At 47.3% G+C, this 57,671-nt stretch carries 59 protein-coding genes, 1 riboswitch and 1 other annotated feature (1 of these 61 running past the window's edge); of the genes, 46 read left to right on the forward strand and 13 right to left on the reverse strand.

What is annotated here, in order from left to right; all coding sequences use genetic code 11:
* The first annotated feature begins 289 nt into the window (after positions 1-289).
* The 5 genes from C8U37_RS10165 to C8U37_RS10185 all read left to right on the forward strand — a co-directional run bounded on the left by C8U37_RS10165 (position 290) and on the right by C8U37_RS10185 (position 3,981).
* Positions 290-1,129 carry an energy-coupling factor ABC transporter ATP-binding protein gene (locus C8U37_RS10165; RefSeq protein ID WP_108033121.1) on the forward strand — a complete coding sequence of 280 codons (840 nt, stop codon included), beginning with the start codon at positions 290-292 and terminating at the stop codon, positions 1,127-1,129.
* A complete protein-coding gene (locus C8U37_RS10170; RefSeq protein WP_108033122.1) occupies positions 1,105-2,016 on the forward strand; it encodes an energy-coupling factor ABC transporter ATP-binding protein in 912 nt (303 codons plus the stop codon). Before C8U37_RS10165 ends, C8U37_RS10170 begins: the two co-directional genes overlap by 25 nt.
* The gene (locus C8U37_RS10175) at positions 2,006-2,803 is read left to right on the forward strand and encodes an energy-coupling factor transporter transmembrane component T family protein (RefSeq protein WP_108033123.1); all 798 of its coding nucleotides are present in this window, start codon (positions 2,006-2,008) and stop codon (positions 2,801-2,803) included. Before C8U37_RS10170 ends, C8U37_RS10175 begins: the two co-directional genes overlap by 11 nt.
* A gap of 126 nt (positions 2,804-2,929) precedes the next feature.
* Complete coding sequence (gene truA, locus C8U37_RS10180) at positions 2,930-3,703, forward strand: tRNA pseudouridine(38-40) synthase TruA (RefSeq protein WP_108033124.1); 774 nt, start codon at positions 2,930-2,932, stop codon at positions 3,701-3,703.
* 11 nt (positions 3,704-3,714) lie between these two features.
* On the forward strand, positions 3,715-3,981 hold the full coding sequence (locus tag C8U37_RS10185; RefSeq protein ID WP_108033125.1) for a chorismate mutase: 267 nt from the start codon (positions 3,715-3,717) through the stop codon (positions 3,979-3,981).
* Positions 3,982-4,268: 287 nt separating this feature from the next.
* Here C8U37_RS10185 and C8U37_RS10190 read toward each other — a convergent pair whose 3' ends face one another.
* Positions 4,269-5,384 carry a PLP-dependent transferase gene (locus tag C8U37_RS10190; RefSeq protein WP_108033126.1) on the reverse strand — a complete coding sequence of 372 codons (1,116 nt, stop codon included), beginning with the start codon at positions 5,382-5,384 and terminating at the stop codon, positions 4,269-4,271.
* A 245-nt stretch (positions 5,385-5,629) separates the two neighbouring features.
* On the opposite strand from C8U37_RS10190, the gene C8U37_RS10195 reads away from it, so the two are divergent.
* The 14 genes from C8U37_RS10195 to C8U37_RS10250 all read left to right on the forward strand — a co-directional run bounded on the left by C8U37_RS10195 (position 5,630) and on the right by C8U37_RS10250 (position 18,101).
* A complete protein-coding gene (locus C8U37_RS10195) occupies positions 5,630-5,983 on the forward strand; it encodes a hypothetical protein (RefSeq protein WP_108033127.1) in 354 nt (117 codons plus the stop codon).
* A 197-nt stretch (positions 5,984-6,180) separates the two neighbouring features.
* Positions 6,181-6,624: a 50S ribosomal protein L13 gene (gene rplM / locus C8U37_RS10200; protein ID WP_086627527.1), complete on the forward strand. Its 444-nt coding sequence runs from the start codon at positions 6,181-6,183 to the stop codon at positions 6,622-6,624.
* 13 nt (positions 6,625-6,637) lie between these two features.
* Positions 6,638-7,030: a 30S ribosomal protein S9 gene (gene rpsI / locus C8U37_RS10205; RefSeq protein ID WP_086626929.1), complete on the forward strand. Its 393-nt coding sequence runs from the start codon at positions 6,638-6,640 to the stop codon at positions 7,028-7,030.
* A gap of 176 nt (positions 7,031-7,206) precedes the next feature.
* Entirely contained in the window at positions 7,207-7,335 is a 129-nt protein-coding gene (locus C8U37_RS14760; RefSeq protein WP_256327668.1) for a hypothetical protein, read from the forward strand.
* A 251-nt stretch (positions 7,336-7,586) separates the two neighbouring features.
* The gene (locus C8U37_RS10210; RefSeq protein ID WP_108033128.1) at positions 7,587-8,477 is read left to right on the forward strand and encodes a MurR/RpiR family transcriptional regulator; all 891 of its coding nucleotides are present in this window, start codon (positions 7,587-7,589) and stop codon (positions 8,475-8,477) included.
* Between the two features lie 224 nt (positions 8,478-8,701).
* A complete protein-coding gene (locus C8U37_RS10215) occupies positions 8,702-10,558 on the forward strand; it encodes a beta-glucoside-specific PTS transporter subunit IIABC (protein WP_108033129.1) in 1,857 nt (618 codons plus the stop codon).
* 12 nt (positions 10,559-10,570) lie between these two features.
* Positions 10,571-11,995: a 6-phospho-beta-glucosidase gene (locus C8U37_RS10220; protein ID WP_108033130.1), complete on the forward strand. Its 1,425-nt coding sequence runs from the start codon at positions 10,571-10,573 to the stop codon at positions 11,993-11,995.
* A 239-nt stretch (positions 11,996-12,234) separates the two neighbouring features.
* On the forward strand, positions 12,235-12,648 hold the full coding sequence (locus C8U37_RS10225) for a MarR family winged helix-turn-helix transcriptional regulator (protein WP_108033131.1): 414 nt from the start codon (positions 12,235-12,237) through the stop codon (positions 12,646-12,648).
* 19 nt (positions 12,649-12,667) lie between these two features.
* Positions 12,668-13,306 (forward strand): nitroreductase family protein, encoded by a 639-nt coding sequence (locus tag C8U37_RS10230; protein ID WP_108033132.1) that lies wholly within the window; start codon positions 12,668-12,670, stop codon positions 13,304-13,306.
* A gap of 8 nt (positions 13,307-13,314) precedes the next feature.
* Positions 13,315-13,443 (forward strand): hypothetical protein, encoded by a 129-nt coding sequence (locus C8U37_RS14765; protein WP_281257517.1) that lies wholly within the window; start codon positions 13,315-13,317, stop codon positions 13,441-13,443.
* A 333-nt stretch (positions 13,444-13,776) separates the two neighbouring features.
* Entirely contained in the window at positions 13,777-15,228 is a 1,452-nt protein-coding gene (locus C8U37_RS10235; RefSeq protein ID WP_211306178.1) for an MFS transporter, read from the forward strand.
* Positions 15,229-15,804: 576 nt separating this feature from the next.
* A complete protein-coding gene (gene tnpA / locus C8U37_RS10240) occupies positions 15,805-16,203 on the forward strand; it encodes an IS200/IS605 family transposase (protein WP_108033179.1) in 399 nt (132 codons plus the stop codon).
* 10 nt (positions 16,204-16,213) lie between these two features.
* Positions 16,214-17,293, forward strand: coding sequence for an IS200/IS605 family element RNA-guided endonuclease TnpB (gene tnpB / locus C8U37_RS10245; RefSeq protein WP_108033133.1), 1,080 nt, complete (start codon positions 16,214-16,216; stop codon positions 17,291-17,293).
* 175 nt (positions 17,294-17,468) lie between these two features.
* Entirely contained in the window at positions 17,469-18,101 is a 633-nt protein-coding gene (locus C8U37_RS10250) for a PI-PLC domain-containing protein (protein ID WP_146161828.1), read from the forward strand.
* Between the two features lie 153 nt (positions 18,102-18,254).
* On the opposite strand, the gene C8U37_RS10255 is transcribed toward C8U37_RS10250, so the two are convergent.
* Positions 18,255-18,749 (reverse strand): hypothetical protein, encoded by a 495-nt coding sequence (locus C8U37_RS10255; protein WP_108033135.1) that lies wholly within the window; start codon positions 18,747-18,749, stop codon positions 18,255-18,257.
* A gap of 188 nt (positions 18,750-18,937) precedes the next feature.
* Here C8U37_RS10255 and C8U37_RS10260 point away from each other — a divergent pair, with 188 nt between their 5' ends.
* Positions 18,938-19,348 (forward strand): zinc finger domain-containing protein, encoded by a 411-nt coding sequence (locus C8U37_RS10260; RefSeq protein ID WP_108033136.1) that lies wholly within the window; start codon positions 18,938-18,940, stop codon positions 19,346-19,348.
* A 48-nt stretch (positions 19,349-19,396) separates the two neighbouring features.
* On the opposite strand, the gene C8U37_RS10265 is transcribed toward C8U37_RS10260, so the two are convergent.
* Positions 19,397-20,614, reverse strand: a complete 1,218-nt coding sequence (locus C8U37_RS10265) for an HAD family hydrolase (protein WP_108033137.1) — start codon at positions 20,612-20,614, stop codon at positions 19,397-19,399.
* A 470-nt stretch (positions 20,615-21,084) separates the two neighbouring features.
* Here C8U37_RS10265 and C8U37_RS10270 point away from each other — a divergent pair, with 470 nt between their 5' ends.
* Genes C8U37_RS10270 through C8U37_RS10285 form a run of 4 tightly spaced genes read left to right on the forward strand, consistent with a single transcriptional unit; the run spans position 21,085 to position 24,059 of the window.
* Positions 21,085-21,807, forward strand: coding sequence for an amino acid ABC transporter ATP-binding protein (locus tag C8U37_RS10270; protein ID WP_107995081.1), 723 nt, complete (start codon positions 21,085-21,087; stop codon positions 21,805-21,807).
* Between the two features lie 40 nt (positions 21,808-21,847).
* On the forward strand, positions 21,848-22,681 hold the full coding sequence (locus C8U37_RS10275; RefSeq protein WP_108033138.1) for a transporter substrate-binding domain-containing protein: 834 nt from the start codon (positions 21,848-21,850) through the stop codon (positions 22,679-22,681).
* The gene (locus tag C8U37_RS10280) at positions 22,681-23,403 is read left to right on the forward strand and encodes an amino acid ABC transporter permease (RefSeq protein ID WP_106448914.1); all 723 of its coding nucleotides are present in this window, start codon (positions 22,681-22,683) and stop codon (positions 23,401-23,403) included. The genes C8U37_RS10275 and C8U37_RS10280 overlap by 1 nt, the downstream gene beginning before the upstream one ends.
* The gene (locus tag C8U37_RS10285; RefSeq protein ID WP_108033139.1) at positions 23,400-24,059 is read left to right on the forward strand and encodes an amino acid ABC transporter permease; all 660 of its coding nucleotides are present in this window, start codon (positions 23,400-23,402) and stop codon (positions 24,057-24,059) included. Before C8U37_RS10280 ends, C8U37_RS10285 begins: the two co-directional genes overlap by 4 nt.
* 433 nt (positions 24,060-24,492) lie before the next feature.
* Here the strand turns inward: C8U37_RS10285 and C8U37_RS10290 are convergent, their stop codons facing one another.
* Both C8U37_RS10290 and C8U37_RS10295 read right to left on the reverse strand, forming a co-directional pair.
* Positions 24,493-25,398, reverse strand: a complete 906-nt coding sequence (locus C8U37_RS10290; protein ID WP_108033140.1) for a nuclease-related domain-containing protein — start codon at positions 25,396-25,398, stop codon at positions 24,493-24,495.
* Between the two features lie 259 nt (positions 25,399-25,657).
* A complete protein-coding gene (locus C8U37_RS10295; protein ID WP_108033141.1) occupies positions 25,658-26,545 on the reverse strand; it encodes a fructose bisphosphate aldolase in 888 nt (295 codons plus the stop codon).
* A gap of 267 nt (positions 26,546-26,812) precedes the next feature.
* Here C8U37_RS10295 and C8U37_RS10300 point away from each other — a divergent pair, with 267 nt between their 5' ends.
* On the forward strand, positions 26,813-27,025 hold the full coding sequence (locus C8U37_RS10300; RefSeq protein WP_086626957.1) for a hypothetical protein: 213 nt from the start codon (positions 26,813-26,815) through the stop codon (positions 27,023-27,025).
* A gap of 738 nt (positions 27,026-27,763) precedes the next feature.
* On the opposite strand, the gene C8U37_RS10305 is transcribed toward C8U37_RS10300, so the two are convergent.
* Genes C8U37_RS10305 through C8U37_RS10315 form a run of 3 tightly spaced genes read right to left on the reverse strand, consistent with a single transcriptional unit; the run spans position 27,764 to position 29,645 of the window.
* A complete protein-coding gene (locus C8U37_RS10305; protein ID WP_108033142.1) occupies positions 27,764-28,528 on the reverse strand; it encodes an ABC transporter permease in 765 nt (254 codons plus the stop codon).
* Positions 28,525-29,442, reverse strand: coding sequence for an ABC transporter ATP-binding protein (locus tag C8U37_RS10310; protein WP_108033143.1), 918 nt, complete (start codon positions 29,440-29,442; stop codon positions 28,525-28,527). The genes C8U37_RS10305 and C8U37_RS10310 overlap by 4 nt, the downstream gene beginning before the upstream one ends.
* Positions 29,442-29,645 carry a PLDc N-terminal domain-containing protein gene (locus tag C8U37_RS10315; RefSeq protein ID WP_108033144.1) on the reverse strand — a complete coding sequence of 68 codons (204 nt, stop codon included), beginning with the start codon at positions 29,643-29,645 and terminating at the stop codon, positions 29,442-29,444. The genes C8U37_RS10310 and C8U37_RS10315 overlap by 1 nt, the downstream gene beginning before the upstream one ends.
* A gap of 229 nt (positions 29,646-29,874) precedes the next feature.
* On the opposite strand from C8U37_RS10315, the gene C8U37_RS10320 reads away from it, so the two are divergent.
* Genes C8U37_RS10320 through C8U37_RS10330 form a run of 3 tightly spaced genes read left to right on the forward strand, consistent with a single transcriptional unit; the run spans position 29,875 to position 32,888 of the window.
* The gene (locus C8U37_RS10320; RefSeq protein ID WP_108033145.1) at positions 29,875-30,795 is read left to right on the forward strand and encodes an alpha/beta hydrolase; all 921 of its coding nucleotides are present in this window, start codon (positions 29,875-29,877) and stop codon (positions 30,793-30,795) included.
* A 45-nt stretch (positions 30,796-30,840) separates the two neighbouring features.
* Positions 30,841-32,226: an alcohol acetyltransferase gene (locus tag C8U37_RS10325; protein ID WP_245879822.1), complete on the forward strand. Its 1,386-nt coding sequence runs from the start codon at positions 30,841-30,843 to the stop codon at positions 32,224-32,226.
* On the forward strand, positions 32,223-32,888 hold the full coding sequence (locus C8U37_RS10330; RefSeq protein WP_108033146.1) for a DUF6320 domain-containing protein: 666 nt from the start codon (positions 32,223-32,225) through the stop codon (positions 32,886-32,888). Before C8U37_RS10325 ends, C8U37_RS10330 begins: the two co-directional genes overlap by 4 nt.
* Before the next feature lie 338 nt (positions 32,889-33,226).
* Here the strand turns inward: C8U37_RS10330 and C8U37_RS10335 are convergent, their stop codons facing one another.
* Positions 33,227-33,868 (reverse strand): fasciclin domain-containing protein, encoded by a 642-nt coding sequence (locus tag C8U37_RS10335; RefSeq protein WP_211306180.1) that lies wholly within the window; start codon positions 33,866-33,868, stop codon positions 33,227-33,229.
* A gap of 127 nt (positions 33,869-33,995) precedes the next feature.
* Between C8U37_RS10335 and srtB the strand changes: the two genes are divergently transcribed.
* A complete protein-coding gene (gene srtB, locus C8U37_RS10340; protein ID WP_170100257.1) occupies positions 33,996-34,766 on the forward strand; it encodes a class B sortase in 771 nt (256 codons plus the stop codon).
* Between the two features lie 110 nt (positions 34,767-34,876).
* On the opposite strand, the gene C8U37_RS10345 is transcribed toward srtB, so the two are convergent.
* Positions 34,877-35,218, reverse strand: a complete 342-nt coding sequence (locus C8U37_RS10345; protein ID WP_108033148.1) for a YjgN family protein — start codon at positions 35,216-35,218, stop codon at positions 34,877-34,879.
* Positions 35,219-35,385: 167 nt separating this feature from the next.
* Between C8U37_RS10345 and C8U37_RS10350 the strand changes: the two genes are divergently transcribed.
* Positions 35,386-36,150, forward strand: a complete 765-nt coding sequence (locus tag C8U37_RS10350) for an SDR family NAD(P)-dependent oxidoreductase (RefSeq protein WP_108033149.1) — start codon at positions 35,386-35,388, stop codon at positions 36,148-36,150.
* A 388-nt stretch (positions 36,151-36,538) separates the two neighbouring features.
* Complete coding sequence (locus C8U37_RS10355) at positions 36,539-37,648, forward strand: mandelate racemase/muconate lactonizing enzyme family protein (RefSeq protein ID WP_211306182.1); 1,110 nt, start codon at positions 36,539-36,541, stop codon at positions 37,646-37,648.
* Positions 37,649-38,457: 809 nt separating this feature from the next.
* Here C8U37_RS10355 and dapA read toward each other — a convergent pair.
* Positions 38,458-39,345 (reverse strand): 4-hydroxy-tetrahydrodipicolinate synthase, encoded by an 888-nt coding sequence (gene dapA / locus C8U37_RS10360; RefSeq protein WP_108033150.1) that lies wholly within the window; start codon positions 39,343-39,345, stop codon positions 38,458-38,460.
* 140 nt (positions 39,346-39,485) lie between these two features.
* Positions 39,486-39,632: riboswitch (Lysine riboswitch) on the reverse strand.
* A 291-nt stretch (positions 39,633-39,923) separates the two neighbouring features.
* Here dapA and C8U37_RS10365 point away from each other — a divergent pair.
* From C8U37_RS10365 to helD, 4 genes are all read left to right on the forward strand, one after another.
* Positions 39,924-40,304, forward strand: coding sequence for a VOC family protein (locus tag C8U37_RS10365; protein ID WP_108033151.1), 381 nt, complete (start codon positions 39,924-39,926; stop codon positions 40,302-40,304).
* Between the two features lie 38 nt (positions 40,305-40,342).
* Entirely contained in the window at positions 40,343-41,005 is a 663-nt protein-coding gene (locus C8U37_RS10370) for a DUF1345 domain-containing protein (protein ID WP_245879823.1), read from the forward strand.
* Positions 41,006-41,046: 41 nt separating this feature from the next.
* A complete protein-coding gene (locus C8U37_RS10375) occupies positions 41,047-42,411 on the forward strand; it encodes an MBL fold metallo-hydrolase (RefSeq protein ID WP_108033152.1) in 1,365 nt (454 codons plus the stop codon).
* 231 nt (positions 42,412-42,642) lie between these two features.
* Complete coding sequence (helD, locus tag C8U37_RS10380) at positions 42,643-44,886, forward strand: RNA polymerase recycling motor HelD (protein ID WP_108033153.1); 2,244 nt, start codon at positions 42,643-42,645, stop codon at positions 44,884-44,886.
* A 79-nt stretch (positions 44,887-44,965) separates the two neighbouring features.
* Here helD and C8U37_RS10385 read toward each other — a convergent pair whose 3' ends face one another.
* A complete protein-coding gene (locus C8U37_RS10385) occupies positions 44,966-46,399 on the reverse strand; it encodes a bifunctional metallophosphatase/5'-nucleotidase (protein ID WP_108033154.1) in 1,434 nt (477 codons plus the stop codon).
* 206 nt (positions 46,400-46,605) lie between these two features.
* Here C8U37_RS10385 and C8U37_RS10390 point away from each other — a divergent pair, with 206 nt between their 5' ends.
* Complete coding sequence (locus tag C8U37_RS10390) at positions 46,606-47,529, forward strand: AEC family transporter (protein WP_146161829.1); 924 nt, start codon at positions 46,606-46,608, stop codon at positions 47,527-47,529.
* A gap of 66 nt (positions 47,530-47,595) precedes the next feature.
* Here C8U37_RS10390 and C8U37_RS10395 read toward each other — a convergent pair whose 3' ends face one another.
* Positions 47,596-48,093, reverse strand: coding sequence for an ECF transporter S component (locus tag C8U37_RS10395; RefSeq protein ID WP_108033156.1), 498 nt, complete (start codon positions 48,091-48,093; stop codon positions 47,596-47,598).
* A gap of 169 nt (positions 48,094-48,262) precedes the next feature.
* Here C8U37_RS10395 and C8U37_RS10400 point away from each other — a divergent pair, with 169 nt between their 5' ends.
* The 10 genes from C8U37_RS10400 to C8U37_RS10445 form a co-directional block, all read left to right on the forward strand.
* On the forward strand, positions 48,263-49,126 hold the full coding sequence (locus tag C8U37_RS10400; protein ID WP_108033157.1) for a pyridoxamine kinase: 864 nt from the start codon (positions 48,263-48,265) through the stop codon (positions 49,124-49,126).
* Positions 49,127-49,168: 42 nt separating this feature from the next.
* A complete protein-coding gene (locus C8U37_RS10405) occupies positions 49,169-50,086 on the forward strand; it encodes a ketopantoate reductase family protein (RefSeq protein ID WP_108033158.1) in 918 nt (305 codons plus the stop codon).
* A gap of 185 nt (positions 50,087-50,271) precedes the next feature.
* Positions 50,272-50,724 carry an IS200/IS605 family transposase gene (gene tnpA, locus C8U37_RS10410; RefSeq protein WP_108033159.1) on the forward strand — a complete coding sequence of 151 codons (453 nt, stop codon included), beginning with the start codon at positions 50,272-50,274 and terminating at the stop codon, positions 50,722-50,724.
* Complete coding sequence (locus tag C8U37_RS10415) at positions 50,705-51,859, forward strand: RNA-guided endonuclease TnpB family protein (RefSeq protein WP_108033160.1); 1,155 nt, start codon at positions 50,705-50,707, stop codon at positions 51,857-51,859. The genes tnpA (C8U37_RS10410) and C8U37_RS10415 overlap by 20 nt, the downstream gene beginning before the upstream one ends.
* 180 nt (positions 51,860-52,039) lie before the next feature.
* On the forward strand, positions 52,040-53,848 hold the full coding sequence (gene pepF, locus C8U37_RS10420) for an oligoendopeptidase F (protein ID WP_108033161.1): 1,809 nt from the start codon (positions 52,040-52,042) through the stop codon (positions 53,846-53,848).
* 13 nt (positions 53,849-53,861) lie between these two features.
* The gene (locus tag C8U37_RS10425; protein WP_108033162.1) at positions 53,862-54,065 is read left to right on the forward strand and encodes a YwbE family protein; all 204 of its coding nucleotides are present in this window, start codon (positions 53,862-53,864) and stop codon (positions 54,063-54,065) included.
* Between the two features lie 142 nt (positions 54,066-54,207).
* Positions 54,208-54,438, forward strand: a binding site (T-box leader).
* An 82-nt stretch (positions 54,439-54,520) separates the two neighbouring features.
* Positions 54,521-55,171: an amino acid ABC transporter permease gene (locus C8U37_RS10430; protein ID WP_108033163.1), complete on the forward strand. Its 651-nt coding sequence runs from the start codon at positions 54,521-54,523 to the stop codon at positions 55,169-55,171.
* Positions 55,164-55,886 (forward strand): amino acid ABC transporter ATP-binding protein, encoded by a 723-nt coding sequence (locus C8U37_RS10435; RefSeq protein ID WP_108033164.1) that lies wholly within the window; start codon positions 55,164-55,166, stop codon positions 55,884-55,886. The genes C8U37_RS10430 and C8U37_RS10435 overlap by 8 nt, the downstream gene beginning before the upstream one ends.
* Before the next feature lie 24 nt (positions 55,887-55,910).
* The gene (locus C8U37_RS10440) at positions 55,911-56,759 is read left to right on the forward strand and encodes a transporter substrate-binding domain-containing protein (protein WP_108033165.1); all 849 of its coding nucleotides are present in this window, start codon (positions 55,911-55,913) and stop codon (positions 56,757-56,759) included.
* An 88-nt stretch (positions 56,760-56,847) separates the two neighbouring features.
* On the forward strand, positions 56,848-57,671 hold the 5' portion of the coding sequence (locus tag C8U37_RS10445; RefSeq protein WP_108033166.1) for a transporter substrate-binding domain-containing protein. It continues 13 nt past the right edge of the window; the window shows 824 of its 837 coding nt (coding positions 1-824); it begins with the start codon at positions 56,848-56,850; its stop codon lies beyond the right edge, outside the window.

Genomic DNA, 57,671 nt, shown 5'->3' on the forward strand with positions numbered 1-57,671 from the left:
TCCATCGAAAATAGGATTAAATCGCTGGCACTCCTAAAGGCTTATGAACAATGGGTTGAAGAAAAGCACAATTTTTAATTACTTGTAAAGTGGTGATATATAAATAAAAGCGTTTTATTTCCGTGCTGTGTCAAGACAGTGGATGAAAAATAGGGAGGAGTAGTTTATACTTACTAAGTAGACATTCCTTTTCCGTATTTTTCATCTTTTTTTATACTTACCTGTCAATGGACCGGATGGACGGATGCGGACTTAAAGATTCAACAATAGAGAAAGTAGGATAGCCATCATGAATGAAATTATCGAGTTGCGCAATGTGACTTTTTCCTATTCAGAGGAAGATGCAAGACCGGCATTGAACAACGTTTCGTTAACAATCCAGCAGGGTGAATGGATCGCCATCATCGGGCCTAACGGTTCAGGCAAGTCAACCTTGGCCAAAACGATCAACGGCTTGATAGAAGCGAACTCCGGAGAAGTGATCATTGAAGGGATACCTTTGAATGCAGAGACGGTTTGGGACGTCCGCAAAAAAATCGGGATGGTTTTCCAGAATCCGGACAATCAGTTCGTCGGTTCGACTGTCCAGGACGATGTTGCGTTCGGTTTGGAGAATGTCGGTATTCCCCGCGAGGAAATGGTGAAGCGCGTTGCTGATGCAGTCGCGGCTGTGAACATGGCCGATTTCATGGACAAGGAGCCAGCACGTCTTTCGGGTGGACAGAAGCAACGGGTGGCAATCGCCGGGATCGTGGCTTTGTCCCCGGACATCATCATGCTGGATGAGGCGACAACCATGCTGGATCCTGAAGGCCGTCATGAAGTCATTCAGACTATCCAAGAAATCAAGGAAAAAGAAAATCTGACAGTGATTTCAATCACGCATGACATCGACGAGGCTGCGAAAGCGAACCGTATTTTTGTGATGGAAGCCGGGCAGTTGAAACGGATCGGCACGCCGGAAGAGATATTCAGCTTGGGCAAGGAAATCATCGATATCGGTTTGGATATCCCGTTCCCTGAGAAGCTGAAATACCAATTGAAGAGACAGGGACTGGAAGTTCCTGAAGAATATTTGACTGAGGAAGGGATGGTGAGTTGGTTATGGACATTACTTTCGAAAAAGTAGGCTATTCCTACTCTGCCGGAACGCCTTTCGAAAGCAGGGCCCTCTATGATGTGAACCTGAACATTCCGGACGGCAGCTACACGGCGCTGATCGGGCATACCGGCAGTGGGAAATCGACGGTCACGCAGCATCTGAATGCTTTATTGAAACCTACAGAAGGCAGCGTAATGATTGGTGACCGCATCATCACGAACAAGTCTAACAACAAAAATCTGAAGGACCTGCGCAAAAAAGTAGGGATTGTGTTCCAGTTTCCGGAGTCGCAACTATTCGAAGAGACGATCGCGAAGGATATCGCTTTCGGTCCAATGAACTTTGGCGTCAGTGAAGCGGACGCAATGGCGATCGTGAGGCGCGTGTTGCCTTTGGTCGGCTTGGATGAGTCCTTCATGGAACGATCCCCATTCGACCTCTCAGGGGGTCAAATGAGACGCGTAGCGATTGCCGGGGTATTGGCGATGGAACCGGAAGTGCTGGTCCTGGATGAACCGACCGCCGGATTGGATCCCGCGGGCAGACGGGAAATCATGAATATGTTCAATCAACTCCATATCGACAACGCACTGACCATCGTATTGGTCACGCATCAGATGAATGATGTCGCAACCTATGCGGATCATGTGGTCATCCTTGAGAAGGGCACGGTGGTCCGCATGGGGCCGCCTGCAGAAATTTTTCAGGACGCTGCTTGGCTTCAGGAGAAACAATTAGGCTTGCCTTCCGCACTGGCTTTCCTGGATACGTTGAGCCAAAAGACAGGCATCGATTTCGGAAACGAAAGACCGCTGCGTACGGAACAACTGGCGGCTGTGCTGATCGCCAAAATAAATGAGAACAAAGGCAACAAAAATGTCGCTAAGGAAGAGGGTGGCATAGATGTTGGATAAATTACTTTTCGGGCGCTACATACAAGGCGACTCGCTAGTCCATAGATTGGATCCGCGCGCGAAGCTGATCGGTGCTTTCTATTTCATCATCGTCATCTTCCTGGCCAATAACTGGCAGACTTATCTGATCATGACGTTGTTCACTTTCTTGTGCGTCATCCTTTCCGACATCAAACTGTCGGTCTTCTTGAATGGTGTGAAACCGCTGATTTGGTTGATCATGTTCACGGTATTGCTGCAGATCCTCTTCACACGGGGCGGGGAAACGTACCTGGAACTGGGACCGATCAGCATCACTTCGTTCGGGGTGATCAACGGGGCTTTCATCTTCATGCGCTTTGTCCTGATCATCTTCATTTCGACACTATTGACGCTCACGACGATGCCGTTGTCGTTGACCGATGCGATCGAAAAACTTTTGGGGCCGTTGAAACGCTTTAAGGTTCCTGTCCATGAAATCGCGCTGATGCTTTCCATCGCCTTGCGTTTCGTGCCGACATTGATGGATGAAGCTTCGAAAATCATGAATGCGCAACGGGCTCGCGGCGTCGAGTTCGGCGAAGGCAATATCGTGAAGCAGATGAAGGCCGTCACACCGATCTTGGTGCCGCTGTTTGTCAGCTCGTTCAATCGTGCCGATGAATTGGCGAATGCCATGGAAGCGCGTGGTTATCAGGGCGGGGAAGGCCGGACGAAATACCGCATCCTCGATTGGCAAAGGCTGGATACGCTGAGTATGCTGGCATTTGTCGCACTGACCGGGTTGTTGCTGTTCTTCCGATCTTGAGCGCATACAGGCGCAATTTGTAGCTATAGAACGAGTCTGGGGGCCGGGTAGTATTTCCGGTCCCTTTTAAAATAGAAAAAACCATAACCATACATCAGCAAGATAAGAAAGGGGCATACGCCACCTATGAGTGCACAACGATTCAAATGCATCGTGCAATACGACGGAACGGGTTATGTGGGCTATCAGGTCCAACCTAACGGCAACAGTGTCCAGACGGAAATCGAAAAGGCTTTAAAAAAAATGTCGAATGGGCAGATCATTCCGATCCATGCATCCGGCCGGACCGATTCAGGTGTCCATGCGCTCGGGCAAGTCATCCATTTTGATTACCCAGCTGCAATCAAGCCGGATCATCTGCTGCGGGCGTTGAACAGCTTGCTGCCTGATGACATTTTGATCACATCCGTGGAGTTCGCTCCAGAGGAATTCCATTCGCGTTACCATGCGATGGGGAAAAAATACATTTACCGGGTCGATCTCGATCGCTTCCCGAATCCCTTCAAACGACTGTATACAACGCATCATCCTTACCGCTTCAATATGGCGAATCTGGAGCTGGCCATCAAAAAACTGGAAGGCGAACATGACTTCACCAGTTTTTGTTCGACAAAAACGGATAAGACTGATCTGGTCCGGATCGTCTACGAAGCGAGCGTTAAGAAGGACGAGGAAAACAATGAGCTGGTCTTCACCTTCAGGGGCAATGGCTTCCTCTACAATATGATCCGCATTTTCGTGGGTACGCTGCTGCAGATCGCGGACGGTCTGAAAAAGGTCGAGGAAATCGACCGCCTTTTGGAAGTGAAGGACAGACGCCAAGCCGGACCGACAGCCCCGTCGCAGGGATTGTATCTCGTGGAAGTCTACTATGATGAAGAAAAATTAAGGAACGGATAGGGGGAAGGCCGATGTTTAAAAAAGAAAGAGCGGAGATCGATGCCATCGACCAGGAGTTGGTGAAGCTGTTCGAACGCCGGATGGATGCAGTGACCGAAATCGCGCGGATCAAGAAGGAGCACCAGCTGCCGATTCTGGACCAATCCAGGGAGGACCGGGTGCTGGATAAGGTGCGCGGGCTGACCGAGAACGAAGCCTATGAAGACAGCGTGGAAGACCTCTTCCGCACCTTGATGACGATCACAAAGGCATTCGAAACCAAACAGAATGAAGAATAATCAAGAATGCTGAAAAAACGGCTGTGGAAAAGACAGGATCTTTTCCACAGCCGTTTTTTTGGGTGTTTAAGTAATGGAAATCGGCGCCAGTTCCGGCGAGGCACCACTCACCGGAGGAAAGCCTCTGCAATCGGGTCCAGCTCCGATGAAGCAGCGCTCGCCGGAGCTGGAGAGCCGCTAACAGTCCGAACTCCGGCGAAGCCGTCGTTCACCGGAGAACAGAGCTGAAAACAGAAACCCCGACGAACGCAGCCGTTCGCCGGGGATTTTTGACATATTTGGTTATATCAGACTTTGGCAACAACCGCAGCCTTAGCGAAGGCCTGGCGCAAATCTGCAATCAGGTCATCCGCATCCTCGATTCCTGTCGAGATGCGCAGCAAATCGTCCGTCAAGCCATAGGATTCGCGGACTTCAACCGGAATATCGGCATGGGTCTGGGTGGTCGGATAGGTGATCAGGCTTTCTACGCCGCCCAAGCTTTCGGCGAAAGTAAAGATGTTCAGGGCATCCAAGACGGCAGGAATGCAGGCTTTATCATGGAGCGTGAAGCTCAACATGCCGCCTTTGCCCGGATAATGGACCGATTTAATCAGATCTTCCGATTCCAGATAGGCCACGACAGCCTGTGCATTCGTCTGGTGCTGCTTCATGCGCAGCGGCAACGTCTTCAACCCGCGGACCAAGAGCCAACAGTCGAAGGCGTCCAAAGTGCCGCCTGCCGTATTCAGTTGGAAAGCCAACTGTTCGCCAAGCGCTTTGTCGTTTGTCACGACCGCACCCGCCAACAGATCATTGTGGCCTCCGAGATACTTGGTGGCGCTGTGGACCACTATATCGGCGCCCAAATCCAATGGCCGCTGCAAGAGAGGGGTGTAGAAGGTATTATCCACAATCACCAGTAATCCATGTTTTTTGGCTATCTCAGCGACAGCCGCGATATCCGTTTCCTTCATGAGCGGATTCGTAGGCGTTTCGATGTAGACAGCGGCCGTGTTGTCTTGGATGGCCGCCGCGATGTCGAGCGGGTCATCGACATAAGTGAAGGAGTAGAATCCTTTTCGCTCCATGTCCTGGAAATAACGGAAGCTGCCGCCGTAAAGGTCCCTGGATGCAACGAAATGACTGTTGGCGGGGAAGATACTGAACGCGAGCTGGATGGCGCTCATGCCGGAGCTGGTGGCGAAGCCTTGGACACCGTTTTCAAGCACCGCCAAGCCTTCCTGAAGGATGTCCCTTGTCGGATTGCCGGTGCGGGTGTAGTCATAGCCGGTCGATTGACCCAAGCCGGGATGTCCATAAGCTGTGGACAAGTAAATCGGTGCACTGACGGCGCCGGTTTGCGGATCTTTTCTGTTGCCCAATTGCGCGAGATAGCTTTGAATATTGATTGTATCCATCATCGATTCCCCTTTTATAAGAAATGACATACATGGGTGTATTATCATTTTTTTATCATCTAAAATTAATGTTAGTGCAATGGTAGCATGAGGGCTTGAAGTGGTCAATATTTTTATGTATTTAAAGTCAGTGAGGCTGCGAGAAATAACCGATCACACTTGAACGGGAGAACTTATCAGGAATGATGTTAAAATTCCGAAACTCGCGTATAATGGATGTATAAGAACAAAAGAAGGAGAGTGCAAGAATGGTAACGTTCATCAAAGAACTCAAACGCATCCCACGCGGCGATGTGCCGGATTTTGTGGCTGCCGCTATGCCCCAATTTTATGAGGCGATCGGTTGCCCGAACGATGTGGTGCTTTCCGTGCAAGCCAGCATGGCGCATTACTCGATTCCGAAAAAGAATGTTTCTGCCGAAGAGTATGAAGCTTTTGAATTGACCATCACCAAAAAAGGCGAGTTTGTTTCGGTGGAAGACATCGTCAAAGATCCAAAAATCGTCGCAACATTCAAGCCTCACAAGACATCCGGCAAAGGCGCCTATCCATTTGTGCCGGCCGAGGTCATCGAGCAATTATATTTATATTTAAAAAAATGATCAGGGAAGGCTTCACTATCGCATATTGTGCGGTATGTGGAGCTTTTTTACGATGAAAAAGGTAAAATATTTCTTTTGAAGCGATTGACAATTCCTTTGGGATGTCGTATCATATAAGACGGTATTGTTTGCCCCACGATGAGCCCCGGAAACTCAATTGGATCAAACAGACAGAGAAGAATATGGAGGAAACAAACGTGCGTACAACATACATGGCTAAAGCAAACGAGATCGACCGCAAATGGTTCGTAATCGACGCGACTGACATCCCATTGGGACGTTTATCAACACAAGTTGCAACTATTTTACGCGGTAAAAACAAACCAACTTTCACACCACACGTAGATACTGGTGATTATGTGATTGTTATCAATGCAGACAAAGTTACATTAACAGGTAAAAAAGCATCTGACAAAATTTATTCCCGTCATTCAGGTTATCCAGGTGGGCTAAAACAAATTTCAGCTGGTGAATTACGTGCTAAGAATTCAAGAAAATTAGTTGAATTGTCTGTTAAAGGCATGCTACCTAAGAACTCTTTAGGTGCTAAACAATTCACTAAGTTACACGTATACGGTGAAGCAGTTCACCCACACGAAGCTCAACTACCAGAAGTTTTAGACATCACTAACCTAATTTAAGGAGGGAATTTCATTGGCACAAGCACAATATATCGCAACTGGTCGTCGTAAGAATTCGACTGCACGCGTACGTTTATTACCTGGCACAGGTAAAATCATCTTCAACAAAAAAGACATGGAAGAATACATCCCATTCGCTTACTTATATGAAGTAATCAAACAACCTTTAAACCTTACAGGTACTTTAGGTAGCTACGATATCTTCGTTAACGTAAACGGCGGCGGATTCACTGGACAAGCTGGAGCAGCTCGTCACGGTATCTCTCGTGCATTATTAGAAGTAGATCCTGACTTCCGCGGACCATTGAAAGCAGCTGGTCTGTTAACACGTGACCCACGTATGGTTGAACGTAAGAAACCAGGTTTGAAAAAAGCGCGTAAAGCATCACAATTCTCAAAACGTTAATATTTATTGTATCAACGTTTTCAAAAAAGTTTTTTGCTTCAATTTGGTTCAAACGACCAATTTGACAAATCAATTAACAGCCCTAAAGCATCGGCATTTTGCTGATGCTTTTTTTATGGCATCAATTCAATAGAATTAAAGTATGGAGTGTTCCATTAACAAAGGCGGTGTAAACAGTGAATCCAAAAGAAAAAATGTTAGAAATAATCAAGAATAAACAAGGCGGCGGAAGGTCCAAACAAATCGACACGCCAAAAAATGATATCAAGAACATGCGTAAAGGTCCAAAGATTTATAATAAGTAAGCGGATCTGCAACAGTTCATTACGCGAAACAGGTAAAATCATCTTCAACAAAAAAGACACTTTTCCGTTTTTGCGGAAGGTGTTTTTTTTATCAACGCATAGCATTACCCATCTCCTTAATATCTTTTATCTTGCCATGAACAAATAGCAAACTCAGTGCTTCGCTTCCAAAATAATTGAAAATTCGAGATATTCACGAAAATCGATTATAATGAGAAAAGTATCCAGCCATTTTAAGGAGTGAGGGATTAATGTATCTTTTTCAAAGAATTGAAGAAGCTGTGTTCAAGCAGAATGATGCAAGAAGAACAATCGGCGAATTTTTGTTGGCCAATCGAGAACAGTTACCCAAATACACAATGGATGAAATTGCAAAATTGACGTACACTTCTAAAGCTACTCTAGTGCGGTTTGCTAAATATTTTGAATATTCCGGCTGGACTGAATTCATGTATGCTTTTACTCATGAAGTGGCGCATTTTGAAGCAAATACTTTTGAAGTGGATTCTAATATTCCGTTCACGCGTTCAGCGGATACATTGGAAATCATTGAAAATATAGCCAATTTACGGATCCAAACGATTAAAGAAACAAGTTCTTTAATGTCGGCTGATGATTTAAGCAGAGCTGCCAAAATTATCAGCCAAGCAAACAATATAATCATTTATGGAAGAAGTCCGAATTCGTATTTTGGCGAATTGTTCAAGCGAAATTTAAATACGATTCATAAAAAAGCCTTTATGGCCGATGCCGATGAATCAGGACTCATTTCCAATACATTGACTAGTGAAGATTGTGCAGTGATTATCTCGTATTCTGGTAATAACGCAGATGCTTATCCAATGAGAAATGTTAAATGGCTTATAAAAAACCGTGTCCCCGTCATAAGCATCACCAGTGGGGGAGAAAATTATCTGAGAGACTATTCAACCATAGTTTTGAATATTTCAAGCAGAGAAAAACTCTATTCCAAAATTTCTAATTTTTCGACGGAAGAATCAATCTTATTCATATTGGATGTCCTGTACGCGAAAATTTTTGCCTTAGATTACGATCATAATATGGAGATTAAAATTCAAAATTCCCGAACTTTGGAAACAGGCAGAAAGACAACATTTAAAGATATTTCCGAAGAATTTTAAATCAAAAAAACCAAACGGTGCCATAATCGTTTTGTTTTTTTGATGGAAGTGAAACGAATTTTATGAAAAGGCTTTAATATCAAGGAAATGTGAAACAGATTTCGAGTTGTCGTGTACCTATTGGAAACGCTACCCCAAAGTGTTACATTCTATTCAGAAGAAATCTAATGTCTCACCGGTGAGAACATGGAACTTTCTTTAAATGGATGAAGGAGTTGGCTTACATGAGTAAAAAATATGAAAAATTGGCTCAGGATATTGTTGAGCAACTGGGTGGAAAAGATAATATTACGGATGCCTATCATTGCCAAACAAGATTACGGTTTAAATTAGCGGATGAATCAAAGCTGAACAAAGATAAGCTTGAAGCATTGGATGGTGTCACTAAGTACCTAAGCAATGCTGGTGTGCATCAAGTTGTCATCGGCACCCATGTGAAAGATGTTTTTGATGAAGTCGAGAAGAACATTGATGTTGTCTCTTCAAATGATAGCGTTCCAGAGAAAAAAGGTCCGGTTTCTGCAGTCATTGATTTTGTATCGGGTACATTTCAACCGGTTATTCCCGCACTATCTGGAGCAGGGATGGTTAAGGCAGTTTTAGCACTTTTAGTTGTTTCTAAAGTCATTACGAATCAGTCTCAAACATACTACATGTTGAATCTGTTCGCAGATGGGGTCTTCTTCTTCCTGCCGATGATCTTGGCATTCACAGTCGCTCAAAAACTTAAATGCAATCCTATTTTAGCAGCGTCCGTAGCCGCAATGATGCTGCATCCAAACTGGGGAGCACTTGTGACAGCGGGAGAACCTGTACATTTCTTTGGTGTTATTCCGTTCCGTCTAGCTTCGTACACTGGGTCGGTCATTCCGATCTTAATTATTATTCTCTGTCAGTCTTATGTCGAGAAGTACCTGCGGAAAATTATCCCGAAATCAGTGGAACTTGTATTTGTTCCAATGTTGACATTCCTTATCATGGGAACACTTGCGTTCTCGATCTTAGGACCAATCGGCAGCATTATCGGAGGCTACTTGGCTTCATTCTTCACTTTCCTGAGTGTAAATGCAAGCTGGGTGCCTGCAGTTCTGATCGGTGGTTTCTTGCCGATCATGGTTATGTTCGGTTTGCATAATGGCGTAGCACCATTGGGCGTCATGCAAATGGCTGAACTCGGATATGACAGTATTTTTGGACCGGGCGCATTAGTATCGAATATTGCGCAAGCGACTGCCGCTGCGGTCGTTGCGTTCCGAACGAAAGATAAAAAAACACGCCAACTGGCTGCATCAGGGGCCATCACGGCTTATATGGGGATTACAGAACCAGCTCTGTACGGTGTGAACTTGCCTAAGAAATATCCATTGATTTCCGCCATGATCGGTGGCGCATCAGGCGGCTTATACGCAGGCTTAACCAATACGCACCGCTTTGCAACAGGTTCTTCCGGTTTGCCTGCAGTGCTGTTGTACATCGGTGACGATACGATGAAATACTTCTGGAACATTATCATTGCCTTGATCATTTCAGCAGTTGTCACTGCGATTCTGACGTATATTTTGAGCTTCAAATTTGAAAAAGATGAAGTCGGTGGCGAAATCCCGGAAATGAAGGCAGTCATTTTAGAAGATACCCGTTTGAACAGCCCTGTTCCAGGGACCGTCATTCCTTTGAGTGAAGTTGAAGATGAAGCTTTTGCTTCGGAAGCGTTAGGAAAAGGTTTTGCTGTCGAACCGTCTGAAGGGGAAGTATTCGCTCCCTTTGATGGGGAGGTAGTTGCGCTTTTCCCTACCAAACATGCGATCGGCCTTGTATCTGATACCGGCGTGGAAATTTTGATCCATGTGGGCTTAAATACCGTTGAGCTAAAAGGGAAATATTTTGATGCCTTGGTCGAGGTTGGTCAAAAAGTCACGAAAGGTCAATTATTACTGACTTTTGACGTGAAGAAAATTCAGGAAGCTGGATATTCCACTCAAGTTCCTATCGTTGTAACAAATACGCCGCAATATTCATCTGTTGAGATGATCGCACAAGGAAATGTCAGCAAAGTTGAGAATGTACTGGTAATCAAAGTTTAAGGAGAGATTCAAATGGGATTAAGCAAAGATTTTTTATGGGGCGGTGCGACTGCTGCCAATCAAGCAGAAGGTGGCGTACTTGAAGGTGGACGTGGTTTATCCAATATAGACTTAATGCCAACTGGACCGGATCGGAAAAAAGTTGCCGCAGGTGACCTGGAAATGCTTGAATGGAAAGAAGGCTATTATTACCCTGCCAAAGAAGCGATTGATATGTATCACCGATACATGGAGGACATTCAACTATTTGCAGAAATGGGTTTTAAAGTCTATCGCATGTCTTTATCTTGGTCCCGGATTTTTCCTAATGGAGATGATCTGGAACCGAATGAAGAAGGGCTTGCTTTTTATGAGTCAATCTTTCATGAGTTGAAGAAACATAAAATCGAGCCTTTAGTAACCATTGCTCATTTTGATGTACCGGTCCATTTGATCAAAGAGTATGGTGGTTGGAAAAACCGTAAATTGGTAGAGTTCTATTCCCGCTATGCAGAGACTGTCCTGAAGAGATACAAAGGTTTGGTGAAATACTGGCTGACCATCAATGAAATCAATATCCTGCTGCATTCACCGTTTGTGGGTGGCGGGATCGTATTCAAAGCAGGCGACAACAAACTGGAGATCAATTACCAAGCAGCGCATCATCAATTGCTTGCCAGTGCTTTAGCGACGAAAATTGCGCATGAAGTTGATCCGGGAAATATGGTTGGGTGCATGTTGGCAGGCGGGAGTCATTATCCGTATACTTGCAGACCCGAAGATTATCAGGAAGCGATCAATCGCGATCGTGAAGGTTATTTCTTTATCGATGTACAGGCCCGCGGAAAATACCCCAATTACGCATTGAAGAAATTTGAACGAGAAGGATTGAACATTCAAATGGAAGCAGGCGATCATGCTATTCTCGCTGCCTCACCAGTAGATTTTGTAACGTTCTCCTACTATTGCTCAAGAACCGTCAGTGCTCATTCTGAGGATTATGCACAAGCAACCGGGAATTTATTCCCATCGATCAAAAATGAGCATTTACCATCAACGGAATGGGGATGGCAAATAGATCCATTAGGATTGAGAAATTCATTGAATCAAATGTATGATCGTTATCAAAAACCATTATTCATTGTAGAAAACGGATTGGGCGCTATCGATATCCCAGATGAAAATGGCTATGTGGCTGACGATTACCGCATCGACTACCTGAAAAAACATGTCCAAGCTTTAAAAGATGCCGTAGAGATTGATGGCGTCGAACTGCTAGGATATACAACCTGGGGATGTATTGACCTTGTTGCCGCAAGCACCGGGCAAATGAGTAAACGTTACGGATTTATTTATGTCGATCGCGATGACGAAGGCAATGGTACGTTGAACCGTACCAAGAAAAAATCGTTTGAATGGTATAAAAAAGTAATTGCTACAAATGGTGAAGAATTATAAAAAATCTCAGAGAATCAGCTGGAATTTTGTCGTCACTTTAGAAAAATGAAAAATGTATAGTACTTCATAGGATTCCATTCGGAAGAGTGGGGTCTTTTTCCTTTATATATTAAAATGGACAAGTTTTCAAGCAACTTACTTTACAAAAGTTAGTTGCTGTCTTATGATTGATTAATCAACAGTTGATAAGTCAATTGTTCGATCAGTCCTGAAAATCCGCATAATCGAGGTGAATGTTTATGAACTTGAGAGAAATCAGCAGGTTGCTTTATCAGATCAAGCTCACAAATCAGGAAATCAATACGCTGTTCGAAAAAGAAACAGGCTTCAGTTTGACGCGGTATGAGATGCTGATGTTCCTGAAAGACAAAGGAACTTGCTCCCAAAATCAGATCCAGACAGAAATGAAGATAGACAGTGCCGCAATCACGCGCCATCTGAAAATATTGGAACAAAAGGGCTATGTTATTCGGAAACGGAACATTGAGAACAACAGAGAGGTCTTTGTTCAATTATCAGAGAAGGCAATCCAAGATTTGGAAGCTTGTGGAAAAGAACATGATCAGGAGAAATCTTTTCTATCGCTGTCATTAAGTGATGAGGAAGCAGAACAATTGTCCCAGTTGTTAAACAAACTATACTTGAAAAGATAAAAAGAAAGAGGCTATAAACATGACAAACAAACTTATCAACAACGATTTTTCGGATATCACATTCGGAAGAAAATCAATCCGTCTTTATGATGAAAATTTTAAAATCAGCCAAGAAGAAATGCTGGAAATGATCCAGGAAGCCACGACGACGCCATCATCCGTAAACATGCAACCTTGGCGTTTTGTGGTTGTTGAGAGCGAAGAAGCAAAAGCCAATTTGAAGCCGCTCATCCGTTTCAACACAAGACAAAATGACACTTCATCGGCCATGGTACTGATATTCGGAGATATGCAATGCTACGAGTATGGAGAAGAAATCTACGGCGCAGCCGTCGAACAAGGGAAAATGTCTGCGGAAATCCGGGACCAACAATTGGCTGCAATCATTCCTTACTACAAGAATTTTTCAAAAGAGCAGATGAATGATGTTGTAAAAATCGATTCAAGTTTAGCGGCAATGCAGTTCATGCTTGTGGCCCGTGCCCATGGCTACGACACGAACCCTATCGGTGGATTTGAAGCGGACCGATTGGCAGAAGCAGTTGATTTGGACAAAGAACGGTATGTGCCGGTCATGATCTTATCTATCGGTAAGGCAATGGAAGAAGGCTACGAATCCGTACGGTTTGCGCCGGGAAAAATAACTAGTTTTAAGTAGGTGGAGAAATGATATTAATAAATGCAGAATTTTATATTAAACCCGATAAAAAACAACAATTTTTAAAATGTGCTGATCGGCATCGCAACCTTCATCCTGGCGTTTGTGTTGACGAACGTGCTGGTGATGGGGAATAAAACAATTGTGACGAAGGTCAAAATACAACGTTAATTATCAGACCAACTATCCCTCTTAATATGTGGATAGTTGGTCTATTTGTCATCGCTTACATCGTTGGTGGAGCAAGAATATGACAGATAAGGTGAAAAACGTTCACAAATTGTTAATAATAAATCCGTTGTGTGGGCAAAAAATGCGTGGTATATTTTGTGTGTAAATGTTACGTCGTTTCATTTGAAAACGTTTATCGTTTTTTAATTGCAACTTAGTATCGCATAGTGATATTATTTCTATCCATTTTATCAACTGGTTCGGCGTCGTTTTATCAATATAAGAAAAGGGGTCATGAAATGCAACACGAAAGCGCAAAAAAAGTACAAAATGTAACCGATGACAAAAAGAATGTAAGGGAATTCGGATTACTGGATAAATTAGCCTATATGTCGGGGGACATCGCAAATGATTTGTTCTTCATTTTTTCAAGTTCTTTCTTGATGTTGTTCTATACAAAAGTATTGGGAATCAGCGGGGCAGTTGTTGGTACGTTGTTCTTGTCAGCACGGGTTGTCGATGCTTTTACGGATATGGGGATGGGACGTCTCGTTGATACGCTGAAGCCTTCTAAAGACGGCCGCTTCAGAGTTTGGATCAAACGCGTAGCACCATTCGCTGTTATTGCAGGTTTCCTGATGTTCTTGTCAGTTGTCCAAAACTGGTCCATGACTGCAAAAATCGTCTACATCTTTGTGACTTATCTGTTCTGGGGCAGCATCTGCTACACCGCGATCAACATTCCTTATGGCTCGATGGCATCCGTCATCAGCGAAAAGCCTGAAGATCGTGCTTCACTTTCTGTATTCCGCAGCATGGGAGCCAGTATTGCCAGCATCTTCATTTCCTTCTTTGTTCCATTGTTCGTCTATACGACTGACGCAAATGGCGCACAAGTGGTTATTCCGGAACGTTTCACGATCATTGCAGCTATCTTTGCAGTTCTAGCTTTTGCGCTTTATCAGTTCTGCTATCACTTTACAATCGAACGCGTTCAGATTCCGCAAAAACCGGAATCAGAAAAGCAGTCTTTCGGTAAAGAAATGGCAACTATCGCAAAAGGTTTATCCACAAACCGTGCGTTAGGCGGCATCATCGCAGCTGCAATCTTCCTGTTGTTGTCCATGCTGTTGGTGAATACGATGAATGCGTATCTTTATGCAGACTACTTCAACAGTTCCAAGACATTGGCTGTAGCCGGTATCCTAGGTACTATCGGAACATTGATGCTTGCCCCTTTTGCAAACAAAATCGCTTCTCGCTTCGGTAAAAAAGAATCAGCGACAGTAGCGGTCTTCTCGTCCGCTTTTGTGTATGCAATCTTGTTCTTCATGCATACGCGCGACGTTATGGTGTTCTTACCGATGGCTTTTATTGCAAGTCTTGGGATGAACTACTTCAACGTGATTATCTGGGCATTCATCACGGACATCATCGATTACCAAGCTGTTAAGACAGGTAATGCTGATAGTGGAACGGTATACGCAGTCTACTCGTTCTCAAGAAAACTAGGACAAGCATTGGCTGGCGGTTTAGGCGGATTCGCTTTAACTGCAATCGGTTATGCATCAGCAGCTGCAACGCAAGACGCGGCCGTCCTTGATAGCATCTACGATGTGGCTACACTCGTACCAGCTATTGGTTACACATGTGTTGCACTATGCCTATGGTTCATCTATCCGCTGACAAAAGAAAAAGTTGCAGAAAACGTCGCTATCTTGGCTGAACGCCGTAAAGCAGCAAAAGAATAAAATTTGACTATTAAATAGGCACCATCCTGTTGAATCAGGGTGGTGCCTATTTTTTTGGATAGTTGAGTGCCATCTCCGGCCAAGCCACCCTTTGCCGGAGATGGCACCCCAATCTCATGATCAGCTCCGGTGAACATAGTCTGACCGGAGTTGAGGTCCTAAGCATATAGTCTTCACCGGCCAACCGAGTCTTCACCGGAGATGGCGACCGTTGCAGCCAAATCCAAAACAACCACCCTATTAATTGAAGCTGTTTGTTGGCGCAAAACTTGCATTCACACAAAAAAATACAGTGTTTACAAAAAAATGATATGAAATTCGTAAATATTTCATTGTATTTTGACAGGATATTTACAAAGCCTTGGTATAGTGGATTAGTAAATATAAAGAGGAAGGGAGCATCTGCATTGTCCTATTTAACATAATTCCGAAAGAAGTCTCCCACTTCTAAGCGTTTTGGTGCGAAGCACCAGTGAAAGTGGGAGATGAATTTCGGTCAGGCGATAGCCTGAAATTAGACACCTTTCTCCCTACACTGTATAATCAGTAGTAAAAGATAGAAAGGCTGTTATGTTTATGAAATTAGACAATAATAACCATTCAGTGTTCCTGCTGTATTATCATCTTGTTCTGGTCGTGAAATATCGAAGAAAAGTTATCACTCCGACTATATCTGATTATGCGAAGGAGATGTTCGTGAGAATCGGCAAGGACTACAATATCCATTTGGTAGAGTGGAATCACGATGCAGACCACATCCATATTCTGTTCAAAGGTCAGCCCAATACGGAACTCTCAAAGTTCATCAATGCCTACAAGAGTGCCAGCTCCCGATTGGTTAAGAAAGAGTTTCCGGAAATCAGAAGGAATCTTTGGAAAGAGATGTTCTGGTCGAGAAGCTTTTGCCTGCTCACGACAGGCGGAGCGCCGATTGAAGTCATCAAAAGATATATTGAAAACCAAGGCATGAAATGAGGTGAGAAAAATGTTAAAAGCCTACAAATTCAGGCTCTACCCGACGGACAGCCAACAGGTTTATTTCGCAAACTGCTTCGGCTGCGTCCGCTTTGTCTACAATAAGATGCTGAACGACAAAATCGAACACTACAAAGAAACGAAACAGATGCTGAAAAATACGCCGGCGCAGTACAAGGAGGCGTTCCCCTTTTTGAAGGAGGTGGACAGCCTGGCCTTGGCCAATACCCAGCAAAATTTGGAAAAAGCATACAAGAACTTCTTCCGCGACAAGTCCGTCGGCTTCCCGAAATTCAAAAGCAAGCACAAGTCGAACGCCTCCTACACCACCAACAATCAAGGTGGGAATATCCGCATCGAAGGCAAAAAAATCAAGTTGCCGAAAATCGGCTTCGTCAGAATCAGGCAGCACCGGGAATTCGAGGGTGTCATCAAATCTTGCACGGTTTCCATGAGCAGGACCGGCAAGTACTTCATTTCCATTTTGGTCGAGCGGGAAGTCCCTGAATGGGTACCAGCGGAGCACAAAATCGGTATCGATCTGGGCCTTTCCGATTTTGCTGCCACCACCAACGATGCGGGTGAATCTGTGAAACACGGGAATCCGCGCTGTTTACGCAAAACGGAAAAGCAAATCAAGAAAGCCCAGCGGGCGTTGTCGCGCAAGCAAAAAGGCAGCAAAAACTGGGAAAAAGCCCGCCTCGTATTGGCGAAGAAGCACGAAAAGATCGCCAACCAACGCAAACATTTCCTGCATGACCTCTCCAACAAGCTGACGGACGAAAACCAAGTCCTCGTCATCGAAACATTGAGAAGCTCCAATCTGATGAAAAACCATCGATTGGCGAAAAGCATTGCGGACGTCAGTTGGTTCGAGTTCGGCCGGCAGTTGGCCTACAAAGCTGAATGGAAAGGCCGAACACTCATCAAAGCGGACAAGTTCTACCCATCCAGTCAAATCTGTTCCGCCTGCGGTCACCGGGACGGCAAGAAGGCTTTGCACATCCGGGAATGGACGTGTCCGGCATGCGGCGCTACCCACGACCGGGACATCAACGCCAGCAAAAACCTCTTGGCTTTGGCCAAGTAAAAGAAAACTACTGAGGCAGGTACTGCCTTTTGAGCCTACTCAATATCCGTTCCCTCTGCCTGCAAAGACATGCGCAGGTAAGGAAGGAGTTCGTAGGAAGCTCCCACTTCAAGCGAAAATCCGCAAGGATTAGCTAAGTGGGAGTAGTTCACCAGCGCATTCCGGCAGTGATGGATTGGCTGATAACAGTATGGAGTTTGTTGCTTTCTTCAGCAACAAGCAGGATGTTTCAGCCATCGAAGTCGATGTTCGGATGAACAGGGAACACCGACTTGTTCTGCACCACGAGACATTGGAGAAGGGACAGGATTATGTCACCTTGGAAGATGTGTTTGCATATATCGCAAGAGAAAACAGTCCAATCCGCATCAATTGCGACCTGAAGGAAGCGGGTCTGGAAGAGGCCGTATACGAATTGGCCGACAAATATGCTCTATGGCCTCAAGTGGAGTTGAGCGGGACGGTGGCCTGCAGCTATCTGGCAAAATGGAGCAATCAGATTTTGATGAACATCGAAAACGGAATGGATGATGCGCTCCATGGCGAACATATCGGCAGATGGGGAGAAAATGTGTTGCTCGAAGCTTTAAGCAAATTGTCCCGCAGCCAGGCGAAAGTCATCAACATCAATCATCAGTTGTTTACCGATGCCGTGCAGGAAAGAGGCAAGCAGTTGGCTCTGGAATTTTCCTTGTGGACCGTGAACGACTTGCCTGCGATCGGAAATTACGAAAAGGAAAACATCTACAACATCACGACCAAGAAAGCCTGGACCTACATCCAACAGAAAGGGGTGCAGACCGGATGAAATACCTCAACCCGAAACTATGATCATCCGTCACACTTCTGCCGGAGAAATTGCGCCAGTTCGGATTCAAGGGTGAGCGAGCCTGCCATTCCGCACGTAAAACAAAACAAACAAGGGGCGCACTCACCTGAGAGACCCCTTGTTTGTTTTGCTTCATTCAAACTGGATAAAAATGTCCAGATCATACGCCGTATAAACTGTTTCGACTATTTCTGAAGCATCTGACCAGATTTTGAAGCGTCCTCCGGTGACATAGACAAATGCGGTGAAATCATTTTTGCCGTAATAGGGGCTTATTTCGTTCCACTGTTCTGCAGGAAGTTTTCCCAAGGACAGGCCTTCAATGATCAAGTTGCCGTCTTTGATTGCCACGTTCACCGTCGTGACTTGTTCGTATTCATAGATTCGCCGCTTTATCCGGGCGATCGCTTCATCCTCAAGGCTTCCGAACGGTTTGCAGAAGGGATCTTCCAGGATGATGCGCTCTGCAACTTTCTGGATAAGGCTGTTATCCGCGAACAGTGCACTGCTTTTCCAGCGTGTCTGAAACAGTATTCGGCCAACGCCGTCGCGTGCTTCTCCGGAAGCTTCGGCAACCGGCTGGGCCTTTTCTTTTGTACCTTTTTTGAAAAAATCGCGTATGCCCATGATACACCTCCGTTCGTTTATCAATGTTCCTTCCATTGTATCACAGAGCCTCCTTGATCCGCTCGTTTTCAACTATTCTTAACCTTTGATAACGATGCATTGTGCTATAATGGGACAATAGTGCACGTTCTTGGATTCTACGTTTCAGTACGAGGGACATGCCAGCGAAGCGATAAGGGGATAATATATTGGAAAAATTGAAAAGAAAACTAATGACTTTCATGCGCGGCAGATACGGTGCCGATCAGCTTTACAATGCATTGATCATTTCCGGGATGGTGCTGTACTTTTTGGGTGCAACGATAGACTTTGGTGTGTTGGTCTTCGTAGCGCAAATCTTGATTTTCTGGGCGCTGTTCCGGGTCTACTCAAAAAAAATCTACAAACGCGCTGAGGAAAATCGTAAATTCCTGAAATGGTGGCAGCCGAACCAGAAAAAGCTTAAATTATTTTTCAGAAGATTCAAGGAAATCAAAGTGGCCCGTTTCCGCAAGTGCCCTAACTGCAGGACGACATTGCGTTTGCCTGTCAAACGCGGCAAGAAGACAGTGAAATGTCCGACCTGCCATCAAAAATTCGAATCGCGCATCATTATATAAATAAAAGAAGCCCCGCACAAATTCAATTGTGCGGAGGCTTCTTTTTGTCTATGCTTCGTGGATGAGTACTTCTTCTTGAGTTCCCAAAAGGATCGTCTTTTCGGAAGGACGTAGGCTGCCTTTGTTTTCGTCCCGTCCCTGCAGAACGACGCGCGGGTTCTCGTCCTCGATTGTGCGGAAAGCTTCGCGCGCCAATTTTTGGGTGTCATCATTCATGTAGCGGTTGAACAGGACGCAGAGTTTGGCGTCCTGCAGTTCCATCATCATATCGTAGTCGCCGGTGCTATCCCCGAAGAGCATCAGCGGCTGTTTTTCGTTGTGATTAGGCATCAGTTGCTCCGTGATGACAGCTGTTTTGCCGGGACCTTTGGTGATGTTTTTACCTGGTTGCATACACGGTTGGATCAGACCGTTTTCATCCTTGTTGTAATACATGCCGATGACATGCTCGTTGTCCAATCCGTACCCGAAGTCCGGATGCGTTGCGGCGACTTGGACGACATCGACAGGTGAAGCCGAAATGACATAGACGACGATACCGTTCGCCTTCAGGACGTGATAAAGCTCCTTCAATTCGGTAGGGAACGCCAAGCCTGTATCGTAATGAGATACGATGACGCCGGCTTTGCTAGGCAATTCAGCCGGGCTGGTCAAGGTCACGCGTTCAAATTTGCCGTACTGCAACCAATAAGAGATGGATTGGTAAGCCAGTTGGCGCAAATCTTCGCTTGTGCGCTGTGCGAAAAGATAGGTCATCCAAGGATAGCCGGCTTTCCGCTTGAAGTCGCCGTTGATGACCGTGTAGAACAGACGGATTTTTGCGGCGAACTCTTCATAATAAGAAGATTTTTTTGCTTCTTCAAGAGAAAGAGTACCGCCTTGCATAAAGCCTTCATATTGCTTATACAACCAAGCATAGGCCACTTTGATATCGTCAGCGATGTTGCCGATAGTGGCAAGCGGATTGGTCTTATCAAGGAGCGTGTCCTCTGTTGCACCGACATTCTCGAGGCCATCCGTCAAAATCGCATGGAACTGATCGGGAGTCAAACGGTAATCCAAATGCAGCAACATGTAAAGCATCAAAGTATCCTCTATGTCCATGATGGCGGAAGTATTGTCGAAATCAAATACAACATAAGGAGGGTCAGCTGGGTCGAATGAGCTGTTTTGGTTCCCGTAGGCAGCGATGACAGCATTCAGCGCTTGGTGCGTATGCGGTGCCCAGTTTTTGGAAGAAAGAATTTTATTATGTTTTTCTGGCAAAGTAAGTACCCCTTTATCATGGAATTTTCATCTGCAGTCATTTTATCAAAAAACAACTGAAAGATATACTGAAATGTGCCCATTTCGGTTTATCAAACCAAGAACAGTGAAATGAAATGAGAATTACTGATAAATTGTCCGTCAGATAATTTATTACAAATACCGCTATTTTTCCCAAAAGGCTTCATTTATGCAGATTTATTTTTTATGAAAGGTACCTTCGTGGAAGGGTTTCTCATATAACAGGCATAAAATAGGCAGTTTTTAACGAAACACGAAAGATACCTGAATTACGTGTTAGAAAACCTAACATTTCCGCGGAATAATTTAATTGATTTTTAATCATGCTTTCATTATAATTTTGCTTTATGGTATAATAATAAGAAGCGGTCCTTTCTTGACAGGGACCCAATCCATGCTCTTGAAAAAATAGCAGTATGATGACGAGCACAAAAGGGGTTGAGGCAAAATTGATTAAGTTAGAGCACGTAAATAAGTATTTCGGCGCCAACCATGTGTTGAAGGATATCAACCTGGAAGTTGCCGAAGGGGAAAAAGTGGTCATTATCGGGCCTTCTGGTTCAGGTAAGAGTACAACGGTCCGTTGCATGAATTTCCTCGAAGAACCTACAGACGGAAAAGTTTTTATAGATGGCACAGAAGTCACAACTAAAAACAAGTTGGATATTGTCCGCCATTCCTCTGCAATGGTTTTTCAACAATTTAATCTTTATCCACATATGACAGTGTTAGGGAACCTGATAATCGGCCCTATGAAGCTGCAAGGGAAATCCAAAAAAGAAGCGGAAGAAATGGCTTACGAATATTTGGATATCGTTGGCTTGCGCGAAAAGGCGAATGTTTATCCTTCAACGCTTTCAGGCGGACAGCAACAACGGGTAGCGATCGCAAGAGCGCTTTGCTCACAGCGGAAAATCATTCTTTTCGATGAACCTACTTCAGCATTGGATCCTGAAACGGTTCAGGAAGTATTGGACGTCATGATCAAACTATCCAGCATGAACATCACGATGGTTGTCGTGACGCATGAAATGGGCTTTGCGAGACAGGTTGCCGATCGGGTCATCTTTATGGCTGATGGCATGATTGTAGAGGAAGGCACTCCGGAGCACTTCTTCGATAATCCGACACATGAGCGGACGAAAGCATTCCTTGGTAAAATTTTAAGATAACCGAACTTTTCGGAATACAACATTATAGGAGGAATTTGGTATGAAAAAGAAAAATCTTTGGGTTTCATTATGTTTATCAGCTGCATTGTTCTTGGGTGCGTGTGGCAGTGACGCTACGGATACGGCAGATTCTGCAGCTGGATCTGCAACAGATGCTTCCGGTCAAGTGACTGTAGAGTCAATTAAAGAAGCTGGCGTATTGAAGGTCGGCGTTAAAGAAGATGTACCAAATTTTGGATTAAGAAACACTGAAACAAACGAGATTGAAGGTTTTGAAATCGATATCGCTAAGAAACTCGCTGAAGAAATTTTAGGCGATGCGGAAGCAATCGAACTGGTACCAGTAACCGCCAAAACGCGTGGTCCATTATTGGATAACGGTGAAGTGGATATGATCATCGCAACTTTCACTGTAACAGAAGAACGTAAAGAAACATATAACTTCTCTGATGCTTATTACGTGGATGCAGTCGGCCTTTTGGTTAAGAAAGACAAAGGCTATGCAGGATTGGCTGACATGGACGGCGCTACAGTCGGGGTTGCCCAAAGTTCGACAACAGCAGATGCGATTGCTGCTGAAGCTGAACAATATGGCATCACTTTGAGCTATTCAGAATTCGCGACTTACCCAGAAATCAAAGCTGCTTTGGATTCCGGCCGCGTGGATGCATTCAGCGTGGACAGATCCATCTTGGCTGGCTACTTGGATGATTCAACTCAAATCCTGAAAGATCGTTTTGCTACACAAGATTATGGTGTTGCGACCAAAAAATCAAACACAGAATTGGCAACGGCTGTTAATGACTTAATCACTGCATGGGGAGAAGACGGCACTCTTGATGCATTGACTACAGAGTGGGGATTGGGCGAATAATGAGAAGTACCAATCCATTCGCTCTCTGGCGTTGGGAAAGCCTTCTTGAAAACAGCAGCGACTTTGGAGCCGGATTTATCCGTACGCTCCTAGTCGCTGTGTTGGCGTTATTGCTGGCTTTGGTCATCGGGGTTGTCGTGGGGACCATGTCCACGGCAAAAGGCCGATTGCCTCGTGCTGTTGCCAGAATATACGTAGAAATGTTTCAGAATATCCCGTTGCTCATCCAAATCTTCTTCATGTATAACGGGCTTGCCATGGCAGGCTTGGTGTTGAGTGAATTTACAATCGGGGTAGTCGGTGTAGGTATATATCACGGTGCCTATATCGCTGAAGTCGTTCGTGCAGGTATCCTCGCTGTTCCGAAAGGCCAAGAAGAGGCAGCTTACTCAGAGGGCTTCAACTACATCCAAACAATGCGTTACGTCATCTTGCCGCAGATGGTCAAAATCATTTTGCCGCCTTTGACCAATCAAGCCGTCAACTTGATCAAGAATACTTCCGTATTGGCGATCATTGCCGGAGCGGACCTGATGTATGTAGCCGATTCTTATGCTTCCTCAAGTCTGAACTACGGTCCTGCTTACGCAGTAGCCGGTTTGCTTTACTTCCTGCTTTGCTTCCCGCTTGCAACATTTGCGCGGAAATACGAGCAAAAACTGAAAGACAATGATTCTGTTGTCGTCAACGTTGTCGTAGATATTCCGGAGGTGATGGAATGATGGAATCGATCAGAACAGTCTTCACACCATCGAATGTGTCGTTCATGATGGAAGGATTGAAACTGGCATTGCTGATTTCGGTCGGCGTCGTCATCCTTTCGATCATCTTCGGTACGGTATTGGGCCTGTTGCGTAATTATGATAAAAAGTTCTTCGGAAAGTTGGCCGGTGCCTACATCGAGCTCTTCCGGAATACACCGTTACTATTGTGGATGCTTTCATGTTCATTCTTGATACCGGGCAGCACGATCACCTTGAAAGGGTCTTTTGCCCTGTTCCTGTACACGTCGGCTGTCGTAGCCGAAATTGTGCGCGGCGGATTGAATTCGATACCGAAAGGGCAATTTGAAGCTGCCCACTCCCAAGGTTTTTCATTCATGCAGTCTTTGTGGTACATCATTTTGCCGCAAGCCTTCAAGAAAATTATCCCTTCGCTGTTGTCGCAAGTGATAACTACAATCAAGGATACTTCTTTCTTGGCCGGTCTGGGGATCATGGAATTCACAAGAAGTGGGCAAGTTATCCTCGGAAAAGTGACAAAAACTTCAGAAGTGTTTTTGGTCTATGGCTTCCTGGCTTTGGTCTACTTCATCATCTGCTTCACGCTTTCGGCAGTCGTCAGAAGCTGGCACAAGCGCAATGCAGAACATGCTTAACAATATGAAAAGCCCCGGTCTACAGCGTTGCGTTTGCAACGCTGCAGACCGTTTTTTTGTCGTGTTGGAGGTGTTGCGCAACGGATTGTCCGATAACCGGGCGGAATCGGACAAGCGGCGATCAGATGTTCTGCGAGTTGTCGGATAACCCGAAAGAATCGGACAACCGTAGAGCAATCGTCCTAGGAGTTGTCGGATAAACGAAAAGAATCCGACAACCGTAGAGCAATCATCCTAGGGGTTGTCGGATAACCGCAAAGAATCCGACAACCAGAGAGCAATCGACCTGGGAGTTGTCGGATAACCGCAAAGAATCCGACAACCAGAGAGCAATCGACCTGGGAGTTGTCGGATAAAGTATGACATTTGAGTAGCAGCTTTTTCTAGAACAAGCTGCTATTGTAAACCAAAGAAAGACAGGGCTGAATTTGTTTCAAATGTAGTAACGACCGCGATTTTTTCCTATCATTCGATAATTTTTCTTGAGAATTCTATATACGCGCATGTCGTTGCCACAACTACACCAATCCATCATGCGGCTGGATGTCAATTTATCTTCCGGGAATAATGTGCGAAAGTCCTCGATGCTTGATTGGATAGCCTTTTTGACGTTTATTTTGTTTCCACATTTGTTGCAAGCTTGGAAATATCCACTGAAATTCTCCGCTAAAGTTCCGCATTCTGGGCAAGTGATGCCTTTGCTTAAATCGGAATAAGTATATTGCGTCTTTTTTCTTGGATAGCTTGGATCATGGAGATTCGTTAGCATTTCAGCCAACTTAATTTGCTCTGTATTTAGTTCTGCAGGTGCTTGGATGTTACGAAAATGACCAGGAAGCTGACTAAGAAGTATAAAATTGGAGTCATTTGGCATACCCAGCAAGGTGAATTCCGGATTGACAAAGACAACATAGGCCTCAATCTTCAACGAAAATCCTTTTTCTTGTAGTAAAAGTTCCAGACGTACTTTCGTTTTCTGCAGTTGTAAGGATGGATTCTCCAATGCTGTTCCGGTTGTTTTTGTGAATTTCTCCGCTCCCCATTTATAGATACCTTCAAAATTCTTGATTTCATACAGAACAAGCAGATTGGTGCGAATCATTAATGCATCTACTTGGAAAGGAGCACGCCTTATTTCTAACTGAAGATCATTCAGAAAGAGATGGTCTAATTTGAATTGCTTGGTGTACGCATCAAATACGAGTTCCCCTTCGAAACCTTTTTTCAGATTGAGGAAATAATAGTAATCATCTCTGGATATCTTTGTACGAGTAAGTAATATTTCTAAAATGCGTAGATGTTCTGGCTTAATCCGTTCTTTGTACGCGATAACAATCACCTCATTTTATATTGGTATTACTAGAGTAAATATACGCAAGTAAGTGCGGATATATTTAATGTGAACAGTTACTATTCCGGTTGTCCGATAAGCCGGAAGATTCGGACAACCGGAGCCTTCACACTTAGAGAAATGTCCGATAACCAAAAAAAATCCGACAACCTGAGCGCGTAGGCACGGTAAGTTGTCGGATAATCAAGTAGTATTCAGTTTTTACGATACCGGAACACACAAAAGAGCCTGCGTTATCGGCCGCTCATCAAACGATGGAGGCGTCGTAGATGGATTGGATCGATTCAGCCAGGGTGGATTCGAATGCGTCATCCGTCAGGGCGGCACTCAAGCCTTCGGACAGCGCCCGCGAGAAGCTCGCGATCAATCCGGGATTGTGGGTCAATTTTTCGTTGGCTTCTTCCCGCGAATAGCCGCCGGATAAGGCCACAACACGCACCACTTGCGGATGGGAAATCAGTTCCTTGTAGAAATCATCGACGCTCGGAATCGAGAGTTTCAGCATCGCGAACTGGTCCGCCGTCAGACCATCAAGTGCCTTCAACAATTCTTCCTTCAGGATCGTTTCCGACGTGGCTTTGTCCGCGCTGTGGATGTCGACTTCCGGTTCGATGATCGGGATCAGTCCTGCCGCAAGGATCTGCTTGCCGACTTCGAATTGCTGGGCGACGACTTTTTTGATGCCTTCCCGGTTGGCGGATTTGATGACGGAACGCATTTTGGTGCCGAAGATATGGCGCTCGTTTGCGCGCGCAAGCAGGGCGTCCAAATCCGGATTCGGTTTCATCAACTGCACGCCATCTGCCTCGGCATCGAGTCCTTTATCGACTTTCAGGAAAGGCACGACACCTTTTTTCTCCCACAGGTAGTCAGCCGTATAGAGGCCTTCGACTTTGCGGTCCATCGTCTGTTCGAACAGGATGGCCCCCAAAATATGTTCCGAACTGAAAGCAGGCGAAGTGATGATGCGTGAGCGCATCTCATGGACAAGGGTGAACATCTCTTCTTCGCCGTGGTAGCTGTCTTCCGGAATGCCATACAACGCCAATGCCTTGGGTGTGCTGCCGCCGCTCTGGTCCAGCGCTGCAATGAAACCTTTGCGATTTTTCACGATATCGATTTGATCCTTGTTCATGATGTAACCCCTTTGCTCATCAGATTTTCGAAACCCGGATTCAATCTTGTTTTTTAGTGGAATGAGGATTTCTGATTTAAGTATAGCACTCATGCTATGCATTTCTGAGTGAAATGCCCTGTTCATTTTTGCGGTACTTAGCTTCAAAATTGACATGGAAATTATTTTTTGTTGAAACCTTTTTGATTTAGGAGTAGAGTTGATTTATGGGGTTTTTCAAGCACTTATAAAGCAAATCAACAAAATCGAACGAAAGAAGGCGTGCAGATGATTTTTTGGCTGAAATCGGACAAAACAAATGCGGAATACACGGAGCTGAATGTCTACAAACGGGGTATCCTGATGGGCGGAATTTCTCATCACAAGGACGACGATTTCTGGCAATGGTGGGTGGAAGGCGTGGGCAAGAAGAAAACCCGAAAAATGTACAAAGAAGCAACTGAGGACGAAGCCAGACGGGCTGTGGAGTACGAAATCTGAAATGGAACAGTAGCGCAGGAAAAGGATCATCGCTTTTGGATGGGACTTGGCCTGTTTTTTTTGGAAGCGCGATCTGCGGAGTGTGTGGTTGTCCGATAAGCGGGAAGAATCGGACAACCAGAGAGCAAATGTAGTGGCGGTTGTCCGATAAACCGCAAGAATCGGACAACCAGTAAGCATTTACCGTGCGACTTGTCCGATAACCCCAACATATCGGACAAGCACAAACAAAAACATCAAGGAGCCGGCGGAACATCGGCTCCTTGATGTTGTCTACAAATCTAAAAATCTACAGACTGACTTGTTTGTTCTTCCCGACGAAGGCTTCATGATGCGAGGACACCATCGCCTGTTTTTCAGCAGTGGGGTTGAGTCGTTTCTCTGATCGGGGCGCCGTATTTCCTGTATCTGCTATTGGGGAGGATGCGCTGAGGAGGCGTTCAACTGAGGTTGTCGGATTCTTTCGGGTTATCCGACAACGCGAAGAACATTATCGCTCCGGTTGTCCGATTCTTGCGGTTTATCGGACAAGTCGAAGAACATTTACTCTCTGGTTGTCCGATTCTTCCGATTTATCGGACAACTCGAAGAACATTAGCTTCCTGGTTGTCTGATTCTTCCGATTTATCGGACAACTTGGCTTTCGCCGACCGAAAACCCAAAACCGAAAACCAAATAAGCAAAAAAACACGCAAAGACGCAAGGAGCCAATCTCCTTGCGTCTTTGCGTGTTTTTAACTATAATCCGGATTTTTTGAAAATCTTTACCGCCGCAAAAAGTGCTGAACCAATCATCAGTCCCGCCGTCAGCAGAGAATTCCAAAGTTGCTCAAGCAGCAGTGTCCCTTGCAGCATGTCCATATTGCGCGAAGCCAGCATCAAAGGATTCCACTCGGACGCTTCCGGGAACAGATTCCACAAAAACAGCACCATCAGGAACGCACCGCTCAACAACAGCGGACCGTAGGCGTTTTTGAACAAGACAGCTCCGAGCAGCAGGACGGCAATCAACAGCACGCCGAACAAATAGAGGCTGATAACCGACAGGGCCAAGTTTTCGGTCGTGCCTTCAGGGAAGTAATAGAGTGTGTACCCCAAAGTGATGAAAAAGCAGAGCCAATAGCTGATGGTCCAGAGCAACAGGGCGCCTGTGAATTTTGAAAAAAGAATGGTCCGGCGCGGAAGGCCTTTTGTGACCATATTGATGAGTGTGCCTTTTTCATATTCTTTCGCCATCATGCCGCTCAAGAGGATGACGATGATGAACAGGCCAATCTGGGTACCGTTCTTGAAGAATTGGGTCCAGGAATCGAGGTTCGTCGGTTCCGCAATCAGGATCGTAATCCCTTCCGGCATGAAATTACCCAACAGATCCGGCAAAAATTTGGCCGTCAACGGATTCATGATACCCAACAGCGCAAACAATGCGATCGCCAGGAACAACTTGAAGTTGCGCGTATATTCGGTCAGTTCTTTTTTAGTGAAGGCAAGATACGCTCTCATCGGACCACCTCCAGGAAGATATCTTCCAATTTGGGTTCGGCCGTTTCCAATCGGAGCGGAACCAACCCGGTTTCGCCCAGGATTCGGATGATCAAAGCCATGGTCTGTTCCGGATCAGAGGCGTGGATAGTGATGGAAGGATCTTTTGCATCCAACGAGGTCGTCATCACGCTTATCCGAGGATTGGACTGGAAAACAGCGGCATCCGCCGGCGTCCGGAAGGTGACCGTACACGAATGTCTGGAGTGTGTGTGTGTCAGTTCCGATACCGAGCCGGTCAGGACGAGTTTTCCTCCATCGAGGATGCCCACCCGATCGCAGATGGCTTCCACATCGGTCAGGACATGCGTCGAAAATAGCACCGTTGTCCGCTCCTTCACTTTCAGAAGGATATCCAGGATTTCCCTGCGCCCGATCGGATCCAATGCGGAAGTCGGTTCATCGCATATCAGCAGTCGCGGTTCGTTCAGCAAAGCCTGAGCGATTCCCAAACGCTGCTTCATGCCGCGGGAAAATGTGCCGATGCGTTTTTTCACATCCGCCAGTCCGACCAGATCCAGCAGTTCCTCGGATTTTATTTGGATAATCGTGGACGGCATGCCTGTGATGTCGCCGCACAACCGCAGATATTCCTTTGCGGTCATGAAACCATAGAATTCGGGCACATCCGGCAGATAGCCGATGAAGCGGTTCGTGCGGGTGTCGCCGTAATGCACTTTTTCGCCGCAGACGCTGATTTCGCCGGCATCCGCCTGAAGCAAGCCTAAAACGATCTTCATTGTCGTCGTCTTTCCGGAGCCGTTCTTGCCGATGAAACCATAGATCGAGCCTTCAGGGACGGAGAAGGATAAGTCCTCGAGCACGCGTTGGCTCCCGAAGGATTTTTCCAATCCGGCGATTGTGAGGATATCCATCACTCATCGCCCCTTCCAATGAGGAAATACAGGACCGGACCGACGATGTTCAGGAATATGATGATGAAGGTCCAAAGTGTTTTGCTGCCCGTTTTTACGTTGGGATGCTTGTTCAGGTGGAGCAGGGCCGTAATCAGCAGGATGATCTGGATCACGACCAAAGGGATCAGGATGGGTAAGTATGGCTGCAAATCAGCTATCATAAAAGCTCGCCTTCTTTCTTTTTTAACGCCTATTTTCTCGTATCTTCATTCTGTTCGTTATATAACAAGTATAACACTGGCGGTGGGATTTGCAAGTCGGAAGAGTGGCGAAACCTATCATGCAGGGACGCCTCGCAAAGGTTCACGGCTATATGGGACTGGTGCTGTCCTGTGCTATAATGAAGCAAAGAAAACAGAATAGCCCACGCTGTCGTAGAAAGGACCAACGATGAATCCCTTTTTTAAATTGATGCTTAAGTTGCTGTCGTCACCAAAAATAAATATGCAGGAAGATTACGCCCGTGTCCGCAAAGTCCAGCATATACTGGCTCCCAAGCCGAAAAAGGGCTATATCATCATGGACCACAAAATCTATTCGGAAGACCGTTCCCATGATATTCCTGTACGGGTCTTCTATCCGAAAGAGCGCTTGTATAAAGAGCCGTTGCTGTTTTTTCATGGCGGCGGGTGGGTTATCGGTGACATCGAAACCTATACGAATGCCTGCATCAATATGGCGGATCTGACCGGCAGGACGGTCTATTCCGTCGATTATCGTTTGGCGCCGGAGCATCCGTATCCGGCCGGTCTCTATGATTGTTACCGGGTGGCGGAAGTATTGCTGAAGCATCTGGAAATGAGCGGTCTGTCGGATGACACCGACTTGATTCTGATCGGCGATTCCGCGGGCGGCAACTTGGCTGCAGCCGTGTCTTTGCTGCTCCGCGACAGAGGCCAAGCGACTCCGATGAAACAGATTTTGCTGTATCCTGTCACCAATTGGGATCATTCGGAAGCATCTCCGTTCGAATCGATCCGCACGAATGGGCATGATTACGGATTGACTGCGAAAAAAATGGAAGAATACATGGCGCTGTACCAACCCGATCCCGAGTTGCGCAAGAATGGATATGTTGCACCTTTGATGGCGGAAGATCTGTCGAATCAACCAGAAACGTTGGTGATCACGGCCGAATTCGACCCGTTGCGGGATGAAGGCGAAGCCTACGCGGAAGCCTTGCGGAATGCCGACAACAAGGTGCAGGTACATCGCGTGAACGGCATCGTCCATGGCTTCATCACCTATCCGAAGACGGCCGATTCGGTTGTCGAAGCCTATGAAGTCATCAATGCGTTTCTGAATGCATAAGCCAAGAAGGCTATTCTATAGAACAAGTGGAAAGGGGGAGCAGCAGTGAACCGAAAAAAGTGGGTACGTTTGGACAATGCCTCCAATATATTTTTGGCGGCCATGACGAGCAGTGATACGAAGGTCTTCCGCATGAGTGCGGAATTGACCGATTCCGTGGATCCGGTGTTGCTGCAGCAGGCGCTCGATGAAGTCTACGAGAATTATGTGCTGTACCACAGTGTGCTGAGGCGCGGATTTTTTTGGTACTATCTGGAAGAAAGCGACCTGAAGCCGAAAGTGACGGCCGACGTGTTGCCGCCGTGCGCGCAGATCTACCATTTTGACCGGAGGGAGCTGTTGTTCCGGGTCTTCTATAACCAAAACCGTGTTCACTTGGAGCTCTTCCATGCCCTGTCGGATGGCACCGGTGCGTTATGGTTTTTCGAGGATCTGCTGAAGGCGTACATCATGTTGCGTCATCCGGAAGCCTTCAAGGGGCTGGATGCCGCCGAGCATGACCGTCTGAACCACCAATTGGAGGACAGTTTTGCGCATTATTTCCGCAAGGACAAGAAACAGAACTTCACGGATGCGGCGCAGTCCGCCATCCGCTCCGTCGCTAAAGTCAGCCAGCTGACGGGGAAAAGCCATGCGCAAAAGAGCGTATTGCCTGAGGAAAACATGAAAAAGCAGAAACGCCGCGTACACCAGTTCCGCGGCAAAAAGACGCCGGACAACCGGCCGCATGTCATCGAGTTGGAGATGCCGGTCAAGGACGTTCTTGCCTTGGCTCGGGAACAACAAACTTCTTTGACGTTGTATCTGACCGCCGTGTATATGCTCGCCGTGCGCAAGGCCAGTCAAGATTTCCAACCTGGCTCGGCTATGGCCGTTTCTGTTCCGGTCAACTTACGGCAGTTCTTCCCGTCCGATTCTGCCAGGAATTTTTTCAGCACGACCCGCCTGATCTATACCACGGATGAAAATGGGGAAGCGAACGACATTGCCGCAATCGGTCGTACGCTGAAAGAGCAGTTCCAGCAGCAAATTACGCCGGAAAGTCTGGAAGAAAAGCTGCGGACGCTGATTGCCTTCGAGTACAGCCCCTTCACGCGGATGGTCTTCCGGCCGATCAAAGACTTTATTCTGAAGCTGGTCAATTACATCAGCAACCGGAATTTGACGATCGCGATCTCGAATTTGGGCAAGGTCACATTTCCTGATCCGATCGACGGCTACATCGAGAAAATGTATTTCCACACATCGGCGGTCCGGCCGCAATTTTGCGCCATCAGCCATGGGGAGCACTTGACGGTCAGCTTCACTTCCCCCTTTGTCGAATCAACGATCGAGGAGCAGTTTGTCAGGATTTTGACCGATGCGGGCGTAGCCGTAACCGTCGCAGCGAACAAGGTTTCGAGTGAAGATTTGGAAGGTGAGATATCATGAGACACTGCCAACATTGCAACGCGACCATCAAGGGAGAATGGGAACAATGTCCCTTGTGCCAGACGACCTTGGATGAAGGCACCGATCCGGTGCTGCCGGATCCCTACCCGAAGATTCCGTTGCGTTTCAACAAGGAAATTGTCACGAAATACCTGACCTTGATTTCCTTTGTGCTGATCATCGCTTTTCTGCTGATCGAACTGATCTGGATCGGACGGATGGAGAATGTTCAGCTCGCCCTGTTCGGGATCATGAGCATGTGGCTTTCCGTTTTGATTCTGATCCGGAAACGACGGAATATCGCAAAGGGCATCGTTTATCTGATCGTCTCCTTGTCGCTCCTGAGCATTTATTTGGATTATCTGTCAGGGTGGAGCGGTTGGTCGACTACCTATGCTGTGCCGATCATCTGCAGCTTTGCTATTGTATCGTTATATATCGCAGTTCGCCTCGTCAATTTGGGCGTCCGGGACTACGTGTTGTACCTTTTGACAGCTGCCTTGTTGGGGCTGTTGCCGGCGCTGTTCCTGACATTGGATTGGGTCACGACGCCATTGCCTGCGAGCCTGTCGGTCATGATGAGCGCAGTCACTCTCGTCATCATCCTGCTTTATCACGGCGGAGAGATATGGCGCGAGCTGGAGAAACGGATGCATGTATGAATGGATGAAATAGGCTGCCTCATTTTATTTTGAGGCAGCCCTTCGTATGTATCCGTATGTTTTGCGCAAAGAACCTGAAAGCTACAGAATAACCCGCCAAAATCGGTTCGACGGGTAAAATCAGTTCAAATCAAAGGCAGAAAACCCGCCGAAACCACATTGGCGGGGGAAAATGTCCGCGGACAACAAAAGATTCCCCGTCAAAATCATTTTGGCTGGGAATTCCGCCTAGTATTAAAACCCAGGCCAGACAATCATACTACTGAAAGACAAAGAAAAGGCTGCCTCTTTCGAGACAGCCGATTCATTAACGATTCAAAAGTTTAAGTAGCAAAACTTTATGCTGTTTTTTTCTTGAAGACAAAGAGAAGGAGTAGGCTGCCTGTAACCAGGATGGAAACAAGAAGGAGTGTATTCCCCTCTATACCAGTCTGAGCCACTTGGTCTGCCTCTAAATCAGTTTCTTGCAACTTGAAGTTCGAAGGAACCAGGATAGTGTCGATGACATGGATGACGCCATTGGTTGCTTCAATGTCGGTAGTCGTAATGTTGGATTTATTGACCATAGGTGCGTCTGAGAGATCAAAAGTAAGCTCTTCACCGTTTAGGGTTTCAGCTTTCATTCCATCTGTTAAATCAGCTGCCATGACTTTTCCGGAAACGACATGGTAAGTAAGAACTTTTCCCAAGTCTGGTTGTGCAAGAAGCTCTTCGGCAGTAATACCTAATTCACCAAGCAACTTCTCGAATGCGGCATTGGTAGGTGCGAACACTGTAAATGGACCGTCCCCTTGGAGATCATCAACAAGTTCTGCTTTTTGGAGAGCCGAAACAAGGATACTGAAATCTTCATTCCCAAGTGCAATGCCTACAATGTCATCGGTAGGTTCAGCAGTAGCAGCAGAAGCCATAGGAGCGATACTGAATGAGAGAAACAGCAATGTAGCAAGTGAAAGTAAGCGGCGTATTATTTTTTTCATTTTACCCTACTCCTTTCAAAAGTTGGAAATCTTTTGTAATCTCTATTACATAGCTTATAATAGCATTGTAATGTAAGCGGTGTCAAACTTAAGGATTTGAGTAGGCAAAAGAGGGGAGGAAGAAATCGTGCAAAAAAGTATATGGGTGCTGCTCCTCACCAAGTTACTCTTTCTGCAGATTATCTATTTTGGTGTTCAAGAAATAGAGCAAAGAAAGGACGTAGTGGTACCCGAGAAGAAGGCGCAGGTCGCCGTCCCACAACAAATGGCCTCTTCCACAGACTTCCGTTCGGAAACCGACTCTTCAGAGGAGGCAGCTGTTCCTTTGGAAGAATTGACTTTTACGATTAATCCATCTGCGGAATATTATCAAATGAATCCGGATTATGTAGGCTGGCTTTCTGTGAATGGAACCGTTATTGATTACCCGGTTGTCCGGGGACAGGACAATGAAATGTATCTTTCTAATAATTTCTATCGGGAACCGGATATCTTCGGAGCCATCTTCATGGATTATCGGAATATCGGAATGGGAATAGACCGGCATACGATCATTTATGGCCACTATACGCAGTATGGCCAGATGTTCGGGGAATTGGATAAATTTCTGAACGAAGATTTCCTGAAGGAAAATTTGGAATTTACATTCAGTGATGGCTATGGGCAAAGACGTTACAGGATTTTTTCCGTCCATGTGGCGCCAGCGGATACAAGTTTTTTGGATATTGATTTTGAGGGGAACGAGTACACCGATTTTCTGGCCATGCTCAAGAACCTTTCCGTCTTTCCGTCAGATGTCGCGGTGACAGAGGAAAATAACATTCTAACGCTAATGACGTGCAACGACTCCGCAGAAAACGGCCGGCTCTTTATTCATGCGGTGGAAGTAACAGAATAGCAACAGCAAATGCTCAACCGCACATCCCTAGATCGTGGACTCCAAAAAAAGCTCAAGTATCCCGGCGACAGAATTCCGAGGACTTGAGCTTTTTTTGAACGGATAGATTTTCATTCGGTTCCGTAGTATTCATCCCAATAGCCATACACATAGGTATTTTTGATGCGCCATTGCTGGAAGCGGATGGGCACGACAAAGGAATACAGTCCCAAAGTCAGGATTGAAAAGATAGTCCATTTCAGTAAGGAAAGCCATAGATCAATAGTTTTCCCGACAAAGTGCAGCTGGTGTCCTTCTATGTAAGTATGCTTGGCGACCCATTTTTCCCGATAACAGAAAGCCCAAGGCGCAGCCAGACCAAAAGTGAAAAAGCCTGCAAGAACGCAAATAAGAAGAATGCCGAAATATTCCAAAAGCGTTCCGGTAAAATAAGAATCATTATGATGGCGCAAAATATCACTCCTTTATTTTTGCTTACTGATATAATACGACATTTATTTAAGATTACGCCTATAAATATACTGTTATCATTTCGCAAGTCCGCCTAATGATTGCCCTTGACGCGCAAATGCGATACGCTAAAGGCAGCAATCATTTTGAGGAAACGCGAGGGACAAAAATGACAAACAAAATAGCGCTCATCACAGGCGCGAGTGCGGGCATTGGCCAAGAGTTCGCCAAAAAGCTCAGCCAACAAGGGTACGATCTGATTCTGGTGGCAAGACGCGAGGACCGACTTATAGAAATCAGCAAACAGTTGAACACGAAAAGCGAAATAATAACAGCGGACTTGGCGAAGGCGGAGGAATGCTTCCGTCTGTACGAAGAAACGAAGTACAAAAATATTTCCATGCTGATCAACTGTGCCGGTTTCGGTGATTTCGGCGCGTTCACGGCGACCAGTCTCGACAAGGAGCTGGAGATGATCGACGTCAACATCAAGGCGGTCCATATCCTGACCAAGAAATTTCTGCCGGATATGCTCGCGAGAAATGAAGGTTACATTCTGAACGTGGCTTCGGTTGCCGGACTGATGCCGGCTGGGCCTTATATGGCGACCTATTATGCGACAAAGGCCTACGTCACGAGCTTCACTTCCGCGATTGCTGAAGAGTTGGAAGAGAAGAAGAGCAACGTTTATGTTGGTTCATTATGTCCGGGACCCGTTGATACGGAGTTCAACCAAGTAGCGGATGTGAAGTTCAATCTGAAGGGCATCAGTTCTGAATACTGCGTCAACTATGCCTTGGACAAAATGTATAAGCGCAAGAAAATCATCGTTCCGACGATGTTGCTGAAGGGAGCCCTCTTCTCGTCGAAGTTGGCGCCGCGCAATTTGGTCGTGCGCATGACCAGCAGACAGCAAAAGAAAAAACAAGGCTGACGGAGCGCAGCAAGAGATAATTTGGAAGGAAGTGGGGTGCCTCTAGAAGCGGTATACCCTTCCTTTTTTGCGTTCTGCTTATTTGAGCGGGGGGTGTGACCGGAGGAAAGAGGTGCAGCGCCGGGTAGTCGGAGGAGCGCAACGTGAACAGGCTTCAGCTCCGGTGAGAGCTGCGCCCACCGGAGGACACCGGTAACAAACGGACGCACCTCCGACGAGGCTGCTCTTATCGGAGCACGCAAGCAGAATGGTTGCCGAACTCCGGCGAAGCCGTCGTTAACCGGAGGAAAGCGAAGGAATCAGCCCACAGCTCCGATTGGTACCTTACCGTTATTATTGGTAAAATAGAATCAAATGGAAGGGCTTGCCGGTGAAGAGAGGGGTTTTGATGATGAAAATCGACAGAATTGAAATTGGAGAAGTGGCTATCCCACTGCGGACGCCATTCAAAACAGCATCGCGCACGGTTGACGCCGTGCATAACATCCTGATCCGCATCGTGACCGATGACGGGACTGCCGGATATGGGGAGGCGCCACCAACCGCCTTGATCACCGGTGAAACAAAGGCTTCCATCCGCGAGGCCATCATGCAATACATCGCTCCGAGCATTATCGGAATGGAAATTTTCGACTTGGATACCATCATGCAAAGGATGCATGCCAGCATCGCCAACAACACATCTGCGAAAGCCGCTGTTGACATGGCGCTCTACGACCTATATGCCAAAAAACTCGGGCAACCTTTGTATAAAGTGTTGGGCGGGGCGAAACGGAAAATCGAGACCGCCCACACCGTCAGCGAGCATCCCATTGATGAGATGGTTCGCGACAGTCTGCAGGCCGTCCAGGACGGCTTCAGCATTCTGAATGTGAATGTCGGGAGGAATGGGATTAAGGATGTGGAAAGCTTATTGGCCATCCGTAAGGCAGTCGGACCGGGCATCCGCATCAAGGTCGAGGCCAATCAAGCCTGGAGTCCCAAGGAGGCGGTCCGCATCATCAACATGATGGAGAATAAGGGCGTGCAGGCGGAGCTGGTGGAACAGCCGGTGAAGGCGCACGATTTGGCCGGCCTGAAATTTGTGACGCAACACGTCCAAACACCGATAGTGGCTGACGAAAGTGTCTTCACCGTGAAGGATGCCCTCCATATCATCCAGACACAATCAGCTGACCTCATCAATATCAAACTGATGAAAACAGGCGGCATTCACGAGGCTCTCAAAATCTGCGCAGTCGCGGAGACATACGGAGTGGACTGCGTGATCGGCAGCATGCTGGAAAGCAAGCTTTCGATCAGCGCCGCCGCTCATCTGGCCGCCGCCAAAAACTGCATCACGATGGTCGACCTTATTGGGCCGTCGTTCTACAAAATTGAAGCCTATGAGGGCGGTCCTCTGTTCACAGGAGGCACGATCAAGTTGGGGGATGCGAACGGCATCGGCATCAACGCTTTTCCAAAAGCCCATTTCAAAAAAATCGGAATTGTGAAATAAAAGAAATAATCCACATGAAAAAAATAAGCAAAAGCTAAGGCGTACCTCCGAAATGAGGCATTTCCTTAGCTTTTGCTGTACGAGAGGATATTGTAAAAAGACGGAATTGGATGTTGTCCGATAACCGGGAAGAATCGGACAACCGGAAAGCAATCGTTCTGCGAGTTGTCCGATAACTGGGAAGAATCGGACAACCAGAAAGCAATCGTTCTGCGAGTTGTCCGATAACTCGGAAGAATCGGACAACCGGAAAGCAATCGTTCTCGATGTTGTCCGATAACTCGGAAGAATCGGACAACCGGAAAGCAATCGTTCTCGATGTTGTCCGATAACCGGGAAGAATCGGACAACCGGAAAGCAATCGTTCTCGATGTTGTCCGATAACCCGGAAGAATCGGACAACCGGAAAGCAAATGTTCTGCAAGTTGTCCGATAACTCGGAAGAATCGGACAACCGGAAAGCAATCGTTCTCGATGTTGTCCGATAACCGGGAAGAATCGGACAACCGGAAAGCAAATGTTCTGCAAGTTGTCCGATAACTCGGAAGAATCGGACAACCGGAAAGCAATCGTTCTCGATGTTGTCCGATAACTCGGAAGAATCGGACAACCGGAAAGCAATCGTTCTCGATGTTGTCCGATAACCGGGAAGAATCGGACAACCGGAAAGCAATCGTTCTGCGAGTTGTCCGATAACCCGGAAGAATCGGACAACCTCACTGTAACATTCCGATCGACCCCACAATTACCCTGAAGTACGACAAAAAAAGGCGCCTCCAAATTAAGGAGGCACCCAATTCTTCTTTTTTCTAGATCAGTCCAACTTTTTTCATGGCTGCGGCCAAACGGTCAATGACCGCTTGATCGGCATCCGTCAACGGCAGACGCATCGGTCCGACATTGAAGCCCAGCAATTGGACGCCAGCTTTTACCGGAATCGGGTTCGGTTCCAAGAAGAGGCAGTCGATCAACTCTTTGTATTCGGCTTGCATAGCGGCTGCCTTTTTGATATCGCCATCCAAGAAGGCATGGGTCATTTCCGATGTAGCTTTCGGTGCGATATTGGCAAGGACAGAGATGACGCCTTTTGCGCCCAAGCTCATCAATGGGATGATGGTGTCGTCGTTACCCGAGTAGATATCCAGGCGATCGCCCAATAGACTCAGGTTATCAACAGCCTGACTGAAGTTTCCGGTAGCGTCCTTCAACGAAACGATATTATCGATTTTCGCTAGTTCCACCAGTGTTTCAGGGGTAATGTTCTGGCCGGTGCGGCCCGGCACATTGTAAAGGACGATCGGAACTTTAACGCTGTTGGCGATTACTTTGTAATGTTCAATCAAGCCTTTTTGGGACGTTTTGTTGTAATAAGGAGTAACGCTGAGAATCGCATCCACACCCGTTGCCTCTACAGCGCGCGTCAATCCGACTCCGTGGCGCGTGTCATTGCTTCCGGCACCGCCGATGACGGGAATACGGCCGTTGACTTTTTCGACAGTGAAACGAATGAGATGAAGTTGCTCTTCATCCGTCAGCGTAGAAGCTTCCCCGGTTGTCCCCGCGATGATGATCGAATCGGTGCCGTTCGCGATATGGAACTCAATCAGTTCTTCCAATACCTCGTAGTTGATTTCTTGGTTTTCCGTGTCTTTAAACGGCGTAACAATCGCAACGCCTGATCCTTCAAAAATAGCCATGCTTATCTTCCTCCTGAATTCTGTGTTTTATTTATGAATAGACAAAAAACGACTATGAGCAAATGGTCTCATAGTCGTTCAAAACAGGCTGCGTAAGCTGAAGCGTTGCATCCATATAGTGAATTCCACCAATTTGCCCCAACGTGAGAAGCTCACCGAACAAAGCTGGGCGGCTTTGTCCGACAGTGCCAGATTTATTCAACCTTGGCCCCAATACAGAGTATTTCGGCAGCAACACCTTTCAGGGGATCCCTTACTGATTGTTAACCGCGACCTCTTCATCACATCGAATCGTATTTTGTTACTTCCACATTATCAAATAGAAATCAGTCTGTCAATCATATTCTGAGTGGATGCTGAGAATATGATTTGAAAAAGATTGGAAAACGACACATTAGGTGACGGTGAACATGGATGCTTCCGGGAACGCATATGCGCCTGCGATGTGATAAAATCAAATTGAGGAAACGCTTTTACTGCAAGTCGAAAAAGGGATTCCGGGATGTTTTTTTGCAGGCCATCCGCGCAGAGTTTGTCTCCAGCGCACCGGCAAGGATGATGAGAGGAAGTGTGTAGCGATGAAGATTGAACATGTTGCAGTGTGGGTGGACGATTTGGAGCTGATGCGCGATTTTTATGTTCGTTTTTTTGATGGCAAGGCCAATAAATTATACCGAAATCCTGAAAAAGATTTCCAATCTTATTTTATTACGTTCCGTGAAGGGGCCCGTTTGGAGCTTATGAAAAGGATGGATGTCAACGAACGCTATCCCCTTGATATGCTGGGCTGGGCGCATCTTGCCATTTCGGTCGGAAACAAGCAGAACGTCGATTATTTCACTGACAAACTCATCAAAGCGGGGTACACATGCAAAAGTCAGCCGCGCATTACAGGGGATGGCTACTATGAAAGCATGTTCCTCGATCCGGAAAAAAACGTCATCGAAATCACCATCTGAAAGAACAGTCAGGCCGAAAAAGCAGGGAGCAGACAGCCATGAAAAAAAGAATCCATCTATTTGCCGATCAAACGAAAGCCGGAAGGTATATGCGCAAAAAGAGGACGCGCTTCCTGATTGCCGGATTGATCGGTACGGGTATCGGGCTGGCCGGCGGATTCTGGTTGCGTTGGGAATTGGCCCCTTTGATCGGTTGGGACAGTGCTGCAATCATTTTGTTGTATTTGCTGTGGAAGGATTTTCATCCGCATGATGGGACGGAAACCGAGCGGATTGCGCAAGAGGAAGACATCCAATATTCGACGATTGATTTTTTTGTCCTGATGGCATGTCTGATCAGCATCGGGGCCGTCGCGTTGATGTTGACGACTCATGCGCGCAGTTTCGGGACCATCGGATTTGGTCTGTTCAGCATCGTGCTCTCCTGGACGACGGTGCACAGTCTCTACATGTTGCGGTATGCGGAACTCTATTACCGCGATGTGAACGGCGGAGTCATCTTTGAGGGTACCGAAAAGCCTAATTTTTGGGACTTTGCCTATCTGGCGTTTACGATCGGCATGACGTACCAAGTCTCCGACACGACCTTCACAACGCCGGAATTCCGGAAGGCCGCGTTGGGTCATGCGCTGTTGTCATTCGTTTTCGGTACGGCCATCATCGCTACGACCATCAATTTTGTCGCAAGCCTGAGCAGATGAATCATATTGAATTTTCGACAGTATAAAGGAGGAGTTCATGCATGTTTTTTAAATCATTTTTCGATCCGCAAGTAGCGCAGTTTTCCTATTTGGTGGGTTGCCAAAAAACCGGGGAAGCCATCCTGATCGATCCCTTGCGCAAGTTGGATGACTATATCTTGGCAGCCGAAGACGAAGGGTTAGTCATCACGGCAGCCACGGAAACGCATATCCATGCTGATTATGCATCCGGCTTGCGGGAAACCGGGAGTCGCTTAGGCGCCAAACTGTTTGTCTCGGATATGGGCGGGGATGACTGGCGTTACCAGGATCTGCCGCAAGGAAGTGTGCTGCTGCAGGATGGGGACCTCATTTCCGTAGGTAAGGTCAAACTGGAGGTGCTGCACACGCCAGGGCATACGCCGGAGAGCCTGTCGTTTCTATTGACGGACATCGGTGGCGGTTCGGACATTCCGATGGGTCTGTTCACCGGGGATTTTATCTTTGTGGGTGATGTCGGCCGACCGGACTTGCTGGAAGAGGCTGCACATATGCAAGGCACCACGGAAATCGGAGCGAAAGAAATGTTCCGCTCACTGCAGAAAATGGGCGCTTATCCTGACCATCTGCAGATCTGGCCCGGACACGGTGCCGGCAGCGCCTGCGGGAAGTCGCTGGGAGCCGTGCCGATGACCACTTTGGGCTACGAGAAATACAACAACTGGGCTTTCCAATATGAGGAAGAAAATAGTTTCATCGAGGCGTTGACGAAGGATCAACCGGAGCCGCCGACCTACTTTGCCCAGATGAAGAAAATCAATAAACTGGACAGCAACGCTTACGTGCCTTATCCGGTCTTCCCGCTTTCGGAGGCGGGGCCGAATGATATCCTGATCGACCTACGCGCCAAAGAAATCTATCAAGCCGGACACATCGAAAGAACGCTCAATATTCCGCTGAACAAAAAATTTTTGAGCTATGCCGGTTGGTTCCTTGATTACGACCGCCAAGTGACATTCATCGGAACGAAAGAGCAGGCTGAAACGGCAGCCCGCCAGCTGCAACTCATCGGCTTCGACCAAGTCAGTGGGTATCTGGACGCTGGCCAGATCAAGGAAGATAAGGTGACCGAAACGATCACTGCAGCTGCATTCATCGCATTGCGCCAAGAAAAGGATCTGCAGATATTGGATGTCCGTTCGAAGAGCGAATGGGACGAAAGGCACCTCTCCGATGCCAAGCGCGTGCTCCTCGGCAAGCTTCTGGAGGACCCGTTGCCGTTCAAACGGGATGAACCGCTGTACGTCCATTGCCAATCCGGAGTCCGTTCCGCCGTCGCCATCGGTGCGTTGGAGGAGCGGGGATTCAAAAAGATTGTCAATATCCTGGGAGGATACACTGCGATCGAAAAGATCCTCAACGCATAGACACAAATGCGTCAGAACCTGCAAAACGCAATCCGAACAACAAAATACGCCGGAAGGAAGAGCTGCAACAGGCCTTTCCTTCCGGCTGTTTTTTGATTTTGATTTCGAACGTTTTAATCCAGGTACAAGGAATAGCCAGAATCCCTGTACGATGGTATACTATTAATTGTCGCATTTAGTGAAGTAGACCGAATAGTCCAAGAGTTTTCTTAAGAGAGAGGTGTCATTTGGTTGCATAAAGATCTAACGAAAGAACAGGAACGTGTCCATCGCGTCATTAAAGTCATCAGCAACGAAAAAACGCGATTGGCCGAGCAAGTAGAAGAAAAAAGTGAAAAGCAAAGACAGCAATTAAAGGAATCCAAAGAGATCAAAATTAGCCAAGGATCCTCAGAGAGCGTCTGGGAATCATCGGCTGAACTGCGGGCTTTTGAGCAGGAATTGATGATCCGCAACAACGAATTGCAGAACAGCAACGAGCGTGTCGCTGTATTGGATAAAATGCAGGATGAGCCTTACTTCGGCCGTATCGATTATCATGATGATTTCGGCAATGAAACGATCTACATCGGAATCGGCTCCTTGTTCGAGAAAGAGGAGAACCTGATCGTCGACTGGCGTTCACCGATCGCATCGCTTTATTATGAAGGCAGCAAAGGCGAAAAAGTGAAGCTGATGATAGCCGATCAACCGATGTCATACGGCGTTGACCTGAAAAGGCAATTTCTGATCAGACAGGCGGAAATCATCCGCATGATGGACACGGATAATGTCATGGGCGATCCGTATTTGCTGGAAGTGTTGGAAGGACCTTCATCCTATCAGATGGGCACGGTCGTATCCACCTTGCAGAAAGAACAGAACCAGATCGTCAGGGAAACAAAAGCAGCCGTTACGCTGATAGAAGGGGTTGCCGGATCAGGGAAAACGGTTGTCCTGATGCAGAAAATTGCCTATCTGCTGTATGCTTTCCGGGACCAATTGCAGTCGGAAGAAGTCGTCCTGTTTTCCCCGAACAAAATATTCCAAGAATACGTTTCCCAAGTGTTGCCTGCATTGGGCGAACTGAACGTTGGCAACACGACCTTCAGCGAATTCATGGAGCGGAAAGTGACCGGTTTTTCTTTGCGTGCTGATCAAGAGGACAGCTTAGCCAAGGTCACGGTACTGAAGGGCAGCTTGGCCTTTTATGAAGCGTTGCAGAAATACGGCACGCTCTTGAAGAAGCGTTATCTGAAATTCTCGGATATCCGTTTCCGCGGTGACATCATCCTCTCGGAGAAGGAGATCGAGTCGGCTTTCTACAGCATCGAAAGCCAAGGTTCATTGGCTAGCAAGTTGGATATTCTCAAAAGACACTTGTTGCAGCGCGTAGAACGCATCCAGCAATCGCAAAAAGGCAAGCCATGGGTCGAAAAAGAAATGATTGCCATGTCCGATCTGGACCTTTACCGTTATGAGAAAGAGACCCACAACCAAAAAGCGATGGAAGAGGCCATGACGGCGGATATCCTCGAGGATGCTTTCGAACCGATCATCGCGAGGATCGAAGCGCTGGCCTTTATCCGCTACAAGAATCAATACATCCATTTCCTGCGAGCTGTTCCTAAATTGCTTTCATTGGATGCTTTCGGCTTGAATGAGGATGAATGGCGCACCCATATCGCAGTCGTTGCGGAACACATTGCAGAGAAGAGTGTGTTGCTGGAAGATCTGGATGCCTACTACAGTCTGCGTTTGTTGCTGAAGGGGCCATCCAGCGACATGAAATACCAATACATCTGTCTGGATGAGGTGCAGGATTTTTCACCTTTCCAACTGCAGATGCTGCAGGCTGCCTATCCGACTGCCCGTTTCATTTTGAGCGGGGATTTGAATCAAAATATCCTGAACAGACGCCTTTCTTTTGATGATCTCCGGACCATCTTTTCCGAAAGCACGTTCCGTTCTTATCGTCTGCTGACCAGCTACCGATCGACGAATGAAATCGTCCGTTTCTCGGAAAGCTTCATCGAAGGCGAAAAACCGGAAGGGACGTATATCCGCTCCGGCAAGAAACCTGAAGTGCTGCTGACTGAAGATGGCGGGCTCGATATGGACTACATCAAACAAAAGGTGGATGCGAGCGTCGCTGCCGGCATGCGCGTGGCTTTCATCAGCCGCAATGCTGAAGACGCGGAACGCATCAGCCAGGAACTGTCGGTTGCCGGCATCGACTTCAAACTCGTGCAGCATGATACCGACAATAGCCACCATCCGGTTTTGATCATGCCGGCCCGTTTGGCTAAAGGTCTGGAATTCGATGTCGTTTTTGCGATTTGCCACTATCCGGCAAAAGCTGCCCAGAACGAAATGCAGATCCTCTACACAATCTGCACCCGGGCGATGCACGAGCTCTATCTGACCGTTTCCGAGAAGGAATCCGGTCTGATGGAACGCGTTGATCCGGATTATTATGACGTAAGAAAAATATGAAACCTGAATGTGAACAAAAAAGTGGTCCAGCCTCGCTTATGCGGGTTGGGCCACTTTTGATTTTGGTGAAATTAATTAGTCAGACAATCTGATAGGTTCCACGCAGTTCCTTTTCGTAGGGACCCATCTCGGCCAGATAATCCATCATTGCTTCGACGGCGTGCTTTTCCAGATTCTTGTGTTCTTTTCCGAATTTCTTCGGAACGCCCTGGTTGGTCACGTAGCTGACGGTGTATTCTTTATCCAGGATGACTTCTTCGCCCGCGATGAAATTTTTTTGGACACGGGTTCCTTTCGGATTCTCCAGTTTCAGATAAGCATGCAAGCCCATCGTCCGCTTCAGGTAGCCGCCCATCTGATCAAATGGGTCTGCTGCGTAGGTGCTCTCGATATTTTCTTCCAGCAGGGCCACTATTTCCGAACCGGTCAGGATAGCGGTGGAGATCGGTGGATCCATCGGAATGATCTGATACAATTCCCTGAGCGTCACCGGGCCTTTCAGGATCGGAACCCCATAGCGCCAGCCGTTGGAGAAGGCCAGATCCGCTTTCGTGTGGTAAAGGATCGCATCCAAGAGGAAGTTGTCCATCGTTGTTTCGACGCTCCAGCCGCGGTGCAGCACTTTTTTGGTTTCACCGACGTTGCGACCCAATTTTTCGCGGTAAGGGGCTAAAGTTTCATCGATCAAAACTTTCATTTCAGCGTCTTCCGGGATATCCTCCGTGACCGGAATAAGTTGATGTTCGATGTTTTGGATCGCGCCGTCCTCAACGGTCAGTTCGAGTGCGCCAAGAAAAGAGCCATGCGATCCGGATTGGATGACTGCCGTTTCGCCTACTTGGACGATGTGTTCCTGACGGTTATGGGTGTGGCCGCTCAGACAGATCGCAACGCCTTCGACTTCGCTCATCAATTTCAGGTCCTGCGGGAAACCGAGATGGGACAGGACGATGATCAAGTCGACTGCTTTTCCCTTCAGTTCTGCCACATAGCCGGGTAGCTCCTCGCGTCCCAAAGTGAAGGAGAGGCCTTCGCTGAAATGAGGAGGCATCGTTTTGTCGATGATGTTGCTGGCGATGCCGATCACACCGATCGAAAGTCCGCCTACCGACAGGATTTTGTAAGGCTCGAACGCCAACTTACCGCTCTCTTTTTCATAGGCATTGATTGCGAGAATCGGATAATCCAACTGCTGGCCTATTTTTTTCAGATTGGCCGGACCAAAACCGGTATCCCAATGGAAGGTCATCGCATCAAAGCCGACTTCGTTCAGTACCGGCAGCATGTGCCAGCCTTTCGTAGCGATCGCTTCGTAGGTGCCGTGGATTGTGTCACCGTTATCGAAAACGAGTGTTGGATTTTTGCTGCGGAAATCTTTGATCAGGCTTTGGAGGCGGGCATAGCCGCCAGCTTTGCGGAATGCCAATTTCTCCTTTTCATAGAACAGTTCATTGTGCAACTCCAAGTAGCTGTGGGTGTCGTTGATCTGAAGGATCGTCAATTTTTCTTGCATAGGAATCCACCTTTCTGGACGAAATGTGACAGGGGCATTCGTTATATCGTTGCTTCCATTCTAACATTCTGTGCGGTAGATACCGATTGATATGCTTTGGGACGTAGCGGGTGAATCGTGAAACTGAATCGAAAACGCAATTTCAGCGCAGAACTGTGTTAGAATTTGAATATATAAATGGATGGGACAGGGGAGGCGTTCGGGTTTTGGATGTTAGGGTTGTATTTGGAAGGATGATCATGCTGGTGCTGATCATGTTTGTGGGTTATCTCGCAACGGTCATGAAGGTTTTCGACAAGCACGCGAATGCCAATTTTGCGGCGTTGATCACCTACGTCACGGTTCCGGCGCTCGTCATCGCATCGGTGGAAGGTGCAGGTGAGGTGGGTACGAAATCGGACACGCTCTTCGTCTTGTTGACCGCGACGCTGATGTATCTTTTCACTGTCGGATTGGCCAAGTTCAGTCCCAAACTGTTCCGGGCGGACAAAGAAACGGAAGGCATCATCGAGTTCCTGACCATCTTCACGAATAACGGCTTTATGGGGCTGCCGGTCGTGCAAGCCATTTTCGGCACCGGCGCGCTTTTTTATGCGTCGCTGTACGGCATTCCCAACAACCTGTTGATCTACTCCTTGGGTGTCTTCCTGATTGCGAAAGGCTCGAAAAAGTCACGAGCAAGTTGGAAAGCAATCCTGCTGAATCCCGGCAATCTCGCTTCGCTGTTCGCGGTTTTCGTTTTCCTGTTCGACATCAAATTGCCGGCGTTGGTGATGGATACCGCTACCAGCATCGGTAATATCACGTCTCCATTGGCAATGATCATCATCGGTGCTTCATTGGCAGACATCGATATCCTTGGTGCCTTTAAAGAATGGAAAATCTATCTTTTTGCGTTCTACCGTATGATCGTGATTCCGCTGTTCATCTGGTGGGCGATGAAAGGCATTCTTACGAATCCAATCATGTTGGGGATCCTCGTCATCATTGCAGCCATGCCCGGCCCGGCGATGGCTGTTGCGCTATCAATGCAGTACGGAGGCAATACGGCATTTGCGACGCGTTACGTTTTCATTTCGACGCTGCTTTCGGTGTTCACGATCCCGTTTCTGGCATCCGTGCTTTTTTGACTGAAAAAAGAAGGCTCTTTCCGTGCTTAAGCGCGGGGAGAGCCTTCTTTTGGTTGTTCATAAAGCTTATTTGAATTTCTTCGTGATGTAAGGGTTCAACCAACGGTACAAGAGGGTGGACAAGAAAGCTCCGACGAAACCTTGCGCGAGATTCAATGGGAAAGACGCGATTGCGGCACCGAAACTGAACAGGATCGTGTCCCCGATCGCATATCCGATCGCCATCCAGATCCCGGCGATCATCGTGGCTAACAGCGGCCTTTTATGATCCATTTTCTGGAACAACCAGCCGGCAAAAAATCCTTCCAAGCCTTTTACGACAAAGGTGATCGGCGCATAAAAGGCATAACCAGCGAAAAGGTCAGCCAACATGCTGCCGAGTGCACCGACGAAGAAGCCCGCGCTGCCGCCGAAGGATAGACCGGCCAGCAGAAGCACCATGTCGCCCAGGTTAACATAGCCATATGGAATCGGGATGCGGAACAATAAGGTCATGACGACAGTAAGCGCGATAAATAAGGACAAAACAACCAATCTATAAGTACTGCTTTTTTCAGTTTTCATGCAACTCTCCTCCAAGCATTATTTTTTATTATAGCCCTTATGCAAAAGTTTGCACTCTTTTTCTCATCGTTTTCACAATAATTTCCAAAATGATGGAAAATTGAGAAAATACAATGAAAAGATGATAGAATGGGAATAATTGAGTTTTTAAAGTTAAGGGGTGAAGCATTTGAGTCAACCGAGAGTACTGCTTATCCAAGATATTTCCGCCAGTTGCCGCATTTCAATGAACGTGGCGGTTCCTGTAGTGAGCTGCCTGGACAATTGGGTGAGCATCCTACCGACAGCGCTGTTGTCCACCCATACGGGTAAAGAATTTGAAGGCTATACCTTTTTGGATCTGACCCAAGAAATGGGCGGCATCCTGCAGCATTGGCAATCATTGGGCATCAAATTCGACGGCATCCTGATTGGCTATCTGGGTTCGCGCCAGCAAATCAACATCGTCCGCGAGATTATCCATACATTTGCGGCCGAGGATGCCCACATCATTCTGGATCCTGCGATGGGCGATCAAGGCGTCCTGTATCCGGGATTCACGCTGGAATACGTGGAAGAGATGGCGGCACTTTGCCAGGAAGCGACAGTAATCACGCCGAACGTGACCGAAGCCTGCTTTTTGACGCAACGTCCCATGTTGAAGAAACCCTATAAAGAAGCCGAGGTCGCGGATTTGTTGGCCGATTTGCGGGTGCTGAATCCGAAGAGCGTTGTGCTGACTGGGGTTTCCTTGGAATTGGAAACAATCGGGGCCGTCTGCGTCAGCCAAAGCGAACCTGAAGCCCATTATGCCTTTGCGAAATATTTTCCCGGGCATTATGACGGCGCGGGTGATCTGTTCACGAGCGTCATTGCGGGGTTGCTTTTCCAGAATCTGCCGCTGACCGTAGCCACCGAAACGGCTGTCCACTACAACAATAGGGTGATCGAGCGCACGCTGAAAAGCGGACGGGAACTGCACTATGGCGTCCAATTCGAGACGGATCTTCCGTATCTGATCGAACAGTTGCGCAAATACAAAACGGCTGAATAGAGGCAGTTGTTCAAGAATTTTTTCGGAAAGAGACGTGATTAAATGAAAATAGAAACTGTCGCCATCGTCGGATTGGGGGCCTTGGGTATCCTCTACGGGCACCATTTCACGAAAGCCATCGGGAAGGACCGCGTGCGCATCATCGTCAACAAAGAGCGGATGGCGCGCTACCATGAACAAGGCATTTCCTTCAACGGAGAGCCATGCGATTTCCAATACGTCGACGAAACGGATGCCAGCCTGGCACCAGCGGATCTGGTCATTTTGGCCGTAAAAGGAACCCAATTGGACGAAGCAATCGAAACCGCCCGAAATCAGGTCGGTCCGGATACGACCATCCTTTCGGTCCTGAACGGCATCTCCAGCGAAGAAGTCATCGGCGCAGCTTTCGGCGGCGAGAAGGTCGTCCACTGCGTAGCCCAAGGGATGGACGCGCTGCGCACCGGCAATGATGTGAAGTCTGTCCATATCGGCGAACTGCGCATAGGTCTCGATGCTCCGGAAAAACAGGCGCGTTTGGATGCGGTGGCGGCGTTCTTCGAAGAAACAGGCTTGCCGCATGTAGTTGAAGCGGATATCCTGCACCGCATGTGGGCGAAATTCATGCTGAATGTCGGCGTGAATCAAGTGCTTATGGTGAAGGAAGGCACTTTCCGCGACATCCACAAAGAAGGACCTGCCCGCGAATTGATGATCGCCGCTATGCGCGAAGTCCTGCCGATCGCCCAGAAGGAAGGCATCAACCTGACGGAAGCCGATCTGGAAAATGATTTGGCGATCATCGACGGACTGACGCCGCTGGGGATGCCGTCGATGCGCCAGGACGGCTTGGCGAAACGGCCTTCAGAGGTCGAACTATTTTCAGGCACCATTTTGAAAAAAGCCAAAAAGTACGGATTGCCTGCACCTACGAACCAGTACCTCTATGATCAGGTGCAAGCCATCGAAGCGATCTACTGATACAAAAAGGATTATCAAGCCCTCGCTTGCGGGGGCTTTTGCGTTGGCGTCAGTGCACGCTCGCGTACCGACGCCGCCAGCTTTTTTTGAGTTAGCGGAAAGGAAACACGGGCTTTCAAACCCGTGTTTCCTTTCCGCGGTCTTTCTGCTGTACATGGTCATAACTAACACAGTATAATTTGGATATGGACAATAAAAATAGATTCACACATGGTAGAACTTCTGTCTACAATTTGAACTATCATATCATTTGGGGCACGAAGTATCGAAACAAAGTTCTCTCGGGTGACATCGGAAATTCGCTGAAACGGATCTTGCTGTCTGTTGCGGAAGATTATGGATTCTCGATCGCGCACATGGAAATCGGATTGGATAACCATATCCATTTGTTGGTGAGCGCACCGCCAAAACTGTCGGTAACCAATATTGTTCGCTGGCTGAAAGGAATCAGCGCACGGTTGCTTCTCCAGGAATATCCTGAACTAAAAAAGGCATACTGGAAAACGTCAGACAGGCACTTGTGGTCTTCGAGTTACTTTGTTGAAAGCATCGGCACGACCAACCAGGACGCTATCGCGAAATACATTGACGATCAACGAAAAAAGGAGATTGATTTCAATGATACTCAAAGGCGTTAAAGTACGGCTTTATCCTACTGCCGCCCAACAGGAAGCCATCGAAAACAATTTTCGGCTGAACCGCTTCCTTTGGAATCAGCTGCTCGGGATGCAGATCGCACGCCATGAAAATGGCGGTTCTTTCGTCAATAAGTTCGGCATGAACTACCTGATCAAGGCGATGAAGATCGAATTCCCATTCCTGAAGGAAGCCGAAAGCACCAGTCTGCTCTATACCTCTGCTGACCTGGCGGACAGTTACGATCGTTTCTTCAAGAAACAGAATGGTTTCCCGGGATTCAAATCCCGCAGGCATCCGAAAAACAGCTACAAGTCGAATTGCGTGAACGGCAATATCCAAGTCGCCGACAACCACTGCCTGAAACTGCCGAAACTGGGCTTGGTGAAAGCCAACGGTTTGCAGCGTGTCAAAGACCGGATCAAGAGTGTGGTTGTGCGCAAAAAAGCGGACGGCACATTCGAAGCAACCTTGCTTGTCGCATTCGAAGCGAAAACTTTCGCATCAACGGGAAAAGCTGTCGGCATCGATTTGGGCCTGACGGATTTGGCTAGCCAGTCTGATGGCTTCAAACTGAGAAATAAACAGTTCGAACGTTCGTTGGCAAAACGGAAACGGCAATGGCAACGAAAATTCGCCCGCCGTCGCTTGTTGGCGTTGAAGAAAATCGAAGTCCGCAAACAGGCAACCGGCGAAAATTTGGAACTGTCCACCTTCAAGAATGTCCAGAAAGCCAAAGAACAGGTGGCGCGCATCAACAAAAAGATCGCGAACCAACGTAATGATTACCTGCAAAAATACACGACCCGTTTAGTCAAAAAGTACGACCTCATCGCCATGGAAGATTTGAAAACCAAGAATTTTCTGCAGAATCATCACCTGTCCCGTTCGATTTCGGATGCCGCCTGGGCGAGGATCAAGTCCATGCTGGCATACAAATGCGAGTGGTACGGCAAGGAGCTGGTGTTGGTGAATCCGGCTTACACTAGCCAGATCTGCGCCCATTGCGGAGAAAACACTGGCAAGAAACCGTTGTGTATCCGCACCTTCGATTGTCCGCATTGTCACACCACCGGCATTGACAGGGACGTAAATGCGGCCATCAACATTCTGAACAAAGCGCTTGCCCAGCGTTAAAGGCACTAGCCAGGGATTGGCTTTGGTCCATAGGAGAAACCGCTGTGTTTCCGGCACCTTGCCGATTGCACAAGTCTGCTCTGTTCCCAGAAGCTCGGTCATTCATGACCGAGTAGTTCACGATATAATGGAAGCATTCATTCGACATTCGTCGACAGCACGAAAAAAGGAGCCAAAATCATGACACAAGAACAACTGAAAAACCGCGTGGACGTACCTGAGGCATTGACTTGGGATGTGACCGCCCTCTATAAATCAAGAGCAGACTTCGAGGCAGCTTTAAACGGTCTAAAAGCCGCAACAGCAAAATTCGAAACGGTATACGAAGGCAAACTCACGGACGCCAAAACAATCCTTGCGGCAATGAAGGAATACGAAGGGCTCATCGAAACGGCAACATTGGCTGATCACTATGCGATGATGCCGGAAGCGACCGACCTGACCGATCCGGATAACGTCGAACTGTCACGCCAAACCGCGAATGCGATGGCGGACATCAGCGCTCAGCTGACATTCTTTGAATCGGAACTGATCGGCTGCAATGCCGCTACCCTCGATCAAGTCGTTGCGGAAGCACCGCGTTTCGCTTCCTATATCCGTCACATCAAGAAAAATAAAAACATCCAGCTGGCGCCTGAAGTCGAAAAGGCCTTGGCCCAGCTATCCCCGACATTGGATGCGCCGAGCGCCATTTATGAGCAGACCCGCCTTGGCGACATGGACTTCGGCACATTTAGCGTCGACGGGAAGGAGTATCCGTTGAGCTTCGTGCTCTATGAGGATTACTACATGTATCACGACGACACGGCGATCCGTCGGGCGGCTTTCGACAAATTTTCGGAGGTCCTCAGCGCTTACGAAAACGTGGTAGCAACTGCCTATTACACCCAGCTGCAGAAGGAAAAGACGCTGGCGACGATGCGCGGTTTCGATTCCGTCATCGACTATCTGCTCTACGGCCAGGAAGTGACGCGCGAGCTGTACGACCGCCAGATCGACACGATCATGAACGACCTTGCGCCGGTCATGCAGAAATACATCACGCATCTGAAGGAAATCCGCGGACTGGACAGAATGACTTATGCCGACTTGAAGATTTCGCTTGATCCGGAATATTCGCCCCAAGTATCGATCGAAGAATCGGAAGCGATGGTGCAGGATGCCATAGCGGTATTGGGTCAGGATTATGTGGACCGGATCATGCTGGCCTATCCGGAGCGCTGGATCGATTTCGCCCAGAATATCGGCAAATCGACCGGCGGATTTTGTACGAGCCCATACGGCACCCACCCGTACATCCTGATGTCATGGGCGAACCAACTTTCTGATGTCTACACGCTGATCCATGAATTGGGCCATGCCGGACAGATGATCCTTTCAAATGAAAACAACAGCATCCTCGGATCGGAGCCGTCGTTGTATCTGATCGAAGGACCATCCACCTTCAATGAACTGCTGTTGACGGAGTCATTGGCCCGCAAGAGCACGGATGCGCGCATGCAACGCTTCGCTTTGACGAAGATGCTGTCCGACACCTATTTCCATAATTTTGTCACGCACCTGCTGGAGGCCGCCTACCAAAGGGAAGTCTACAACCTGATCGATGCGGGCAAGAGCTTTGATGCCGGCAAATTGAGCGAAATCAAACGGAATGTGCTGGAGCGATTCTGGGGAGAGGCTGTGGAAATCAACGCCGGAGCGGAACTGACATGGATGCGTCAGATCCATTACTACATGGGTCTGTACTCCTACACCTATTCAGCCGGTCTGACGATCGCTACGCAAGCATTCCTGCGCGTCAAATCCGAAGAAGAGAACGCCGTCGAAGAGTGGCTGGCATTCCTGGCACTAGGGGACAAGTTGGAAGCTGCCGAAGCTGCAGCCTTGGCCGGTGTAGACATCAAAACAGATCAGGCGCTGCAGGATACAATCCACTATCTGGACGAAGCCGTCGATCAAATCATCACACTAAGCAAAGAGCTTGCTTAAGAAAGAGGAACTTATGGACGGAAAACTTAGAAAAAACATCAAAATCGGCGCTTTGGTCGATATCGTATTGAAGAAAGACCAACGCACAGGGAAATTGACAAGAGGGCATGTGAAACGACTGTTGACTAATAGCGCCAATCATCCGCATGGCATCAAAGTCATGCTGGTGGAAGGCGATCAAGTCGGCCGTGTGCAACAGATCGTAGACGAAGCATAATTTGGAACAAAATATGAGAACGGGATCGATTTTTCGCTCCTTTTCACAGAAAATAAGAATCAGATGAAAATCCGATGATAGTTTTTTTGTTGACAGTTCTTTTCAAATCTTATATTATGATTTCATACCACAATTGAATAAAACAAAGTCAGTGATGAAGAGAGTAGATTTGAATATTTTCTCCAGCGAGCCGGGACAGAGTGGAAGCCCAGCAGTAAAATATCAGATTGAAGCGCACTTCGGATGACGAAAAGGTGAACGTTCAGTAGCCTTTTACGCACTTTATGCGTTATTAAGATCGAGGTGGATTTGTTGTTTCGCAACAGATCAACTAGAGTGGTACCGCGGAATCAAACATTGACCCGTCTCTTGTAGCAATACAGGGGGCGGTTTTTTCATACCCATATGAAAGACCGATGAATCATTCATTACATACAAAAGGGGATTAGTTACATATGGATTTAAACTTTTTTCAGACTTATCTGCCGCTCTATTTTCAGGGCGCAGGGTATACGATCGGCCTTTCGATCAGTTCGATCGTACTAGGTGTCATTTTAGGGACGGGGTTGGCATTGATGAAAATGTCGCCCAACAAGTTCCTCAGCCTATTAGCGAATGGATACATCCAAATTGTCCGGGGTACACCGTTGATGGTGCAATTATTCATCATTTATTATGGACTGTACGTCATCAATATCGAGTTACCTGACTTCCTGTCCGGTGTCATCGCCGTATCGCTGAACTCGGCAGCCTATATCGCCGAAATCATCCGCTCCGGTATCCAAGCGGTCGACAAAGGCCAAATGGAAGCGGCCCGCTCAATCGGAATGAGCAAATCGATGGCGATGCAAAGAATCATCTATCCGCAAGCAATCAAAAACATTCTGCCAGCATTAGGGAATGAATTTGTCACATTGATCAAAGAAACGTCCATCGTTTCCGTATTGGGACTGCGCGATTTGATGTTTACCGCAAACACCGTCCGTGGTGCGACCTTCTTGCCGTTTGGCCCACTTGTGGTCGCTGCCGTGATGTATTTCATCATGACATCAATCGTGTCCAAATTAGTGGACATTCTAGAAAAGAGGTTGAAACAAAGTGATTAAAACAGAAAAACTGACAAAGTCCTTCGGCGACAAACAAGTACTGAAAGGCATAAATGAACAAATCAACTCGGGTGAAGTGGTCGTGATCATCGGACCATCTGGATCCGGGAAAAGCACGTTTCTGCGCTGCATGAACCTCTTGGAAGAACCGACTTCCGGCAAAGTGATCTTCGAAGGACAGGAAATCAACAAAAAAGGTGTGGATATCGATTCCATCCGCACCAAAATGGGCATGGTGTTCCAAAGCTTCAATCTTTTCCCGCATCTGACCGTGCTGGACAACATCATGATCGGACCACAGCAAGTCAAGAAAGTACCGAAAGACAAAGCCGAAGCGATTGCCAGAAAATTGTTGGCACGCATGGGCATGACTGAAAAAGCCGATGTTTACCCGCAATCCTTATCGGGCGGCCAGAAACAACGGATCGCGATCGCGCGGGCCTTGGCGATGGAGCCGGACATGATGCTGTTCGATGAACCGACATCAGCGCTCGACCCGGAAATGGTCGGCGAAGTATTGCAGGTAATGAAAGACCTTGCTTTGGAAGGCATGACGATGGTAGTCGTGACCCATGAAATGGGTTTCGCGAAGGAAGTCGGCGACCGCATCCTATTCATGGATGACGGCCAAGTGATGGAACAAGGAACACCGGATGAGATTTTCAATCATCCAAAAAGTGAGCGGACAAAGGATTTCTTATCGAAAGTCCTATAAAAAAACATATCTGGAGGGGTTAAGATGAAAAAAGGATTAATGAAATGGGCTTTGGGTGCAATGAGCATTCTTGCTTTGGCAGCATGCGGCAACACAAGCGAGACAGCGGACAGCTCCGCAACAGATTCAGCAGCTACAACAACTGATAAATTGCAGGAAATCAAGGACAGCGGCAAATTGGTGATGGGGACATCCGCGGATTATCCTCCATACGAATGGCATCTTGTGAAAGACGGCAAAGATACAGTAGTAGGTTTCGACATCGATATTGCGCAAGCAATCGCTGATGAATTAGGCGTAGAGTTGGAAGTCAAAGACATGGACTTCGACGGTCTGATCCCGGCTTTATCCACAGGCAAAATCGATATGATCATCGCCGGCATGAACCCGACGGAAGAAAGAAAACAAAGCGTGGACTTCACTGACATCTACTACACTCAAAAAGACGTATTGGTGATCAGAACAGAAGATGCTGCAACAATCACTTCTGAAGATGCATTGAAAACAGCTGCATTGTCGACGCAAAAAGCGACAATCCAAGAAGATTACCTATTGGAAAACTTCCCCGATGCTGAAATCCAATCCGTTCCTAAATGGAACACTGCTATCCTGTCTTTGACAACCGGAAAAGTGGATGCAGTATTGATGGTTGAAACGGTTGCGAAACAGTTCGTTACCCAAAATGATACCTTAATGATCGCTGAATTCGACGTAAACAGTGAACTGAATCAATCTGCCATCGCAGTAGCTAAAGACGGCGGCGCATTCTTGACTACAGTCAATGACATTTTGAAAGAAATGACAGACAGCGGCAAAATCGAAGAGTTGATCCAAACAAACACGCAATTGATGGAAGACAATACAGCAGAATAAAATCAACAATATACCATTATAAGTGCAAGGATGCTCTGAAAAGGGCATCCTTTTTTTGAGAGTAAAAAGGAATGCGGAGGAATAACGATTGAAAAAAGGGTTTATGAAATTTTTTTTGGGAACGCTGAGCATCTTGGCTTTGGCCGCATGCGGAAACACGAGCGGAACGGCGGACCGCGCTGCGGCGGATGCAGACAGCGCCTTGCAGGAAATCAAGGACAGCGGCAAATTGGTCGTCGGAACTTGTGCGGATTATCCCCCGTATGAGTGGCATCTCGTGAAGGACGGCGAAGACAAAATCATCGGCTTCGACATCGCTATCGCCCAAGCCATCGCGGATGAACTGGGGGTCGAGCTGGAAGTCATAGATATGGATTTCGACGGCCTGATTCCGGCATTGTCCACAGGCGAGGTCGATATGATCATCGCCGGCATGAACCCTACGGAAGAAAGAAAACAAAGCGTCGATTTCACGGATATCTACTATACTCAAAAGGATGCCTTGGTGATCAAATCGGAGGATGCAGAGGATATCCGCTCGGAAAACGATCTGAAGAAGGCCAACCTAGCGACGCAAACGGCGACGATCCAGGAAACGTACTTGCTGGAAAATTTCCCGGATGCTGAAATCAAGTCCGTACCGAAATTAAATACGGCCATCCTGTACTTGGTGACCGGAAAAGCGGATGCCGTCCTGATGGTGGAGACTGTTGCGAGGCGATACGTCGAAGAGAACGAAGGCCTTGAAATCGCCGACTTCGACGTCGCCAGCACGCCGAACGAATCAGCCATCGCCGTCGCGAAAGACAGCGGGGATTTTCTGGATGCGGTGAACGAGATTTTGGATGAAATGGAAGACAGCGGCCAAATCGAGGAATTGATCCGTACGAATATCGAGATTATGGATGAGAA

It is taken from the genome of Trichococcus patagoniensis, from assembly GCF_003051085.1.
In the GTDB taxonomy this organism is placed as follows: Bacteria; Bacillota; Bacilli; order Lactobacillales; family Aerococcaceae; genus Trichococcus; species Trichococcus patagoniensis.

Bases quoted from the DNA above. Each gene is read 5' to 3' on its own strand.
- C8U37_RS10165 (WP_108033121.1), top strand. From the start codon at position 290: ATGAATGAAATTATCGAGTTGCGCAATGTGACTTTTTCCTATTCAGAG.
- C8U37_RS10170 (WP_108033122.1), top strand. From the start codon at position 1,105: ATGGACATTACTTTCGAAAAAGTAGGCTATTCCTACTCTGCCGGAACG.
- C8U37_RS10175 (WP_108033123.1), top strand. From the start codon at position 2,006: ATGTTGGATAAATTACTTTTCGGGCGCTACATACAAGGCGACTCGCTA.
- truA (WP_108033124.1), top strand. From the start codon at position 2,930: ATGAGTGCACAACGATTCAAATGCATCGTGCAATACGACGGAACGGGT.
- C8U37_RS10185 (WP_108033125.1), top strand. From the start codon at position 3,715: ATGTTTAAAAAAGAAAGAGCGGAGATCGATGCCATCGACCAGGAGTTG.
- C8U37_RS10190 (WP_108033126.1), bottom strand. From the start codon at position 5,384: ATGATGGATACAATCAATATTCAAAGCTATCTCGCGCAATTGGGCAAC.
- C8U37_RS10195 (WP_108033127.1), top strand. From the start codon at position 5,630: ATGGTAACGTTCATCAAAGAACTCAAACGCATCCCACGCGGCGATGTG.
- C8U37_RS10210 (WP_108033128.1), top strand. From the start codon at position 7,587: ATGTATCTTTTTCAAAGAATTGAAGAAGCTGTGTTCAAGCAGAATGAT.
- C8U37_RS10215 (WP_108033129.1), top strand. From the start codon at position 8,702: ATGAGTAAAAAATATGAAAAATTGGCTCAGGATATTGTTGAGCAACTG.
- C8U37_RS10220 (WP_108033130.1), top strand. From the start codon at position 10,571: ATGGGATTAAGCAAAGATTTTTTATGGGGCGGTGCGACTGCTGCCAAT.
- C8U37_RS10225 (WP_108033131.1), top strand. From the start codon at position 12,235: ATGAACTTGAGAGAAATCAGCAGGTTGCTTTATCAGATCAAGCTCACA.
- C8U37_RS10230 (WP_108033132.1), top strand. From the start codon at position 12,668: ATGACAAACAAACTTATCAACAACGATTTTTCGGATATCACATTCGGA.
- C8U37_RS14765 (WP_281257517.1), top strand. From the start codon at position 13,315: ATGATATTAATAAATGCAGAATTTTATATTAAACCCGATAAAAAACAA.
- C8U37_RS10235 (WP_211306178.1), top strand. From the start codon at position 13,777: ATGCAACACGAAAGCGCAAAAAAAGTACAAAATGTAACCGATGACAAA.
- tnpA (WP_108033179.1), top strand. From the start codon at position 15,805: ATGAAATTAGACAATAATAACCATTCAGTGTTCCTGCTGTATTATCAT.
- tnpB (WP_108033133.1), top strand. From the start codon at position 16,214: ATGTTAAAAGCCTACAAATTCAGGCTCTACCCGACGGACAGCCAACAG.
- C8U37_RS10255 (WP_108033135.1), bottom strand. From the start codon at position 18,749: ATGGGCATACGCGATTTTTTCAAAAAAGGTACAAAAGAAAAGGCCCAG.
- C8U37_RS10275 (WP_108033138.1), top strand. From the start codon at position 21,848: ATGAAAAAGAAAAATCTTTGGGTTTCATTATGTTTATCAGCTGCATTG.
- C8U37_RS10280 (WP_106448914.1), top strand. From the start codon at position 22,681: ATGAGAAGTACCAATCCATTCGCTCTCTGGCGTTGGGAAAGCCTTCTT.
- C8U37_RS10285 (WP_108033139.1), top strand. From the start codon at position 23,400: ATGATGGAATCGATCAGAACAGTCTTCACACCATCGAATGTGTCGTTC.
- C8U37_RS10295 (WP_108033141.1), bottom strand. From the start codon at position 26,545: ATGAACAAGGATCAAATCGATATCGTGAAAAATCGCAAAGGTTTCATT.
- C8U37_RS10300 (WP_086626957.1), top strand. From the start codon at position 26,813: ATGATTTTTTGGCTGAAATCGGACAAAACAAATGCGGAATACACGGAG.
- C8U37_RS10305 (WP_108033142.1), bottom strand. From the start codon at position 28,528: ATGAGAGCGTATCTTGCCTTCACTAAAAAAGAACTGACCGAATATACG.
- C8U37_RS10310 (WP_108033143.1), bottom strand. From the start codon at position 29,442: ATGGATATCCTCACAATCGCCGGATTGGAAAAATCCTTCGGGAGCCAA.
- C8U37_RS10315 (WP_108033144.1), bottom strand. From the start codon at position 29,645: ATGATAGCTGATTTGCAGCCATACTTACCCATCCTGATCCCTTTGGTC.
- C8U37_RS10320 (WP_108033145.1), top strand. From the start codon at position 29,875: ATGAATCCCTTTTTTAAATTGATGCTTAAGTTGCTGTCGTCACCAAAA.
- C8U37_RS10330 (WP_108033146.1), top strand. From the start codon at position 32,223: ATGAGACACTGCCAACATTGCAACGCGACCATCAAGGGAGAATGGGAA.
- C8U37_RS10335 (WP_211306180.1), bottom strand. From the start codon at position 33,868: ATGAAAAAAATAATACGCCGCTTACTTTCACTTGCTACATTGCTGTTT.
- C8U37_RS10350 (WP_108033149.1), top strand. From the start codon at position 35,386: ATGACAAACAAAATAGCGCTCATCACAGGCGCGAGTGCGGGCATTGGC.
- C8U37_RS10355 (WP_211306182.1), top strand. From the start codon at position 36,539: ATGATGAAAATCGACAGAATTGAAATTGGAGAAGTGGCTATCCCACTG.
- dapA (WP_108033150.1), bottom strand. From the start codon at position 39,345: ATGGCTATTTTTGAAGGATCAGGCGTTGCGATTGTTACGCCGTTTAAA.
- C8U37_RS10365 (WP_108033151.1), top strand. From the start codon at position 39,924: ATGAAGATTGAACATGTTGCAGTGTGGGTGGACGATTTGGAGCTGATG.
- C8U37_RS10370 (WP_245879823.1), top strand. From the start codon at position 40,343: ATGAAAAAAAGAATCCATCTATTTGCCGATCAAACGAAAGCCGGAAGG.
- C8U37_RS10375 (WP_108033152.1), top strand. From the start codon at position 41,047: ATGTTTTTTAAATCATTTTTCGATCCGCAAGTAGCGCAGTTTTCCTAT.
- C8U37_RS10385 (WP_108033154.1), bottom strand. From the start codon at position 46,399: ATGCAAGAAAAATTGACGATCCTTCAGATCAACGACACCCACAGCTAC.
- C8U37_RS10395 (WP_108033156.1), bottom strand. From the start codon at position 48,093: ATGAAAACTGAAAAAAGCAGTACTTATAGATTGGTTGTTTTGTCCTTA.
- C8U37_RS10405 (WP_108033158.1), top strand. From the start codon at position 49,169: ATGAAAATAGAAACTGTCGCCATCGTCGGATTGGGGGCCTTGGGTATC.
- tnpA (WP_108033159.1), top strand. From the start codon at position 50,272: ATGGACAATAAAAATAGATTCACACATGGTAGAACTTCTGTCTACAAT.
- C8U37_RS10415 (WP_108033160.1), top strand. From the start codon at position 50,705: ATGATACTCAAAGGCGTTAAAGTACGGCTTTATCCTACTGCCGCCCAA.
- pepF (WP_108033161.1), top strand. From the start codon at position 52,040: ATGACACAAGAACAACTGAAAAACCGCGTGGACGTACCTGAGGCATTG.
- C8U37_RS10425 (WP_108033162.1), top strand. From the start codon at position 53,862: ATGGACGGAAAACTTAGAAAAAACATCAAAATCGGCGCTTTGGTCGAT.
- C8U37_RS10430 (WP_108033163.1), top strand. From the start codon at position 54,521: ATGGATTTAAACTTTTTTCAGACTTATCTGCCGCTCTATTTTCAGGGC.
- C8U37_RS10440 (WP_108033165.1), top strand. From the start codon at position 55,911: ATGAAAAAAGGATTAATGAAATGGGCTTTGGGTGCAATGAGCATTCTT.